This is a genomic window from Paenibacillus sp. FSL H7-0716, assembly GCF_038002705.1.
GTDB lineage: Bacteria > Bacillota > Bacilli > Paenibacillales > Paenibacillaceae > Paenibacillus_AQ > Paenibacillus_AQ odorifer.
Genome location: NZ_JBBODA010000039.1, coordinates 1 through 45792, shown reverse-complemented (window position 1 = coordinate 45792; position 45792 = coordinate 1). Strand labels below are relative to the sequence as shown.

42 protein-coding genes and 1 other annotated feature are annotated in these 45792 nt (G+C 46.5%); of the genes, 40 read left to right on the top strand and 2 right to left on the bottom strand.

Translation table 11 applies throughout. The annotated features are described in order from the left end of the window. The coding region (locus MHH60_RS28980) for a DUF1720 domain-containing protein (RefSeq protein WP_341161185.1) at positions 1-336 on the bottom strand (336 nt) is incomplete at its 3' end. Between the two features lie 198 nt (positions 337-534). Between MHH60_RS28980 and hemC the strand changes: the two genes are divergently transcribed. The 12 genes from hemC to MHH60_RS28920 all read left to right on the top strand — a co-directional run bounded on the left by hemC (position 535) and on the right by MHH60_RS28920 (position 19086). Continuing rightward, complete coding sequence (hemC, locus tag MHH60_RS28975; protein ID WP_076137787.1) at positions 535-1488, top strand: hydroxymethylbilane synthase; 954 nt, start codon at positions 535-537, stop codon at positions 1486-1488. 5 nt (positions 1489-1493) lie between these two features. Further along, positions 1494-3041 (top strand): uroporphyrinogen-III C-methyltransferase, encoded by a 1548-nt coding sequence (gene cobA, locus MHH60_RS28970; protein WP_076137848.1) that lies wholly within the window; start codon positions 1494-1496, stop codon positions 3039-3041. A gap of 892 nt (positions 3042-3933) precedes the next feature. Then, positions 3934-4932, top strand: coding sequence for a porphobilinogen synthase (hemB, locus tag MHH60_RS28965; protein WP_076137785.1), 999 nt, complete (start codon positions 3934-3936; stop codon positions 4930-4932). A gap of 82 nt (positions 4933-5014) precedes the next feature. Further along, entirely contained in the window at positions 5015-6316 is a 1302-nt protein-coding gene (hemL, locus tag MHH60_RS28960) for a glutamate-1-semialdehyde 2,1-aminomutase (RefSeq protein WP_370511192.1), read from the top strand. Then, complete coding sequence (locus MHH60_RS28955) at positions 6313-7248, top strand: RluA family pseudouridine synthase (RefSeq protein ID WP_256715206.1); 936 nt, start codon at positions 6313-6315, stop codon at positions 7246-7248. Before hemL ends, MHH60_RS28955 begins: the two co-directional genes overlap by 4 nt. Before the next feature lie 332 nt (positions 7249-7580). Continuing rightward, complete coding sequence (locus tag MHH60_RS28950) at positions 7581-8948, top strand: LysM peptidoglycan-binding domain-containing protein (protein WP_076137783.1); 1368 nt, start codon at positions 7581-7583, stop codon at positions 8946-8948. 581 nt (positions 8949-9529) lie between these two features. Then, on the top strand, positions 9530-12229 hold the full coding sequence (locus MHH60_RS28945) for a valine--tRNA ligase (RefSeq protein WP_076129400.1): 2700 nt from the start codon (positions 9530-9532) through the stop codon (positions 12227-12229). A gap of 5 nt (positions 12230-12234) precedes the next feature. Continuing rightward, complete coding sequence (locus MHH60_RS28940) at positions 12235-13611, top strand: bifunctional folylpolyglutamate synthase/dihydrofolate synthase (protein WP_076137781.1); 1377 nt, start codon at positions 12235-12237, stop codon at positions 13609-13611. Between the two features lie 6 nt (positions 13612-13617). Further along, complete coding sequence (gene murC, locus MHH60_RS28935) at positions 13618-14994, top strand: UDP-N-acetylmuramate--L-alanine ligase (protein WP_036685137.1); 1377 nt, start codon at positions 13618-13620, stop codon at positions 14992-14994. A 209-nt stretch (positions 14995-15203) separates the two neighbouring features. Next, positions 15204-16370: a GGDEF domain-containing protein gene (locus MHH60_RS28930; RefSeq protein WP_076137779.1), complete on the top strand. Its 1167-nt coding sequence runs from the start codon at positions 15204-15206 to the stop codon at positions 16368-16370. A gap of 18 nt (positions 16371-16388) precedes the next feature. Next, complete coding sequence (locus tag MHH60_RS28925) at positions 16389-17561, top strand: GGDEF domain-containing protein (RefSeq protein WP_143766755.1); 1173 nt, start codon at positions 16389-16391, stop codon at positions 17559-17561. Between the two features lie 337 nt (positions 17562-17898). Continuing rightward, a complete protein-coding gene (locus tag MHH60_RS28920) occupies positions 17899-19086 on the top strand; it encodes a glycosyltransferase (protein ID WP_076137776.1) in 1188 nt (395 codons plus the stop codon). Between the two features lie 91 nt (positions 19087-19177). On the opposite strand, the gene MHH60_RS28915 is transcribed toward MHH60_RS28920, so the two are convergent. Beyond that, a complete protein-coding gene (locus MHH60_RS28915) occupies positions 19178-20164 on the bottom strand; it encodes a diaminopimelate dehydrogenase (RefSeq protein ID WP_038573038.1) in 987 nt (328 codons plus the stop codon). A 238-nt stretch (positions 20165-20402) separates the two neighbouring features. Here MHH60_RS28915 and MHH60_RS28910 point away from each other — a divergent pair, with 238 nt between their 5' ends. The 28 genes from MHH60_RS28910 (at position 20403) to MHH60_RS28775 (ending at position 45509) form a co-directional block, all read left to right on the top strand. Further along, on the top strand, positions 20403-21641 hold the full coding sequence (locus tag MHH60_RS28910) for an SPOR domain-containing protein (protein ID WP_076137774.1): 1239 nt from the start codon (positions 20403-20405) through the stop codon (positions 21639-21641). Between the two features lie 199 nt (positions 21642-21840). Then, a complete protein-coding gene (locus MHH60_RS28905) occupies positions 21841-22086 on the top strand; it encodes a DUF4321 domain-containing protein (protein WP_036685144.1) in 246 nt (81 codons plus the stop codon). A gap of 34 nt (positions 22087-22120) precedes the next feature. Next, on the top strand, positions 22121-22717 hold the full coding sequence (locus MHH60_RS28900) for a Maf family protein (RefSeq protein WP_036685146.1): 597 nt from the start codon (positions 22121-22123) through the stop codon (positions 22715-22717). A 25-nt stretch (positions 22718-22742) separates the two neighbouring features. Further along, on the top strand, positions 22743-23432 hold the full coding sequence (radC, locus tag MHH60_RS28895) for a RadC family protein (RefSeq protein WP_036685147.1): 690 nt from the start codon (positions 22743-22745) through the stop codon (positions 23430-23432). 38 nt (positions 23433-23470) lie between these two features. Next, positions 23471-24505 carry a rod shape-determining protein gene (locus MHH60_RS28890; protein WP_036685150.1) on the top strand — a complete coding sequence of 345 codons (1035 nt, stop codon included), beginning with the start codon at positions 23471-23473 and terminating at the stop codon, positions 24503-24505. 62 nt (positions 24506-24567) lie between these two features. Continuing rightward, entirely contained in the window at positions 24568-25446 is an 879-nt protein-coding gene (gene mreC, locus MHH60_RS28885) for a rod shape-determining protein MreC (protein ID WP_076137772.1), read from the top strand. Then, positions 25446-25976: a rod shape-determining protein MreD gene (gene mreD / locus MHH60_RS28880; protein WP_080742577.1), complete on the top strand. Its 531-nt coding sequence runs from the start codon at positions 25446-25448 to the stop codon at positions 25974-25976. The genes mreC and mreD overlap by 1 nt, the downstream gene beginning before the upstream one ends. Positions 25977-26055: 79 nt before the next feature. Further along, positions 26056-26715 (top strand): septum site-determining protein MinC, encoded by a 660-nt coding sequence (gene minC / locus MHH60_RS28875; RefSeq protein ID WP_036685154.1) that lies wholly within the window; start codon positions 26056-26058, stop codon positions 26713-26715. 5 nt (positions 26716-26720) lie between these two features. Beyond that, positions 26721-27515: a septum site-determining protein MinD gene (gene minD / locus MHH60_RS28870; protein WP_036685156.1), complete on the top strand. Its 795-nt coding sequence runs from the start codon at positions 26721-26723 to the stop codon at positions 27513-27515. A gap of 201 nt (positions 27516-27716) precedes the next feature. After that, complete coding sequence (locus tag MHH60_RS28865) at positions 27717-28613, top strand: M23 family metallopeptidase (protein WP_076137770.1); 897 nt, start codon at positions 27717-27719, stop codon at positions 28611-28613. Next, positions 28606-29448, top strand: coding sequence for a M50 family metallopeptidase (locus MHH60_RS28860; RefSeq protein ID WP_076137768.1), 843 nt, complete (start codon positions 28606-28608; stop codon positions 29446-29448). Before MHH60_RS28865 ends, MHH60_RS28860 begins: the two co-directional genes overlap by 8 nt. 54 nt (positions 29449-29502) lie before the next feature. Next, positions 29503-30744 carry an Rne/Rng family ribonuclease gene (locus MHH60_RS28855; protein WP_038573035.1) on the top strand — a complete coding sequence of 414 codons (1242 nt, stop codon included), beginning with the start codon at positions 29503-29505 and terminating at the stop codon, positions 30742-30744. Then, the gene (locus MHH60_RS28850) at positions 30725-30892 is read left to right on the top strand and encodes a hypothetical protein (protein ID WP_155288184.1); all 168 of its coding nucleotides are present in this window, start codon (positions 30725-30727) and stop codon (positions 30890-30892) included. Before MHH60_RS28855 ends, MHH60_RS28850 begins: the two co-directional genes overlap by 20 nt. Then, positions 30807-30893, top strand: a sequence feature (ribosomal protein L21 leader region). (Overlaps the previous gene by 86 nt.) Positions 30894-30907: 14 nt before the next feature. Beyond that, the gene (rplU, locus tag MHH60_RS28845; protein ID WP_036685166.1) at positions 30908-31219 is read left to right on the top strand and encodes a 50S ribosomal protein L21; all 312 of its coding nucleotides are present in this window, start codon (positions 30908-30910) and stop codon (positions 31217-31219) included. 12 nt (positions 31220-31231) lie between these two features. Then, positions 31232-31567: a ribosomal-processing cysteine protease Prp gene (locus MHH60_RS28840; RefSeq protein ID WP_036685168.1), complete on the top strand. Its 336-nt coding sequence runs from the start codon at positions 31232-31234 to the stop codon at positions 31565-31567. Positions 31568-31584: 17 nt separating this feature from the next. Beyond that, entirely contained in the window at positions 31585-31896 is a 312-nt protein-coding gene (gene rpmA / locus MHH60_RS28835; protein ID WP_036685171.1) for a 50S ribosomal protein L27, read from the top strand. A 243-nt stretch (positions 31897-32139) separates the two neighbouring features. Continuing rightward, positions 32140-32880 carry a Spo0B domain-containing protein gene (locus tag MHH60_RS28830; protein ID WP_076105522.1) on the top strand — a complete coding sequence of 247 codons (741 nt, stop codon included), beginning with the start codon at positions 32140-32142 and terminating at the stop codon, positions 32878-32880. A 15-nt stretch (positions 32881-32895) separates the two neighbouring features. Continuing rightward, positions 32896-34206 carry a GTPase ObgE gene (gene obgE, locus MHH60_RS28825; protein WP_036685174.1) on the top strand — a complete coding sequence of 437 codons (1311 nt, stop codon included), beginning with the start codon at positions 32896-32898 and terminating at the stop codon, positions 34204-34206. A gap of 210 nt (positions 34207-34416) precedes the next feature. Then, positions 34417-35739, top strand: coding sequence for an SPFH domain-containing protein (locus MHH60_RS28820; RefSeq protein WP_076137766.1), 1323 nt, complete (start codon positions 34417-34419; stop codon positions 35737-35739). 10 nt (positions 35740-35749) lie between these two features. Next, on the top strand, positions 35750-36496 hold the full coding sequence (locus MHH60_RS28815; RefSeq protein ID WP_076137765.1) for a hypothetical protein: 747 nt from the start codon (positions 35750-35752) through the stop codon (positions 36494-36496). A gap of 14 nt (positions 36497-36510) precedes the next feature. Beyond that, positions 36511-37287 carry a hypothetical protein gene (locus MHH60_RS28810; protein ID WP_076137763.1) on the top strand — a complete coding sequence of 259 codons (777 nt, stop codon included), beginning with the start codon at positions 36511-36513 and terminating at the stop codon, positions 37285-37287. Positions 37288-37353: 66 nt separating this feature from the next. Then, a complete protein-coding gene (locus tag MHH60_RS28805) occupies positions 37354-38715 on the top strand; it encodes a hypothetical protein (protein WP_076137761.1) in 1362 nt (453 codons plus the stop codon). Positions 38716-38873: 158 nt separating this feature from the next. Next, positions 38874-39311: an ACT domain-containing protein gene (locus MHH60_RS28800; protein WP_038573029.1), complete on the top strand. Its 438-nt coding sequence runs from the start codon at positions 38874-38876 to the stop codon at positions 39309-39311. Positions 39312-39344: 33 nt separating this feature from the next. After that, the gene (locus tag MHH60_RS28795; RefSeq protein ID WP_036685184.1) at positions 39345-40631 is read left to right on the top strand and encodes a homoserine dehydrogenase; all 1287 of its coding nucleotides are present in this window, start codon (positions 39345-39347) and stop codon (positions 40629-40631) included. Between the two features lie 59 nt (positions 40632-40690). Further along, positions 40691-41668, top strand: a complete 978-nt coding sequence (gene thrB / locus MHH60_RS28790) for a homoserine kinase (RefSeq protein WP_076137759.1) — start codon at positions 40691-40693, stop codon at positions 41666-41668. Then, positions 41665-42552 (top strand): prephenate dehydratase, encoded by an 888-nt coding sequence (gene pheA, locus MHH60_RS28785; protein WP_076137757.1) that lies wholly within the window; start codon positions 41665-41667, stop codon positions 42550-42552. Before thrB ends, pheA begins: the two co-directional genes overlap by 4 nt. A 4-nt stretch (positions 42553-42556) precedes the next feature. After that, on the top strand, positions 42557-43438 hold the full coding sequence (ilvE, locus tag MHH60_RS28780) for a branched-chain-amino-acid transaminase (RefSeq protein ID WP_036685189.1): 882 nt from the start codon (positions 42557-42559) through the stop codon (positions 43436-43438). A gap of 304 nt (positions 43439-43742) precedes the next feature. After that, the gene (locus tag MHH60_RS28775; RefSeq protein WP_341161184.1) at positions 43743-45509 is read left to right on the top strand and encodes a LysM peptidoglycan-binding domain-containing protein; all 1767 of its coding nucleotides are present in this window, start codon (positions 43743-43745) and stop codon (positions 45507-45509) included. Positions 45510-45792 lie beyond the last annotated feature (283 nt).

Below are 45792 nucleotides of genomic sequence, written 5' to 3'. Positions count from 1 at the left end.
CGTTGAATTGGGATGGAGTAGCTGAGATGGCGGGATGTACGGTATAAATGCTGTTGAATTGGCTCGAAGTGGCAGGAATGGCGGAATGTGCGGTATAAATCCCGTTGAATTGGGTTGAAGTAACTGGAATGGTGAAATGTACGGTATAAATGCTGTTGAATTGGGTTGAAGTAACTGGATTGAAGTAGCTGAGATGGTGGAATGTACGGCAACAAAGCCCTCTAAACGAGCAACAGTCGCCGAAGGAGCTAAAAGAAGGGCAAAAATGCCTTTAAATTGAGCAACAACAGCCAATTTAGCAAAAAGAGAGGCACAAATGCCCTCTAAACGAGCCACAGTCGCCGAAGGAGCCAAATGAAAGGCAAGAATGCCTCAGGCTTGGTGGGAGTCATCCGAAGTAGCGAATTCAAAGGCAATAATGCCTTTTTTAGAGTGAGAGTAGTTAATTGGTTAGTTTGGGTTTGGCTTTGGATTTCTAGTGCAAGGTTCTGCGGTGAAGAGTAAGAGGCGAACGTTACCAGGAGGAATGGACAAATGCGTAAGGTTATAGTGGGGAGTAGACAGAGCGCGCTTGCGTTGACGCAAACGGGACATGTGATTGCTGATCTGGAGCGACTTAGCGAGGAGCATGGTTTTGGATTTACCTTTGAAGTGAAAAAGATCGTCACCAAAGGTGACCGTATTCTTGACGTTACTTTATCCAAGGTAGGCGGCAAAGGGTTGTTCGTGAAAGAAATCGAGCAAGCGATGCTGGAAAAAGAAATCGACATGGCGGTGCACAGCATGAAGGATATGCCATCCGAGCTACCGGATGGGTTGATCAATGGTGCTGTGCCGAAGCGTGTCGATCCGCGTGATGTTTTGATCTCTAACGGAGGCATCTCGCTAGACGAGCTGCCTCCGGGTGCACGCGTAGGCACAAGCAGCCTACGCCGATCCAGCCAGCTCGCTGCGCTGCGGCCTGATCTGGTCATTGAGCCCGTGCGCGGCAACATTGACTCGCGGCTGCGCAAGCTGGAGAGCGGCGAATACGACGCAATCCTGCTGGCAGCGGCGGGGCTGTCGCGTATGGGCTGGCAGGATCGCGTGAGCGCCTACCTGCCGCCGGAGGTTTGCCTGCCCGCTGTAGGGCAGGGCGCACTCGGCATCGAGTGCCGTGCAGATGACGCTGACCTGCGGAAGCTGCTGGCATTATACAACGATGCCGATACGGCATTGACGGTAGCGGCGGAGCGTACGTTCCTTGGCGTGCTAAACGGCGGCTGCCAAGTGCCGATTGGTGCTCATGCGGTGCTTGACACAGCCGCCAAAGCTGCTACCGCTGAGCACAAAGTAATCTCGTTAACGGGGATGGTGGGAACACCGGACGGTTCAACGATTTTGAAAGAAACTTGCACGGGGGTTGACCCGGTACAGCTCGGCGAAGAAGTCGCTAAAAAGCTGATTGCAAGAGGAGCGGAGAAGATTCTGTCAGACGTTAGGGGATGAGTGGATTGACGGGGAAGGTTTATTTGGTAGGTGCAGGTCCTGGGGACGCAAAGCTGATTACTGTGAAAGGCCTCGAGTGTATCCAAAAAAGCGACGTGCTGGTGTATGATCGCTTGGCAAGTCCTAGATTGCTGAAATGCATGAAACCCGGCGGGGAGAAGATTTATGTAGGTAAGCTGCCGGATCGCCACACGATGAAGCAGGAAGAGATTAATCAATTGTTAGTTGATTTGGCTTTACAGGGGAAAACAGTGGTGCGGCTTAAGGGTGGGGACCCTACGATTTTTGGCCGGGTGGGTGAAGAAGCGGAGCTGCTGCGCAAAAATGGGATCTATTACGAAATCGTACCGGGCATCACGTCAGCGATCAGTGTACCTGCCTATGCCGGTATACCTGTTACGCACCGCGATCATGCCTCTTCCCTGTCGATTATCACCGGGCATGAGAGTCCGGATAAACTGGATCATTCCATTCATTGGGATAAAGTAACGAACGCCACGGGAACGTTAGTGTTTCTGATGGGCGTAGCTAAAATAGGTTATATCAGCGCTCAGCTGATCAAGCACGGACGGCCGCCAGAAACACCAGTGGCACTTGTGCGCTGGGGCACCCGCGCGGATCAGGAGACGCTGACGGGAACCCTCGCCGATATTGAGGCGAAGGTGAAGGCGGCGGATTTTCAGCCGCCGGCAGTCATCGTCGTTGGCGACGTGGTGCTGCAGCGTGAGCAGCTGAAGTGGGTCGAGGCGATGCCGTTGTTCGGCAAACGCATCGTGGTGACACGGGCTCGCAGTCAAGCAAGCGAGCTGGTGGATAGAATTGAAGAACTCGGCGGGGAACCCTACGAGTTCCCGGTGATCGAGACGATCATGCCGGAAGGGGCAGAGAAGAAGGCGAAGATTGCAGCGGCGTTTGGCGCGCTGGAATCGTACGACTGGGTATTCTTCACTAGCCCGAACGGCGTGGAGTTTTTTTGGCGCCACTTGGCGGAGCTGGGGGCGGACATTCGCGGGCTACACCGCGCGCGTATTGCAGCGGTGGGGCCAGGCACAGCCGCCGCGCTGGCGCAGCGCGGGGTGATTGCTGAAGAACTTCCGGCGAAGTTTCAGGCGGAAGGTCTGATTGAGACGTTCGGTCCCCAGCTGCTGCCGGGACAGAACGTGCTATTGCCGCGCGGCGATCTGGCGCGGGAATGGCTGCCGGGCAAGCTGAGAGAGCTTGGCCTTCAGGTGACAGATGTGGATACTTATGAAACGGTTGTCACTGGTGAGGATGACGACGAGCTGCTGAAGCTGCTAGAGGAAGGTCGCGTACACGCGGTAACCTTCACCAGCTCGTCAACCGTGCGTAATTTCTTACACGTCCTGAAACGGATGGGGCTTGAAGATCCGCTCCCGCTGCTTACACACGTGAAAATCGCCTGCATCGGCCCGTTAACGGAGCAGACTGCGGTAGACGCGGGACTGACACCGGGACTCTTGCCTGAAGAGGCAACCATAGATGGTTTGGTGCAGGAGCTCTGCCGCTGGAATGCGGAGACTCAGCTGCAGTAGCGCTCGGAGCGAGGATAGAACGAAGCAATAGTTTACTGGTGAGCTCAGCTTAAGTAGCTTACTTTCTGGTGGAAAGGTAGAAGCTGATTACTATGCGGGGTGAGTAAGAGCTGTTCAACGGAGAAAGGCAGTGCCTGCTTAGAAATATAGCATTCAGCTTATAATTTGTTACATTACAGGCTAGAGTTTTGTTCGTAGTTACTAAATAGTTCGTAGTTACTAAATAGTTCGTGGTTACATGTGAGTTCGTGGTTACTAAATAGTTCGTAGTTACATGTGAGTTCGTAGTTATTAAATAGTTCGTAGTTACATGTGAGTTCGTAGTTACTAAATAGTTCGTGGTTACATGTGAATTGGTAGTTATTAATGAGTTCGCGGTTACTTTTACTAACTAACATTTGTTGGTTTGCTCGCCGTTATATCTACGCTCAAAAGTGCCACATCGCTACCTTCAAGTAACATATAAATTGAACTCCGAACGTAGTGACTTATGGAGTTCGGAGTATAATATTTGGTTGTAAACTAACTGGTATGTAGAGAATATGCAGTAGATTAATGTCAGCAGATCTGCTTAAAGTTTAGGTTTAGTTGTACTTTATACAATTAAATTTCCTATATATCAGTTAAAGTCGAGTTTAGTTGCAGTATGTGCAATTAAATATCCGCTAAATGAGGAATCTTCGCTCTTTTGTAATAAATAACTGTAGAGAATGCAACTAAAGCTTACAATTAGGACAAAACATCGAGATAGTTGCACAAACTACAACTATACGCAGTTAGCCAGTGGTCGGCAGTTTGAATGCGGCTAATTTGGACTTGGTTGCGGTTAGTTGTAGTTTGTTGGCAGACACATAGTTTGGTTTTATATTTTATTTTTCAGGAGGATGAATAAATGAGCTTTCCAATTACACGTCACCGCCGTTTGCGCGGTTCTGCTGGAATTCGTGGCATGGTGCGGGAGACGATACTGAATGTGCTGGATATGGTACAGCCTATTTTTGTGACTTATGGAACAGGTGTGAAGAATGAGATTAGCTCGATGCCGGGCGTGTATCATTTTTCGCTGGATACGTTAAAAGCAGAAGTGGACGAGATTGCCGCACTAGGCATCCCGGCTGTATTGTTGTTCGGGATTCCTGAGACGAAGGATGCTATCGGTTCTTCCGGTTTTGCAGAGGATGGAATTGTGCAAGAGGCTACTCGCTTGATCAAGCAGTGGTACCCAGAGCTGTTGGTCGTTGCAGATACCTGCCTTTGTGAATTTACGGATCACGGACATTGTGGAATGGTGCATACGCATACGGTGAATGGTGTGGTCCATGGCGATGTTATCAACGATGCCTCGCTGGAGCTTTTGACTCGTACGGCGGTATCCCAAGCAAAAGCTGGAGCAGATATTATCGCCCCTTCCAACATGATGGATGGATTCGTTCACGCAATTCGTGCGGGACTTGATGAGAATGGCTTTGAGCATGTGCCGATTATGTCGTATTCGGTCAAATATGCTTCGGCATTTTATGGCCCTTTCCGCGAAGCAGCGGATTCAGCGCCACAGTTCGGGAATCGCAAAACGTATCAAATGGACCCTGCCAATCTGCGCGAAGCACTCCGTGAAGCAGAATCCGATGTGCTGGAAGGCGCGGATATGTTAATGGTGAAGCCGGCACTGGCTTACCTAGATGTGATTCGTACGATTCGTGATCAGTTTGATCTTCCTTTGGTGGCTTATAATGTGAGTGGAGAATATTCCATGGTAAAAGCAGCGGCACTGCAAGGCTGGATCGACGAGCAAGCCATTGTGCTGGAAATGCTGACGGGCATGAAACGTGCTGGTGCGGACATTATTATTACTTATTTTGCAAAAGATGCAGCCCGCTGGCTGCGCGGCTAATCTTCATCATACCGACATCGCGGCAGTTAATATATATTTGTACAAGCTTGTGTAACCAAGAAGAGAATAGGAGTGAAGATACATGAGTAATGTGCCAATGGCGCGTAAAGAGGAAGCGTCCCGGAAGGCTTTTGATGAAGCAAAACAATATATTCCCGGTGGGGTGAACAGCCCTGTACGGGCGTTTAAATCCGTAGGTCTGACTCCGATTTATGTAGATCATGGGATGGGTTCGCGTATTTTTGATATCGACGGCAACAGCTTTATCGACTATGTGCTCTCATGGGGTCCGCTGATTATGGGTCATGCGCATCCTGAGGTTGTGAAGGCATTGCAGGAGACGGCGGTAAAAGGGACAAGCTTTGGCGCCCCAACGCTGCTCGAAACGGAAATGGCAAAAACCGTGGTTGAACGAGTGGCATCTGTAGATATCGTACGCATGGTTAACTCTGGAACGGAAGCTACGATGAGCGCGATTCGTTTGGCACGTGGTTACACGGGGCGCAGCAAAATCTTGAAGTTCGAAGGCTCCTACCACGGTCACGCCGATAGTCTGCTTATTAAGGCTGGCTCTGGTGTAGCTACATTGGGCTTGCCGGATAGCCCGGGTGTCCCAGAAGGCGTTGCAATGAATACCATTACGGTTCCTTACAATGATTTGGAGTCCACTCAGATTGCTTTCGAACGTTTTGGCAATGAGATTGCCGCAGTGATCGTAGAACCGATTGCCGGCAACATGGGCGTTGTTCCACCGCTTCCAGGCTTCCTGGAAGGGCTGCGTAAATTAACTTCTGACAATGGTTCGCTGCTTATTTTTGATGAGGTAATGACAGGCTTCCGTGTTAATCGTGGCTGTGCTCAAGGCTTGTTCGGGATTACTCCGGATATTACTTGTTTTGGCAAAGTTATCGGCGGCGGACTTCCAGTGGGTGCTTATGGCGGCAAAAGAGAGATCATGGAGCAAATCGCTCCTACTGGACCGATTTATCAGGCGGGCACACTTAGTGGTAATCCATTGGCGATGGCAGCCGGATATACTACACTCAAGCTGTTGACACCGGAAGTATATGATCGTCTGGAACAATTGGGTGCACGTCTGGAAGCGGGTTTGAAAAAGAATTCAATTGAGACTGGCATTCCGCTCACGATTAACCGGGTGGGATCGATGGTTTGTCCGTTCTTCACTGAAGGACCTGTAATCAATTTTGAAACGGCTAAGTCCAGTGACACGGATCTTTTCCGTCGTTATTTTGGTCATATGGTAAACCAAGGCATCAGTGTGCCACCTTCACAGTTTGAGGGGATGTTCATATCGGCTGCACATAGTGAGCGAGATATTGATGATACCATTGAGGGCCATTATAATGCCCTGAAGGCCCTTTGAGCATCGGAGCCGGAGAAAGAACCGGTGGTGGCGCTTGGACCCGGCGTGGAGAGTGGCTGGAGGTAACACCCGGCAAAATCATTACTGGAGCCGAGGATCCGCAGGCGATGATTGATAAGTGGCTGCTAGAAACTGTAGGCATGCCCGAGAAACTTCATCTGCGGTTACGCCGCGAGGGAGGCATTCAGTGGAAGGGTGACCGGCTTCGGCTGGCGCTTTTTCCCGATCGTGAAGCGGGGCTTGAACCGATATGGGAAGAGCTTGAGGTGCTGTACGAGGATGATTTTTGCCTGGTAGCTCATAAACCAGCTGGGCTGGCGGTACATCCAGATGGCAGTGGAACAGGTGTAACTCTGGATCACCTCGTAGCTGCGCATTACATCACTTCCGGGGAAAATGTGGCTGTGCGCCATATTCACCGCTTGGACAAAGATACAACGGGTCCGGTGATGTATGCGAAAAATGAGTTTGCACAGTTAGTTCTGGACGAGAATATGCGTGAAAAAAGCATCTCGCGGCACTATGCCGCGATCGTTGAAGGCATTGTGCCGCCTGCGCTTAAGGTGATCGATGCCCCGATTGGGCGCGATCGGCATCACGCTGCTCGCAGACGTGTCTCGCCCGGCGGACAATCTGCCGTGACGCGAATTATCGAGCGCGAGGCACTGCATGGCGGAAGCCTGGTGCATGTGCAGCTGGAGACTGGACGGACGCATCAGATTCGCGTTCATCTCAGCCATATGGGTTATCCCTTGTATGGGGATGACCTATATGGCGGTCCGGTTTGGGCTTCCAGCGCTGCCGGCCGCCATGCCCTGCATGGCGAGGCGCTGTCCTTCCGCCATCCTTGGAGCGGAGAACAGCTGGAAGTCAGCGATCCGTGGCCGGAGGATATGCTGCAGCTGCGAGATTTGCTGTCTGAAGCACCCTGACAGATACGTAAGTAGCTAAAGAACAGTAGAATCAGCAAAAGCTGGTTCTGCTGTTCTTTTTCTATTTTTTTCAGAAAAAAAACATCTATCCATGTCTTATTAATAAAAGCAGCATATAATACTTTGTTCTTACGAAGTAGTGCATCTATCAGCAGGCTGAAGGTTCGGTGAGCTCTTAAATTCATGAAATTTATTAGCATCCTGTCCGGTTAGTACTACCAAAGTTGTCATGCCTCTCTGTTTGAAGCATATACATGTGGGGAGTAACATTTTGGGCTTATGCTCTGGGCCTGTCTCAGGGTTAGATTATGCCAAGAAGGAGGACATATCCCGTGTTTGATCAGTCCCACGGCTTGCGGTTTGATATTTACGAACGCATTCACCTTTCGGAAGAGCTTCCGGGAATAGCTGAGCTGGAGGAGGTTGAACTACTTCCGGAAATACAGGTGATTCAGCGGGAGGATCGGGCCGAGTTATATGGTCAGCTGTTGCTTACCGGGCTTTACCGGAGTGAAGATGACCGAACACAACGTCTGGAGCATGCCATTCCCGTGGAAATCACTGTTCCGCTTACACGCGTCAGCTCAATTGAAGATATTGGGGTAGAGATTGAGAATTTTGATATCGATCTGCTCACGATGCGCACTGTGAATATAACAGGTGTGTTATCGCTGCGGGGGATCGGTGGTGCGGACCCTCAACCTCAACCAGCCTGGCAGCAAGAGGAGTATACAGTCGCCTATTCTCCTGTGAATGATGACAGGGTAGAAGCTACTGCGGAGCTACAAGAACAGGAAAATGATGCACTTTATGAAAATTCTCAGTGGACCTTCGGTGAGGATGCCTCACAGGTTGCTGTAGAAGAACATGAGCATGCCGAAGCGAATGAACAGGAAGCAGAAGAATCACTAGTCTCAAGTGGAGCCGCCCATACGTCCCCTGTAGTCAATTTCTCATCCGGTCAGGAGAAGGACAAGGGAGCTAAAGCACGGACACATAGTCTGGAATCCCAAGTTGATGATGCTAAAGCGGGTTTATCCGATTACTGGTTTAAAGCCGAGGCCCAGAACAAAGAGGTTGAGGTGTCTCAGCTGAATCAAGCAAGCTATGTGAGCGAAGAGAACCAACAGTCGGCAGAGGAATATTTTACTCCTAGAGAGACTGCTGTCCTAGCCGTTAGTGCAGATGCAATTCAGGATATCCCTGTATTCGCTTCTGAAAATGAGGCTAATAACGAGCTTCCTAAGCAAGAAGAGAATACTGCGCCGATTAATGAGAATGCGAACGAAGTTTTTGTTTCACAAGAGAGTGTGGCTTCTCATGAGGAGAAACAAGATCTTAAGATCGCCTTGGGCAGTAAAAAGGAAGCGGAAATTCCGGAAAAAGAACATCTCACCTTCTCCTCTTTACTAAGCTCCAGTCGTGTCCGTAAAGAGCAGGAAGCTCTGCAGTCGGAAGGAAATACATCTGCAGCAGTGGACGTTCCAGAGGTTGGCAATAATACGGAATGGAAGAGCAGATTCATTGCCAGCGCGGATGGAGCTAACATGTTCCGCAAAGTTCGGCTGTGTATTGTGCAGCGTGAAGAAACACTGGATACCATAGCAGAGAAGTATCAGCTAAGTGCGCGGGAGCTGGTAATGTATAATCGCTTATCCGGGCAGAGTGTAGAGGAAGGCCAAGTGTTGTACATCCCGTAATCGAATCGTGATGCGTACACACATGAATAGGTGAATCCCGATCAGGTATTAGGATCGGGATTTTTGCTGTTTCTTTGTTGGAAGGGATGCTTCAGAAGAAATAAGTCGAAATTCAGCCTAAAGTCCCGCTGCAAAGGCGTATCCAGGTTGACTAGGGGGGGCTCAAAATGTATTATGGAGTAAGCAATATCTAAGTAAAGACTGGGAACGGGAAGAGTAGGCGGTCAGCCCTTCAGAGAGCGGAATTGCAAGTGCTGTGACATTCCGTAGGAAACAGCCCCCGAAGTCGCCCCGGAGTCGCCCTTCTGAGCTTATCTTCATACCTGTGAAGGATAAGTTAGGTTGTGGCCGGTAGCAGCCGTTATCTGTACGAGTGTCGCGCTAAGCTTCTGAATCCGTAGGATAAGAAGTGTAGTTTTATTTTTCATTGGCGCGAAACAAAGGTGGTACCGCGAAAGAATGACCTTTCGTCCTTTGAGACGAGGGGTCTTTTTGTTTTTTTCAGAGACCTGTGTGCTCTATACAGCAACTTTATTAACAACTATAAGCAACTACAAGTAAACTAGTGGAGGTATCAGAGAATGGCTGACCAAAACCATCTAACAGCGGCAGATGCTGCTGCTACGAATGAATCTAAAAACGAGATGCCAACAACGTATGATCCGAAGGCAGCAGAACAGAAATGGTATTCCTACTGGACAGAGGGCGGATATTTCCGTGCAGGCCAGCGTCCGGATGCTAAAGCCTATAGTATTGTGATCCCGCCGCCAAACGTAACAGGAATGCTGCACATCGGGCATGCGCTCGATTTCACATTACAGGATATCCTGATTCGTACTAAACGGATGCAGGGCTTCGATACGCTTTGGTTGCCAGGTACGGACCACGCAGGTATTGCAACACAAACGAAGGTAGAGCAGAAGCTGCGCGAGCAGGGGATTTCCAGACATGACCTCGGACGTGAGAAGTTCCTGGAGCAGGTGTGGGATTGGAAAGACAAATACGCGAACACCATTCATGAGCAGTGGGCAAAAATGGGACTTTCCCTTGACTACTCCCGCGAGCGTTTTACCCTCGATGAGGGTTTGTCGAAGGGAGTTCGCGAGGTATTTGTTAAGCTTTATAATAAAGGCTTGATCTATCGCGGTAAACGTATCATCAACTGGGACCCGGCGGCTCGTACGGCGTTGTCGGATATCGAGGTTGAGTATAAGGAAGTTAACGGTCATCTGTACCACCTGCGTTACCCCCTTAAAGATGGCAGCGGACATATCACTGTAGCGACCACACGTCCGGAGACGATGTTGGGTGATACAGCAGTTGCTGTTCATCCTGAGGATGATCGTTATAAAGATCTGATTGGAAAAACGCTGATCCTGCCGATTATCGGCCGGGAGATTCCAATTATTGCTGACGAGTATGTAGATAAAGAGTTTGGCAGCGGTGCGGTTAAGATCACGCCAGCTCATGATCCAAATGACTTCGAGGTAGGTCAACGGCACAATCTGCCGCAGATCAACGTAATGGATGAGAGCGGTACGATGAACGAAGAAGCAGGACCTTACCAAGGTCAAGACCGGAGTGAATGCCGTAAGGCCATCACGGCGGATCTGAAGGAGCAAGGCGTTCTGATCTCTATTGAAGATCATGTGCATCAAGTTGGACATAGTGAACGCTCAGGAGCTGTTGTTGAGCCGTACCTGTCCACACAATGGTTCGTGAAGATGCAGCCGCTCGCCGAAGCTGCCATCAATGCACAGAAGGATGGTAATGGGGTTAACTTTGTACCTGAACGGTTCGAAAGAACCTACCTGAACTGGATTGAAAACGTACGCGACTGGTGTATTTCCCGTCAGCTTTGGTGGGGACATCGTATTCCGGCTTGGTATTCTGAATCTACCGGTGAGCTGGTTGTGGCGAATGATGAGGAAGAAGCGCGCCGGATCAGCGGCCTAACCGACTTGAAACAGGACGAGGATGTTCTGGATACTTGGTTTAGCTCCAACCTCTGGCCGTTTGCAACCCTAGGCTGGCCGAATGAAGACAGCGCAGATTTCAAACGTTACTATCCGAACGATGTGCTCGTAACGGGCTACGATATTATTTATTTCTGGGTAGCGCGGATGATCTTCTCAGCGCTGGAATTCACCGGAGAGAAACCATTCTCCGACGTATTGATGCATGGTTTGGTACGGGATGCTGAGGGACAAAAAATGTCCAAATCACTCGGCAACGGTGTAGATCCGCTTGAGGTTATCGAGAAGTACGGTGCAGATGCTATGCGTTATATGATTTCTACCGGTAGCACAGCGGGTCAGGATTTACGCTTCCGCTGGGAAAAGGTAGAGCAGGCGCGTAATTTCGCTAATAAGATCTGGAATGCGTCACGCTTCGCCCTCATGAATCTTGAAGGGGTTAGCTTCGAGAATATTGACATTACTGGTGAGCTAACTACGGCTGACCGTTGGATTTTACACCGCCTGAACGAAACTTCTCGTGAAATTACGCGTCTAATTGACTCGTACGAGTTCGGCGAGACTGGCCGCCAGCTGTACAACTTCATTTGGGACGATTTGTGTGACTGGTATATTGAGTTCGCGAAGCTGTCGCTTTACGGAACAGATGCCGCAGCCAAAGCGAAGACACAGTCCGTACTTGCTTATGTACTCGACCGCACGATGCGCTTGATCCATCCGTTTATGCCGTTTATTTCGGAGGAAATCTGGCAGCATCTGCCGCATGAAGGAGAGACAATTACTTTGGCTGCTTGGCCTGAGTATGATGCTGCTCTGGAGAACCCGCAAGCGGTAGCGGAAATGAACCTGCTGATGGATGTAATCCGGGCCGTTCGTAATATCCGTGCTGAAGTAAATGTACCGATGAGCAAAAAGGTTGATTTGATTATTAAAGCGAGCAATGAGGAAACGCTGAGCATCATTACTCGTAACGACAACTACATCGGACGTTTCTGCAATACCTCTTCTTTCGAAGCTGGCCTGAATCCGGAAACGCCAGACAAGGTAATGTCCGCTGTAGTAACGGGAGCGGAACTGCTTCTGCCTTTGTCGGGGCTGATTGATATTGAACAAGAAATCGCTCGTCTGGAAAAAGAAGTGCAGACGCTGAACAGCGAAGTAGAACGCGTAGAGAAAAAATTGAGCAATCAGGGCTTCGTGGCCAAAGCTCCCGCAAAAGTTATCGAAGAGGAGCAGGCGAAGCAGGCAGATTATTCTGCCAAACGTGAGAAAGTACTTGCCCGCATAGCAGAGCTGAGAGGATAAGAGACATGGATGACCTAAATCGGGGCGGGAGCACCGCCCCTCTTGCGACATATACCGAAGCGGTTAACTGGATCAAGGGCCTGATTCCTTTTGGAATCCGGCCAGGTTTAGACAGAATTGAGATGTTGATGGACAAGCTGGGAAACCCGCACCGTCGGCTGAAATTTATTCATGTGGCGGGTACCAACGGCAAAGGCTCCACCTGTGCTTTTTTGACAAGCGCACTTTTGCAAAGCGGCTATTCTGTAGGCACCTTCACGTCTCCGTATATTACGAAGTTCACGAACAGGTTCCAATATAATAATATGGACATTCCTGAAGAAACTCTTCTTGAGCTAGTGAATACCCTTCGTCCTTTGGTAGATGAGATTGCAGAAACGGAATTTGGCTCACCAACGATGTTTGAGGTAACTACAGCTGTGGCCATTCTATTTTTTGCGGGTGTTTCTTGTCCGGATGTTGTCGTATGGGAGACTGGGCTTGGGGGAAGGCTGGATGTAACGAACATCGTTACTCCGATCGTGTCGGTGATTACAAATGTCGGCCATGACCATATGGATATTTTGGGAGATACGCTTGAGAAGGTTGCAATGGAGAAAGCCGGAATTATCAAACCCGGTGTACCTGTTGTTAGCTGCGTAAATCAACCGGAAGTCGTGGCTGTACTCAAGGAGAAAGCGGCGGCTTGCCGCTCTACTCTTTATCTTGCCGGAGAAGATTTTAGCTATGAAGCTACTGGAATCCATGCGGATGTGCAGACCTTTAACTTTAAGGGTCCCTTCCGTTCGCTTGAACTTGGGATTGTGATGAAAGGCGAACACCAGATTAGCAATGCGGCAGGAGCCATGATGGTTCTTGAAGTTTTGCGCCAGTATATGGCGTTCATGTTAGAGGATGAAGATGTTCTGGAAGGATTGCGTCATGCATTTTGGGCTGGAAGGCTGGAAGAGGTAAGTAAATCTCCGAGGATCGTACTGGATGGAGCACATAATCCGGAAGGCGCGGAGAGCCTTGCCAAAAGCCTGCCACAGCTCTATAAATACGGTAAATTAAATTTACTTATGGGAATGATGGCAAATAAGCATCATGAATCCTACTTTAAGCATATACTGCCTATAGTGGATACGCTCATCCTGACCGAACCGGATTTCCAGAACAAAATGGACGCGGAGCATCTGCAGGTTATCGCAGAAAGTCTGCGGGATAAATATGCCAAGGAAAACTTGGTAATCATAGTAGAACATAATTGGGGAAAAGCGCTGCAACAACTGAAGTCGATTACAGCGGAGGATGACCTTGCCGTCGTATCTGGTACGCTGTATTTGATTTCTGACGTGCGCGGTACACTTTTGCAGCAACCCGATACTGAAAAAGGCTGGTGACGACTGTTGGATACTACTGAACGTGTGCATTTTATAGGGATCGGCGGCTACGGTATGAGCGCGATTGCCCGAGTAATGCTAGAAATGGGATATACGGTTACGGGCTCCGATGTGGCTGCCCAAGAATTGACGGATAAATTGATTGCTAAAGGTGCCAAGATTTATATTGGGCATACAGCAGAACAAGTAAAAGGTGCGGATCTGGTCGTGTACTCTACGGCTTTGTCCAGCGATAATGTGGAATGGGTGGAAGCAGAGCGTCTTAAGATTCCAATTCTGCACCGCTCACAAATGTTAGCCCGTTTATTGAACGAACGTAAAGGGGTAGCTGTTGCCGGAGCGCATGGTAAAACAACTACATCCTCTATGATCGCACTTGTAATGGAAGAGTGTGAAGTTGATCCTACGTATATTATCGGCGGAGAGATTATGAACGTCGGTACGAATGCAAAGGCAGGACAAGGCGATTATGTAGTGGCGGAAGCGGATGAGAGCGATGGCTCTTTCTTGCACTATCATCCTTGGCTTGGAATTGTCACGAATGTTGAAGCAGATCACTTGGAGAATTACGGCGGAGATTTTAACCGCCTCAAGGCTGCTTACGTACAGTTTATGAACCAGACCCGTGAAGACGGCACTGCGATTGTGTGTGCAGATGACGAGAATGTGATTTCTTTATTGCCTGAAGTGTCAGGTAAGGTGATTACTTACGGCATCAAGTCCAAGACTGCAGATTATATTGCCACAGACATCGTTCTTGGGGACCGTCAGGTTTCGTATACGATGAACCATAATGGCGTAGTATTGGGACAAATTGAACTATCCGTGCCAGGCCAGTACAATCTGTATAATTCAATGGCTGCGGTTATCGCTTGTTTGAAGTCAGGAATCTCTTTTGAAAAAATCGCTGAAGCGATCGTGAAATTCCATGGTGCGAAGCGCCGTTTTCAAGTGCTCGGAGAAGTCGATGACATTCTGGTCATCGATGATTATGCGCATCACCCAACTGAAATTCAGGCGACAATCAGTGCTGCTAAGGCAACGGGGAAACGGATTATTGCCGTATTCCAGCCTCAGCGGTATACACGTACGTTCTTCCTGCTAGATGCCTTCAGCCGTGCCTTTAGCGAAGCAGATGAGGTGATCATCACCGACATCTACTCTCCGGCGGGTGAGAAGCAGATTGAAGGGGTTACATCTGCGAAGCTGGTTGAGCTTATTGTGCAGAACAGTAACGCCGGTGCAAGACATCTGCCAACCAAAGAAGATGTGCTTGCTGATCTGAAACCTCGTATTGCCCCAGGTGATCTGGTGATTACGATGGGCGCAGGCGATATCTGGAAGGTTGGATACGCATTGGCGGACGGCTTGAAGAAGCGTTAATACAAACACAGGCCTACACGAGAATATTCATATTCTCTTGACCATAGCACTTCCCCCCGAGCTCCGTGCAGGGGGAAGTGCTTTTTTGTATACTTAAGCAGTGTATGTACAATCTAAAAAATGAAATAAATAGGGTATTTGCTGAACCAGCCATTGAGTGCTATAGTGCTGTCAGTAGAGGATCAATTTTTCCGTGTAGGTGGTGACTCATGGACTCCCAGCTTGATATCAAAACGTTAGTGTATTTATTTATTTTTGGAAATCTATTTATATTGCTGCTGATAACCAATTACCGGAGGAGCGCTCCTAAAGACAGGGCATCCACCTTATTCATACGCTCCAAGGCGGTGCAGCTGCTCTTCTGGTGTTCATTATTATTATGGGGTCATATCCCCCGCGCTTTATCCATTCCACTTAGCAACGCTTTGATTCTTTTAGGCTGCTGTCTGGAGATTATTGCTTTACTGCTGATGATGGGAATCCTTGGGCAGCGGATAAAGTTGTATTACATAACGCTTTCCATACTTAGTTCGATTACTTTTAGTATTGTTGCGATCTTCTTTCATCATTCCAGCTGGCGCATAGCCTGTACCTCACTATGGTCGATACTGTTTATTGTCTATCCAGCTTACCACCTCACGGTGAACCCCAAAGGCACGCCTCTTCAGAAGATACTCGGAATATTGTTTTACGCTTTTGCAGGGATTATGCTGCTCCGCGCGATTGTTGCATTGATTTGGGAGCCAGAGATGAACGTGTTCACAACTAATCTTTCGCAGTATTTATATTATCTGGGGATGTATTTATTGTTGATTGTGGGAGCCGCAGGCTTTATTCTACTTTCTAACGAGCATTCCTTTGTAAAACTGAAACGAATCGCTAGCTACGATGATTTGACTGGAATCCTTAACCGTGGAGCATTTCTTGAGGAAGCTGAAGTACGGCTTGAGAAGGCAGTTGCTGAGCAAGAGTACTTTTCGTTTATGTTGCTGGATTTGGATCATTTCAAAGAAATCAATGATACATACGGCCATGATACCGGCGATGTTGTTCTGGAAGAATTCGCATTGACGATTAAGGACAACCTCGAAAACAGCGATTTATTTGGCAGGCTTGGCGGCGAGGAATTTGCAGTTATACTTTGCGGGCTGGATGAAGCTGGCTGTGACCGGAAAGCTGAAGTGTTACGAAAGGCAGTAATGAAGACGCCTACACAAAAACTCTTACAAGGCTATACAGTTAGTATAGGTGTAATTACAATCATGCCGGATCAGGAGATCTGGATAAATAAGCTGTACAAGCTGAGCGATAAAGCGTTATACCAAGCCAAACAAGAAGGAAGAAACCGAGTGATCAGATACAATTATATTTATTGAGCTTGGAGAATACAGGGGGTGAAATTCACTAACATGCATCTGGATCTCAAGACACTGCTGGTCTGCCTCTTTATGTGGCAATCCTTTACGGTATTGCTTATTGTTGTCTATCGTTTGCGTTACGCGCAGGAACGGACTTCTACTCTGTTTGTCACGGCAAAATATTTGCAGCTGGCAGCTTTAATTCTCCTTTTGCTGAATGATTTCACAGACTCACGACTTCCCATTCCTATCAGTATGCTGCTTGCTTTAGCTGGAGGTACGCTGGAAAGCTTAGCGCTTCTGATGCTTCTCAGAGTTTTTGGGAGTAGGGTTGAACGATATTATACGATCCTATTCGGAGTATCCATTGTCATCGTAGTGCTGCTGCATTTAATTATGCCGGATGAGCGGTTCGTTATGGCTGCAACTTGTCTATTTGGGATTATGATCATAGCTTTGCCTGCTTACATATTAGCTGTGAAGATTAGAGAGACCTCTCTCCAGCGAACCATAGGACTGTTGTACTTTGTTGTAATTTTAGCGCTGGTTAGCAAGGGACTTGAACCGTTTTATTCGATGTTAGGATGGAATGCACAGACCTCTCACTGGCTGCAGATATTTTTTTATCTGGGGATTTATTTGCTTATGTTCTTAGGAACTGCAGGCATCATGCTGCTATATAGGGAGGATTCCTTCACGGAATTGGAGCGGGTGGCCACTTATGATGTGTTGACAGGTATTTTGAATCGCAGATCCTTTGTACAGCGCGCCCGGCCTTTAATAGCTGCCTTAGCAATGAAGAAGTTGCCATATTCTTTTTTACTGCTGGATGTGGATCACTTTAAACGCATAAACGATACCTACGGCCACAATACCGGCGACCACGTTCTGAAGGATCTGGCTCATAAAATAAAACAGCAGCTTGGCAATGGCGATCTGTTCGGAAGATTCGGTGGTGAGGAGTTCACTGTTCTGCTGCATAGAGCCGATGAACAAAACAGTGATATGATTGCAGAGCGGATGCGCACAGCGGTTACAGGGGCGGTCATTCATGGTGTACCCTTGCATTACACGATAAGTATTGGCGTCATCACAGTGGATTCAGGTGAACGATACTCATTGAACACTCTTTACAAACTTAGTGACACTGCATTGTATCAGGCTAAGAAGAAGGGCCGGAACTGTGTAGTTAGAAGTTATGACAACTAAAGTGTCTTCCTTTCGACAATAAGCGAGGGAGACGCTTTTTTTGTATGCAAAGAGGCGTAGTACATATTACCTAACGATTACAATTTCTATCCATAGAGCAATTCATGATTATGTATGGCGTGAAAAAGGGGGTTTTAATCTATTTTTTAGAAAATGTGGCGTTTTATAAGGGGAAATCGTGATAGAATTTTGGAAACTCAGAAAAAAACTTAAAAAATTTTAGACTTCTCCTATAAATCGACAAAACTTTTATGTGAAATGAGTTACTATTGAACTGCATCTAAAGTTTCAGTTAGTAGATGGGGGTTTTTATTACAAAATACAAGGAGCCAGAGTCATGCGAGAAAGAATGCTGTTCCTATCAGCCCAGAATCAAAGCGCAGAGGATCTAGAAGGAGAAATGAGAACAGGGAGTATTCTCGAGATTTTGCTTGGGAAATTTGATATAGATTTGCTGACGTACGGCAGTGCCAACCAAACCGTGTCTATAAATGAGCGGACGGCACTTACGGTTCATAACATTAACGAAGATTATACGACCTGGAGGCCAATGCTGCGCCCCTTACATAAACTGCGGAATTTCTCGAATTTAAGTCATATAGATAAAGATATGAAGAACACTATTTTGGAGCTTTGCCGTTCCAATAATTATAAGCATGTATTTATATCGCATGTCCTACTGGGAAAATGTATTGATATGGTGCGGAGCTTGCTTCCAGAAGCCAGTGTGATCACAGATACCTATAGTTTTGCAAACGGAAGCGGAGGATCTGCCGGAGAGACAGGGAAGTTAAGCAGGAAGAATCCCTATAATAAACTCAATGCCGCATGGGATCGTAGGAATAAACGGCGATTAATGAATAAAACGGGTCTACTTTTAGCAACCTCGGAATGGGATGCACTAGCGTTCAAATCTCTATCATTTGCCGATGCCCGTAAGGTTCATGTTGTCCCTCATTTCATCAAGATGAATGAGTACGAGACTTTTGCAGAGCCTGTGACTAAAGAAAATTCAATTGTGCTGCACTGGAATATGAATATGAGACTGGGAATAGATGCAGCCCGAGTATTCTTTAAAAAAACCTATCCCATGATTAAGGAGCAAGTGCCCGATATCAAAAGTTATATTATCAGCTCAGAGGTTCACCCGGAGGTCATGACTTTGATTAAGGAAGATGAATCGGTCATAGTCACTGGACCCGTAAATTCCTCTACTGAATACATACGACGGTCTAAAGCTGTTCTGGTGCCTATCCTTGAAGGCTGCGAAGTTTCTAGAAATATACTGGAATCCTGGGCGCTTAAAACGCCGGTGGTTACTAGCTCTATCATGTGTGAGAAGCTGAATTGTGAGCATAACCGAAATATTTTGCTGGCTAATACCTCGGTTGAGGTGGTTGGAAGTGTATTGAATTTACTGAAAAATCCTGAGCTTGGCGCCATTATTGCGGATCGTGCGCATGAGACTTTGTTGAAAAATTACGAAATGAATCATGTTAAGAGTAAGATTCTTAGTCTTGTATAGAGGGTTGTCAGACATGATGCTTGCCGCTCTGGACAACAAATAACCCGCGAGGACCATTAAAGTCCTACGCGGGTTATTTGTTGACAGGATTTTAGAGCAAGTTGCGGCGCAGTTCTTCTGGTGATTTCGGAGACAACATCCCAAGTGGAATATCGAAAACAGTACGCGCTCCGCTTTGACCTTCTTGACTCATACGCTGAGCAGCTCTGGCATAAGCCACAAGCACACTAGCTGTAAATTCAGGATTGCTTTCCAGCTTCAGGCCGAATTCAACAATTTGTTTCGTGCCTTCTCCTGTTACACCACTGCGAATAACGAACCCGCCGTGCGGAATACCGCTGTGCTGAGCTGCCAGTTCTTCTTCAGTGATGAAAGTAACCGTAGTATCATAATCTGCAAAGTAGTTCGGCATATTCACGATTTCTTCGCGAATACGCTCTTGATCTGCACCTGCCTCAGCTACTACAAAACACTCTCTAAGATGTTTTTCACGAGTAGTAAGTTCTGGTGTTTCACCCGCACGGATGGCCTCGATAACCTCTTGTACTGGAACCGTATATTGTACGCCACCTTTAACGCCTTCTACTCTGCGAATGGCATCGGAGTGACCTTGGCTGACGCCTTTACCCCAGAAAGTATATTCTTTACCTTGTGGCAGAATAGCTTCAGCTAGCAGACGGTTCATGGAGAATAGGCCTGGATCCCAGCCCGTAGAAATTACGCTGAGTGTTCCGCCTTGTTTAGCTGCGGCATCAACGGTCGCAAAGAACTCAGGGATTTTGGCATGAGTGTCAAAGCTGTCCACGGTATTAAACATCCGGGCAATGGCTGGTGTCTGTTCTGGCAGGTCGGTAGCCGATCCTCCGCACAGAATCATAACATCCACTTTTCCCTTATATTGTTCGACGGCAGAGATATGCTCGAATTTCACACCGGTTTCACCGGCTTCCAGTTGTCCAGGCTCTCTGCGCGTAAAGATCGCAACCAGCTCGATATCTTCACTTTGGTTAATAGCCTTACGTACACCTTTTCCTAAATTACCGTAGCCCACAATTGCTGCTTGAATTTTTTGTTTCAGAAAAAGCCCTCCTAAACTGTAATGAACTAAAATCCTATTTCTAGCTTAACTAGTATAGTGCACACTTTTAGCTCTTTTTATATAGTATATAAAAGTTACATGTAATGTAAACTGAATCCGTATAACTTTCATTATTCATTTGACTATAATTTATTATTCATTTGACTATAAAAATAGCATATCTCTCTATTGTCTATCATATATTTCCATATAGATTAGATGAGGTGAGGTGTTACTGTTGAATAACGGAAGAATGACATTCCGATTTGACGTGAATAAGGACGAGCCTAAGCCAAAACCGCAGGTAGTGGAGCGCTGGTCCAGTGGCGGACTGGGCACAGCTGAAGAATATGCAGAGGAGTTGCGCAAGGAGGTCGGTCCAGCACAGCAGCATACTTGGGTGCATGAACCTGATTTACGCTCTATGCGTGAGGCACCACCGGAGGATGCTTACGACTACTACTCAGGAACTGTAGATCCACGCCAGCAAGAATGGGACGAACAGGATAGAGATTTCAGAAATACGCAGCAATCATATCTGCTCTCAGATTTGGTACTGGATGAAAGAGATAAATCAGCAGAGGTTTACACGGGAAGTTATGGAGGCTCATACCATACTCGTCGCCCATCGTATTGGTGGAAATTATCCCTGTCTGTGGTGGGAGCGATCGGCACAGGTCTACTGCTTGGATATGCGGCGCTTTCCTTTTTTTATGGAGGAAACATGGACAGTAGTTCAGTAACCGGGATAACAGATACGTTGGCTACTTCAGGGCAGACTTCCGGAGCTAATGATCCAGCAGGTGTAGGAACCTCGGGATTGCCGGTTACGGGCACAGATGATGCCGGCAAAAACAGTATTCCTGTTCAAGTGGCTGCGCAAAGCTACTACCTGCTGCAGTATGGCGTATTCAGTACGCCGGCAGGCGCGGAACAAGCTAGACAAGAGCTGTTGGACGCTGGCTTGGCTGCGGGCTTAGACCCAGCTGACGGAAATCGTGTATATGCCGGAATGTCCTCTGACCGTGAACAAGCTAAGCTGCTCAGCAGTGGTCTGAAGAATCAAGGGATTGAGCTTTATGTGAGAGAGGTGGAGCTTCCCGGAGTGGAACGATTAGGATTTGCCGGAAATGCGGAGGCTGTGAATAGTTATTTTGCGGTGAGTGGACAGTTGCTCAGTGAACTAAGCAGTCAATCTGCTTCGTTACTCAGTGACGGGCAAACGGATGCGGCAGCTAATACCTCAGCTGTGAGTGATCTTCATCTCCAATGGAGTGAAGCTGTTAAAGCTCTGGAGCAAGGCATAACGCCTGAAGCCAAAAGCATTTGCGCAGCGCTAGAGAAATCTATGAGCCAAGGAATTTCAGCACTGAGTGAATATAACAAGAACAAGGCGCAAGCCCTGCTTTGGGAAGTGCAGGAGTCCATGCTGAGCTTCTTGACCAGCCAAAAACAGCTACTGTCTGCTATGAATTGAATGCTTGGATTGCGGGTTCAAAATAACAGCAAGTCTCCGGGAAATTGGGGGCTTGTTGTTTTTTTCGGAGAGGGGTATCGTTCCGCAACTTTTAGGGCAAAAGGTGGTAAACATTACCGTAGGGGATTTTACGTTTGTATTGATCACCGTTTCACCGTATAATAATTAGGGTGTCAAAAAATGGCGAGGGAAGACTGAGATGAAGAAGAAAAATGTAGGAACACTGCTGTTATTTCTAATTCTAGGCTGGCTGGCTGGAGCCTGGATCGCCAAGCTGCTGCAGCCCGTAAAGGCTCTGTCTTTTCTAACAACATCGACTGTGCTCAAATGGTCTCCGCGAGCCGATTTAGACATCATAACCTATGACATCACTATTCATTTGAAATTGTGCATGCTTAGTCTCGCCGGTATTATTACAGCTGTATGGCTGTACCGCAGACTGTAACTCTCGTTACTGAGCAAGAAGGGACGTTTACAACGTGGACAACTCACCACTCATTATTCTAGCCTCAGGTTCACCGCGTCGACGTGAGCTGTTATCCTTACTGGGTTTGCCCTTTGAGGTCATTACCAGCGAAGCTGATGAGAGCACACCGCCGGATTGGACGCCGGAGAGAATCGTGCGCAGTCTAGCTTTGCGAAAAGCAGAAGCCGTAGTAGCTGCAGCCGGAGAGCGTAACGCAGTCATTATAGGAAGCGACACAATTGTTGTATTAGATAATACTGTGCTAGGCAAACCGGTGGACAAGCTGGACAGCAAAGCGATGCTTACCAGACTTCAGGGCCGAACTCATAAGGTATACACGGGTGTAGCCTGCCTCGGACTCCCGAATGGGAAGACTATAGTGGAGCACCGTGTTACTTCCGTAACGATGAGGGCAATGACTGAAGAGGAAATTGCTGCTTATATTGCTACGGGAGAGCCTGCTGATAAGGCTGGCTCATATGCGATACAAGGGCTTGGGTCCATTTTAGTGGAACGAATTGAAGGCTGTTATTTCAATGTAGTCGGATTGCCTTTGTCGCTTCTTGGCGAAATGCTATCCGAGTTCGGCATAACGGTATTGAGCCGGTAGGAAGCCTGGGGAAAGAGGGATAGGGATGGAGTCGCAACCAATTATGCTGCGGGACCTCCCCCATGAAGAACGACCTAGAGAGCGCATGATGCATTATGGGGCGGAATCATTAAGTCAAGCGGAGTTGTTAGCCATTCTGCTGCGTACGGGAACACGCCGCGAGTCGGCTATTCATATTGCACAGCAGATGCTGGGGAAGATCGGTGGCCTGCGTGGGCTAGTTGACCTTAGCATCGAAGAACTGACCAAAATCAACGGTATCGGTCCTGCCAAGGCCGTACAACTAAAAGCAGGCATCGAACTGGGAAGGCGCCTTGCGAATTCCAGGTTCAATATGCCGGTCATTATCCGCTGTCCTGGGGACGCTGCAGAGATTCTGACTGAGCAATTGCGTTATTTGCAAAAGGAGCATTTTGTCTGTCTGTTTCTGAACACGAAGAATCATGTGATTGGACAAGAAACATTGTCCATGGGCAGCCTGAATGCTTCGATCGTTCATCCTCGTGAGGTATTCAGAGCAGCTATAAAATGCAGTAGCGCCTCTATTATATGCGCGCACAATCATCCTAGTGGTGATCCAACACCTAGTCCAGAAGATATTTCCCTAACCGCTAGATTGCTTCAGGCAGGTGAGATTATCGGAATAGATGTGCTGGACCATCTAATTATCGGAGATAGCAGTTTCGTAAGCTTGAAAGAAAAAGGACATATGTAATATAAATGTAGATTTACTTAGGAAAAGGAGAAATTAGCATGTTGGGTGGTTTCACAAAAGATTTAGGAATTGACTTGGGGACAGCGAATACGCTTGTCTACGTACGCGGTAAGGGCGTTGTTGTAAGAGAGCCTTCCGTTGTAGCCATTAACACTGATACTAAGACGATTGAAGCCGTGGGTGAATCCGCCAAAAAAATGATCGGTCGTACTCCTGGAAATATCCGTGCGATCCGCCCGATGAAAGATGGCGTTATCGCTGATTTTGATACAACGGCTACGATGATTAAATATTTTATTCGTCAAGCACAGAAACAGCGTTCTATGTTCCAGCGTCACCCTAATGTAATGGTCTGCGTGCCATCTGGTATTACTGCTGTAGAGCAACGTGCGGTAGAAGATGCTACCAAACAAGCTGGCGCTCGAGAAGCTTACATTATCGAAGAGCCTTTTGCTGCTGCTATCGGTGCGGATCTGCCAGTATGGGAGCCTACAGGTAGTATGGTTGTAGATATCGGTGGAGGTACAACTGAAGTTGCCGTAATCTCGCTCGGCGGTATTGTTACTAGCCGTTCAGTGCGTGTTGCAGGTGATGAAGCGGATGAGTCCATCATTCAATACATCAAACGTCAATACAATCTGATGATCGGTGAACGTACTTCGGAGCAGCTCAAAATGGATGTTGGCTCTGCCCTTCCTCTTGAAAAGGCTGAAACCATGGAAATTCGCGGCCGTGATCTCGTAACAGGTCTGCCAAAAACACTTACAATTACTTCTGATGAAATCTGTGAAGCTTTGTCTGACACAGTGAATGCTATTATTGAAGCTGTTAAAGTAACATTGGAAAAATGTCCGCCAGAGCTTGCAGCAGATATTATGGATCGTGGAATTGTTTTGACAGGTGGGGGAGCCTTGCTTCGCAACTTGGATAAGCTGCTTGCACGTGAGACGGGAATGCCGGTTATTGTTGCTGAGAATCCACTGGACTGTGTAGCTATTGGAACCGGTAAGGCACTTGAGAACATTCATTTGTTCAAGAGCCGCAGCGGATCCAGTCTTCGTTCGAAGAGATAAGATGATGTTCTACCACTTGTGTAAGTCAACCCCTGTTATGGGAGAAATACTGTTGTTAGAGGGTGTTGAAACTGTTTAAACTCTTAAGCAATAAACGTCTGTTTATTCTGTTGATTACACTGGTGCTGTTCATTGTGGTAATGGGCTTCAGCTTGGCAACAAGGAAAAACTTGTCCTGGCCGGAGAACTTTCTCAGAGATTCGACTGGTTTCGTGCAAAAAATGTTCTACAAGCCCGCTGGATATGTAGCGGGCTTGTTTGAAGATATTGGAAATCTGAGTGATCTTGCTAAAGAAAATGAACAGCTTAAAATTATGGCTGCCCAGTATGCACGTGATAAAGCCCAGTATAATTTCGTCAAGGCGCGGAATGACGAGTTGGAGAAAAATTGGAATTTCACTGAAGAACAGAAGAAATTGTATAAATATGAATATCGTATTGCACAGGTAATTAGCCAGACAACAGAGCCAAGCAATAGTACGATTGTTATCGATTTGGGCTCCAAAGATGGGGTTAGACCTAATATGTCCGTAATTTCAGTGGATGGTCTAGTTGGTGTTATCAGTAAGGTGAGCAATTTCACCTCCACGGTGAAGCTAATGACAATGATGGACACCAATGATCCTAATTCCCAGCCGCCTATTGCGGCAACTGCCTTAAATAAAGAGGGTAAATCCTTTGGGATGATTGAGAGTTATAATCCAGAGACGAACAGACTGCTGATGACTAAGATTCCACCGGGTGATCCTATTGCAGCGAAGGATACTATTCTGTCTTCCGGCATTGGAGGGTTATATCCAAGGGGATTGACAATAGGCACAGTTGAAAGCGTCGATGTTGGTGAATTTGGATTAACCTCCACAGCAGTGATTAAGCCTTCAGCAGAATTTCAGGACTGGAAGCAGTTGATTGTTGTGTTTACGGAGGAGCGTGCTGAATAGTGAATATGCGCAGATCAGTTCTTGTTCTGTTACTGTTCCTCTTATTTATTGTAGAGGGAACCATCTTACCTTGGCTGATTCCAGATGTGTGGCAGATGCGAATCATTCCGAATCTGGTTTTTGTAGTGTTATTGTTCGTGACTATTTATCATCATCGGCATACAGCACTTATATTGGGATTATGTTTTGGAATGCTGCATGATGTCGTTTTTTACGGCAGAATTCTTGGAGCACACTCTTTTGCGATGGGATTGTCGGCTTATTTAATCGGCCTTTTATTTCAGATTCCGCGTGCTCCGCTGCCCCTTATGATGACTGTGGTTCTGCTTGGAAGTCTACTTGAGGATAGTATACTATTTGGTATCTATAGTGTATTTAATCTTAATCAAGAACCTTATAGCTGGGCGATTTTGAATCACATGCTGCCGACGATGCTTTTCCATTTTGCCATCGGGCTACTCTTTTACATACCGGTTCGGCGCCAGCTTGAGCTAATCAAGAAAGAAACGAATAAGGAAGAAGCGGCTTAAAGAGCTTCTATTTTCTTTCTATACAAAGCAGGAATTTAAGGGGCCCGGCACGAATGAATGAGGATAGGGGGCCAGGCATATGACAGTAAAATCCAAGCATGTAAGGATTAAGGGCATCAAGGATGGCCTGATATTCCTGCTAGACGACAAATGTCCCTTTGAAGATCTTCTGAGCGAGCTTCGCTATAAGCTGGAGCACAGCCATCAAAATATTTTAACTGGACCGATTGTACATGTGGACATAAAGCTGGGCAATCGTACCGTAACTGAGGAAGACAAGGAAGCTGTGCTGGAGATTCTTAAGGGACAGGGAAATCTGTTGATTCGATCTATAGAGGCGCTTCCAGCGCCCGGCAGTGAGGATAATGACGCATTGTTTTTGATGAGCGGAATTCTACGTTCCGGCCAGGTGCTGCACCATAACGGAAATCTTCTATATCTGGGGGATGTGAACCCTGGGGGGACCATAACCTGTTCAGGCGATATTTATATACTAGGTTCGCTAAGAGGGATGGCGCATGCTGGAGTAGACGGGAATGAGGAAGCGATTATAGCTGCTTCTTTAATGTCTCCAACGCAGCTGCGAATTGCCGATATTATTAGTCGTCCGCCCGATGAATGGGAAACCCGAGAAAGCAGTATGGAATTTGCATATTTAACAAACGGAGCTATGCAGATCGATAAGATTCATAATTTGGTCAAATTACGTCAGGATTTAAATGTGTTTAAAGGGGTGTAGCCTCCATGGGAGAAGCGATAGTCGTAACCTCGGGCAAAGGCGGAGTTGGCAAAACAACCACAACAGCCAACATTGGAACCGCACTTGCACTGCAGGGCAAAAAAGTATGTCTCGTCGATACCGACATTGGACTGCGTAATCTGGATGTAGTTATGGGGCTTGAGAATCGTATTATTTATGATCTTGTGGATGTAGCAGAAGGACGTTGCCGCCTTAATCAAGCGCTCGTTAAAGACAAGCGCTTTGATGAATTGTATATGCTGCCTGCAGCTCAAACAAAGGATAAAACGGCTGTCTCTCCTGAACAAGTAAGAGATATCATTCTTGAACTAAAGAAGGAATATGAGTATGTTCTGATCGATTGTCCGGCAGGAATCGAGCACGGCTTCCGCAATGCGATTGCCGGTGCGGATAAAGCGATTGTGGTTACCACACCAGAGCATGCCGCTGTGCGGGATGCCGATCGTATAATCGGACTATTAGAACAGTCGAGTGTGGAATCGCCGAAATTGGTGGTAAACCGTATTCGCCCAGGTCTTGTGAAGTCTGGCGATATGCTTGATATTGAGGATATATTACAGGTGCTGAACATTGATCTTATCGGAATTGTTCCGGATGATGAACTAGTCATTAAAGCCGCAAATAACGGAGAACCTACAGTTATGAATCCCGATTCTTCAGCTGCTATTGCCTATCGCAATATTGCACGCCGAATTTTAGGTGATGCTGTACCCCTGATGCAGCTTGACCGCAAACCGGGAGCATTTAAGAAGCTTAAGAAATTTTTCGGCATGGCTTAATTTTTACTAAGCAATCCTATTATAAGAAGCATACACGGGTCCCACCAGTAGAGAAATCTATGGTGGGGCTTATTTTTTTGAATAAATATGAATGGATGGCATTTCCGGGATTTAAATGGTCTGTCTTGCAGGGGCTTGTTCTAAAGAGACTTCCGTGCTTCATAAAATGGAAGTAAAACAAGCCCGTCCGGAGGGATAAATATGGATCAGAAATCAGATATCAAGAATCGCCGCAAGGAGCGCATTCGTAGTTTATTGGAGGAACTCCCGGAAGTCTCAGCAGTCTCAGGAGTTTCGGAAGTCCCGGAACTAGAAATAGCGGAGGCTCCCCCTTTATTTATTATGCCGGATAAGAGTACGAGCTTTAAGGAATGGGGAACAGGATTTAAGAATGCGGATCAATCCTCTGTAGAGCCCGATCCAGAGGTGATGTGGAAAAAGAGTCGTGGAGGCTGGGAGGATGACGGCGGTGGAGGCTCAAATTTTACTGCTGGTTTTATTCGGCGCTTTGTTGCTAGTGTTCTTGTGTTTGGAGCAGTGTGGGGGATTTTTGCGGTACATCAGCCATGGTCGTATAAGATGCAAGCTTTTATTAGTGATGCGTTAAGCAATGACATGGATTTCACGGCTGTGAGAGTCTGGTATGAGGAGAACTTTAACGGAGCTCCAGCGTTCATTCCGATATTTGGGGATAAAGATGAGCCTGCTCAAAAAGTGGCCGCTCATCATCAACTCACTGCCCCGATAGCTGGGAGCATTGTCCAGCCCTTTGCTTCTACGCTAAAAGGGGTGGAAATTATGCCTCAAATCGATTCAACCTTAAATGTGACGGTGAAAAGTATAGACATGGGACGTATTCTCTCCATCTCTAAAGAGCTGGAAGGGGGCATTCGAATTGCTGTTCAGCATTCAGGCGGTGTCACTGCAGAATACGGACATTTGAGCGGCACCAAGCTGGAGGTTGATGACTGGGTGCAGAGCGGGGATTCACTCGGTTGGATGATGGAGAAGGACGTATCCTCAGCTTCAACACTATTTTTCGCAGTGATGAAAGACAAGACTTATATTGATCCTACAGAAGTGGTATCGTTTGATTAGGATCTTTGGTATCGAACTGTCACTACATCCACTGTTCGTGATCATTATGTTATTCTCCGTGGTCACGGGACAATTTCTAGAGCTGCTCACCTTATTTACGATTGTCTTCATTCATGAAATGGGACATGTCGTTGCGGCTCTTTTGGCTGGTGTTACAGTTAAGTCGGTTCAGCTTCTTCCGTTTGGCGGAGTGGCTGTTATTGAAGATCATGGGCGGCTTACAGCCAGTCGTGAGATCGGAATTGCCCTTGCCGGTCCACTGCAAAATGGAATTATGATCGTAATTGCTTTGGGACTTCAACAAGCCGGTTATGGCAATCAGGAATTTCTGACCTATTTTATTCATGCCAATGCCATGATTGGACTTTTTAATCTAGTGCCAGTGCTGCCGCTTGACGGAGGTAAAGTGCTTCAGGCCACTATTAGTTTAGTGCTTCCTTATTACTACACTTTGTTATGGACTGGACGGGTGAGTGTAGTCGCAAGTGTTCTTGTGATTATATATGCGCTGCTGCCTCTTGGAGCGGGTGGAGGCCTTAGGCTGAATATGGTCATGATCGGAGCTTTTTTGCTGTATTCGAATTTTACCGACCATCGTAATTTACCGTACCGGTTTGTTGCTTTTTTGATGAATCGGGAGGCTGTTTATGAGTATCATTTGCGAACAGGAAGCGTAGCTCGTCCAATAGTTGCATTATCTGCGAAACCTTTAGATGATATATTGCGTCTATTTAAACGTAATCAATATCATTTTATCTATGTGTTAAACGGTAAAGGAAATGTTGTTGCTGTTGTGCCGGAACAGCGCTTAATATCAACCTACTTCGGAATATAGTGTATTTATGCAGAGAATGTGAAGGAATGAACGAACGAAACCAGAGGTGAAGCCATGAAACAGATGATCGTTCACTGCACGCAGCACATTACCCGAATGGCTCTTCTGGAAAACGGAAGGCTGGTGGAGTACGCGGCTGAACGCGATCAGCAGCAAGGGTTGGTCGGCAGTTATTACAAAGGCCGTGTGATTAACGTACTTCCAGGTATGCAGGCTGCTTTTGTTGATATCGGACAGAAGAAGAATGCTTTTTTATATGTTGATGATGTATTGCATCCTAATTTGGATAAACAGCCTGATGTGAAGCCCTCTATCGAGACGCTTTTGCAGCCGGGACAGGATATTGTTGTTCAAGTGCGGAAAGAGCCGAGCGGCGGAAAAGGCGCACGTGTAACGACTCATTATACGTTGCCCGGGCGCTGGATGGTGTACATGCCCTTTGCAGAATACGTCGGTGTCTCCAAAAAAATAAGCCGGGAAGCAGAGCGCAGCCGTCTCAAAGGAATCGGAGAACGTCTGCGAATGAAAGAAGAAGGGCTTATCATGCGGACAGTTTCTCAGGACGAGCCACATGAAGCTGTGGAGGGCGATCTTTCTTTTCTGCGTGCCCAATGGGAGAATATTACACGTAAAGCACAGACGGTAGAGGCCCCCGCTTTACTACATCGTGATCTTAGTATTGTTCAACGCTTTATAAGAGATGCCTTTAATCCGCAACGGGATCAGTTGATTATTGATTCATCTGCCGCAGCTAGAGAAGCAACAGCCTTTCTGGACGACATGGCTCCTGAAGGGTACAAGCCAGTCTGTCTTTATAATGGAGCGGAGTCTATTTTCGCTGCTTATGGTATTCAGGATCAATTGCTCAAGAGCTTCAGCCGCAAAATCACGCTGGAGGGCGGAGCAACAATGATCTGGGATGAGACAGAGGCGTTAACCGTAATTGATGTCAACACCGCTCAATACATTGGCGGAGCATCGCTTGAAGAAACGGTTACCAATACGAATTTGCTCGCAGCTGAGGAGATCGGTCGTTTGATCCGGTTACGCGATACTGGTGGAATCATTATTGTCGATTTTATTGATATGGAACAAGAGCTTCACCGCAAGATGGTCACAGAGCGATTAGAGAAAGTGATCTGCAAGGATCGCACCAAAACACATATTTTGGGGTGGACAAGACTCGGGCTGCTCGAGATGACCAGAAAGAAGGCAAGGCATGATTCAGCCAGCTTTGCGCCTGTGATTTGCCAGTGCTGCGGGGGAACCGGAAAAGTTGGAGAATGGCTGGAATGAGTTGACGATAAGTCATAAGTATGATACTATCTTCAAGTATGTGTTTGATGCAGTTGATCCTGCACATGCTGTAACCGCTCCGATCGGGTACATAAGCGCAGTTCCTACGGGAATTCTGCCACCTAGACTAGGCGAGTCTGAGACATGAGGAGGTGCAAGTAAAATGTATGCAATTATCGAAACTGGTGGTAAACAATACAAAGTCCAAGAGGGCGACGTTTTGTTCATTGAAAAGTTGGAAGCTGAAGACGGCGCAAGTGTAACTTTTGACCGTGTATTGGCTGTTTCTAACGATGGTGGTTTGACTGCAGGAACTCCGCTAGTAAGCGGTGCGTCTGTAACAGCTAAAGTCGAGAAACATGGTAAAGGCGCTAAGGTTGTAGTTTACAAATACAAACCTAAGAAGAACTACCATAAGAAACAAGGTCATCGTCAACCGTACACGAAAGTAACTATCGAGAAGATTCAAGCGTAAGAAGGTGCGTTAATGATTAGCGTGCGGATTACACGATTATCGGATCTAGGAACTATCGTTGGCTTTGAGGTTAAGGGGCATGCGGGTTATGCGAAGCGTGGCGAAGATATCGTATGTGCCGGGGTATCCGCTGTAACAGTTGGAACCGTCAATTCGATTGAGACCTTGACCGGAATCTCCATGGACACGTCCATGAAGAACGGATTCTTAAGTGGAACATTAAGTTCTGTTGAAGATTTCGATACTTCCGCGAAGGTACAATTGCTGCTCGAATCCATGGTCGTGATGCTGAATGATATCGCAGAATCATACGGGAAGTATATTCAAATACAGCAAGTAAATATTTAAAGAAGGAGGTTGACAACATGTTGAAATTGAATCTTCAATTGTTCGCATCGAAAAAAGGTGTAGGTTCCACAAAAAACGGACGGGATTCCCATTCCAAACGTCTTGGCGTGAAACGTGCTGACGGTCAAGCAGTAACCGGCGGTAACATCTTGGTTCGTCAACGCGGAACAAAAATTCACCCAGGAACTAACGTAGGCATCGGTAAAGATGATACTTTGTTCGCAATGGTGGATGGCGTAGTGAAGTTCGAACGTTGGGGCCGCGATCGCAAAAAAGTGAGCGTGTACCCAGTTGATGTCGCTCCGGTAGCAGCGGCACTGGAAGCGTAAGCTTACGGACCATATGAGCAAGTAGAAGCCTCCGGCATGAGTGCCGGAGGCTTTTTTGTAGAATATTCATAATTATTTGTGTTGCAAAGTTGGAAGGGTTAGATAGATGTGAAAATCTCGTTATTATCTCTGGTGAACTACAGTGAACGCGTGTGTTATACTAGGAAATGGTAAATGATACTAACAAAACAAATTATCTAAACGAAGTCATGAATTTTGCGAACTGAGGGACGGGGAGAAAGAATGAAATCCTGGAAAAGTGCAATCTGGGCAGTCATGTTATCCGTAATGCTTCCTTTAGGTCTTTTGTATTGGCATACTTCTCTTCTGACGTGTCTATTACTCGGAGTCTGGGTAGTGGCAATCGTTGCTTTCAGTTTTATCTGGAGCCAGCGTCATTATGAACGGGAGCTGCGTATACAAGAGAACACTCTGCAACAGGCGGCGATTCGGACACTGAATCATCATCGACATGATTGGATGAACGATTTGCAGATTCTATACGGATATATTCAGCTTGGAAAGCCTAATAAATCCGTGGAGTGTGTGGAAAGAATAAAGGAACGCATAGCACTTGATAGTCGTATCGCTAAGTTGGGCATTCCTTCATTGGTTTTCTATATCCAATCCTTCCGAACTAACAGGTCTAGTCTGGAATTGGAAGTTCAGGTGGAGGAAGGGTTGCAGCTAGAGGACAAGCTAAATCCAGAAGCAGGAGATGAGCTGACTTCAGTGATTATGCAGACCATACGGGCTTATCAGTACAACGGGCTGGCTCCTCAGGGGGAGACGCGCAAGCTGCGCCTTGGCTTTTTTCAGGATGGAGGAGACATTCTTATCTCCTTCGAAGGCGAGGGGGAGCATGGCAATCCCGAGCTGCTCAAAGGGCAAATTTATAATATAGTACAAGGAAAAATCATGAAAGCAGAGCAGTTTAAGCCTAGCAGGGCTTATGTAGAGCTGCGATTACCGCTTGAAATGTGAGGAAGGTGAACATTTATGTTCGTAGATAAAGCTAAGATTTATGTTAAAGGCGGTGACGGCGGGGATGGTCTCGTTGCGTTTCGCCGGGAGAAATATGTACCGGAGGGTGGTCCTGCGGGTGGTGACGGAGGCCGTGGAGGCGACGTTATTTTCCGTGTAGATGAGGGACTGCGCACGTTGATGGATTTCCGTTATCAGCGCCACTTCAAAGCTGACAAAGGGATTAAAGGACGGAACAAAAGCCAACATGGAGCGAATGCGGATCATATGATCGTTCGTATTCCGCCAGGAACCATTCTGATTGACGATGATACGCAAGAGATCATTGCCGACATGACGCGTCATGGACAACAGGTTGTAGTTGCACGTGGAGGCCGTGGAGGCCGGGGTAACACCCGTTTTGCCACAGCTAATAATACTGCACCAGAGCTTGCGGAGAACGGTGAAGAAGGCCAAGAGCGTTATGTGGTTATGGAACTTAAGGTAATGGCTGATGTAGGGCTTGTAGGCTTCCCGAGTGTGGGTAAATCTACGTTGCTGTCGGTTGTGTCCGCAGCTCAGCCCAAAATCGGAGCATACCATTTCACAACGATTACACCGAATTTAGGGGTAGTGGATGTTGGGGATGGCCGAAGCTTTGTAATGGCGGATCTGCCTGGATTAATCGAGGGCGCTAGTGAAGGCATAGGTCTGGGTCACGAATTCCTGCGTCACGTTGAACGCACGCGTATCATCATTCATGTAGTTGATATGTCTGGCTCTGAGGGCCGTGATCCCTTCGAGGATTGGGTTTTAATTAATGATGAGCTGAAGCAGTACAATGCTAGTCTAATCGATCGTCCGCAGATTGTGGCGGCGAATAAGATGGATATGCCTGAATCAGAAGAGAATCTTATTTCTTTCCGCGAACGCGTAGCTGAGGTGCGGCCGGATTTAGAAATCATGCCAATTTCATCCCTTACCCGTCAGGGTGTTCAGGAGCTCCTATATCGTGCAACGGATATTCTCGACAGCATTCCGGTTGCGCCGGTGGTTGAGGAAGTTGCTGAAACTACTGAACGTAAGGTGTATAAGCTGGAAGCAGAAGAGGATAATTCGTTTACTATTACACGTGATAACGAGGCGTTTGTGGTCACAAGCCCACGTATCGAACGTATGCTGAAGCGCATGCAGCTTAGCACACATGATGCGATTCTCAAGCTGGCACGGACTTTGCGTCATATGGGTGTAGATGCAGAGCTGCGTAAACGCGGTGCTGTAGAAGGAACGATTGTCCGTATCGCTGATTTCGAATTCGAATTCGTTGAGAACAGCAGCTACTATTAATATTTAGCTGACTATGAAGCGCCAACTATGGTTTTCCTGTAAAGGGATAGCATAGTTGGCGCTTTTTTTGTGAGGAGATCAGTAATTTTTTTCAATAAAAGAACCCAAAACACGATATATATCGTATACAATAAATATCGAAATACACTAATTCCCATTTGGGAGCGTACACGTTATTTATATATAAGATAATGAAAGAAGGAATAGCAGATGGCAATTATAGAAGTGGTGAAGTATGACGGTCCTCCAGGTATATTTGCATGGAAATATCCTAATCAGGAGCTGGGGACATGGACACAACTAATCGTTAATGAATCCCAGGAAGCGATTCTATTCAAGGGCGGACAAGCGCTTGATTCTTTTACAGCTGGGCGGCACACGCTAAGCACCGCTAATATACCTATTTTATCCAATATCGTTAATCTTCCTTTTGGTGGAAAATCACCATTTACGGCTGAAGTATGGTATGTGAATAAGACGAATTCGATGAATGTCAAATGGGGAACAAGCTCACCTTTACAGCTTCAAGATCCCAAATACAAAATTATGATTTCTGTTCGCTCTTTTGGGCAGTTTGGTGTAAAAATCGATGATCCGCGAAAATTCTTGCTGAAGCTCGTAGGGACACTCCCGCAGTTTGATCATGAAACGCTTATCAGTTATTTCCGCGGACTGCTGATGTCGAATATAAATGAACTTATTTCTTCTTACCTTGTGCACAAACAAATCAGCATACTGGAGATTAATGCTTATGTTGCAGAGATCTCCAAACATATTCAGGGCCGACTAGCCTCGGCTTTTTTGGATAATGGCATTGAGCTGAATAATTTCTATATTGATTCGATCAATATTCCAGAGGATGATCCGGCAACGATTCGTTTGAAGGAAGCTTTGGCTAAAAAAGCAGAAATGGATATCATCGGCTTCACCTACCAGCAGGAGCGTGGTTTTGACACGATGGAAGAAGCGGCAGGTAATCCCGGCAATCTTGGAGTGGGCATGATGAACACCGGGATGGGGCTTGGACTTGGAATGGGATTTGCTGGACCGGCTATGGATATGGTGAACCGTATGACTAGAGGGATGAATTTGGATTCAGGGACTACAGTTATACGTCAAGAGCAGCGTTCCTGCTCTAAGTGTGGAGTTATGAATCCAGTAGAGGGACGGTTCTGCAGCGGTTGTGGGCAGGCGCTTGGAGGCAACCCGCTAGGTTCTCCATCTGCGAACAAGATCAAATGTTTTGAATGTGGGCATGAACTAAATGCGGGAGCTAAGTTCTGTCCAGGTTGCGGAAATCCTTATCGTGCTTGCCCATCCTGTAAAGCAGATAATCCTGAGGGAGCGGCTTCTTGTGTCTCCTGTGGAAAAGAGATGCCTAAAGCTTGCGGTAAATGTGGGACTATGGTAGCGCCAGGGGTGAAATTCTGTCCTCATTGTGGAGACAGCATGGTGATTAAATGCAGCGGCTGTGGACATGAGCTGAAAGCTGGACAAAAATTCTGTGCAGAATGCGGAACAAAAGCAGGCTAAGGAGGACCTAATGAACAAAAGCAGGAGATATATATACATTATTACCATCATTTATGCGGTAGCTATAGTACTGACAGTGTTCTCGTTTATTGGATTAGGTTTCTCCGACTCACTTTTCCGGTTCATAATTTCTTTATCCGCGGTTCTGCTAGCAGAAAGTGTAATCTATGGTTATTGTATTTTTTGGCTCCGGACTGCAAGTAGCATTCAGCAGACTCCGCCTGTTCTTATCAGCGGCGCAATCATTACGGGAATCTATGCAGCCATCGTATTTGTATCGGCCTTACTCTTCGATTGGCTGCTGGAGTTACCCGCCTTATGGTACGCAGCCGAACAATTGCTGATTCTTGTGTTAGGAGCGATCACTTTGGCCGCGATAGGGCTTTACGGGTGGAATGCTGGGGCAGGGGAACAGCAAGCCAAAAGGTCTTTACAAAAGTTTCGGCGGTATCAGAACGAATTAACTGAAATGAGTGAGCTGGCTAGTAGCTGGAAGAATTCCGAATCCGAGCAGCTAGTGAACGTGTTAGATATGTTGGAGGAAAAATTTAAGTACAGTGATCCGATATCAGAACCGTCTTTATATGCTACAGAGGATATTCTGCAGCAGCAAATTTCCCTGTTACATGATCACGTGAAGCTACTGCTGGCGACCCAAGAGCCACATGAGGGCTGGCAGGTAGAAATAAATGAGATGTCAGAGAGTATAAAGTCTACACTTCAGCGGCGTAACCGTGAATTAGCGGCACTTAAATAGGAGGAGTTTACTACATGAACAGTTTGAACCTACAAGAGCCGTCACCGCTCCCGGGAGGAAATGCAGCCGTTCCCCGGCTTAAATACGAACGTACCGGGTTTGATTATGTTATTCTCGCGGCGGCTTATCTGCTGATGCCCGTTGGACTTGTGCTTGCCTTGTTACGTTTGATGACAACGCATTACAAAAATTACCGCAGACCGACTAACCTCAATCTGCTGATGCATGTATTTATTGGTGGGTTTGTTGAACTTTCTATTGCCATGTTTTCTAGTGCGCTCAATGGGGAATTTGGAACTTCTGAATTAGTATCAACGCTTATTTTAATTGCAATCATGTTTTTGACTCCAGCTTTTATACTGGCCAGTGTGACAGCGAAAGCTAAATATACCCTTTCTAAGCTTAACACTTCTTATATAGAGCTGATTCAAAATAAGAATATCCGGCATATTGGCAGTATATCTGAACGAATAGGCCAAAGTGAAAGTGATGTACGGAGAGATGTCCAGTATCTGAAGGATAAAGGGCTGCTTGATATTGATATCGCATTATCCGAAGGGCGCCAGGCGCCAGAACCATCAGCAGCTAATCGAGGTTACCCTGAAAGTACTTCGGGCTTTGGAGGAACGGGGAGAACCCAAGCATCGGGGCAGCAGATACCTGCGCAGCCTCAGTCTCCGCCGCAACTGCCTAAGTCTATCCGTTGTCCGGGGTGCGGAGCCCAGAATACTGTGCTCCCAAGCCAATCTAAAAGCTGTGATTACTGTGGAACGAAGATCCCGTACATTTAATGCCGTCTACCAACAGATTAGCTGCATCGCATATAGGATTACATAAATAAGGGGATTAAAGACAAAATGAGTGGATTGGATATACGCAGACAGCCGCCGACATCGGGAAAACCTGTGTACAAGCATGAATATGAGCGGACGGCGTTTGATTATACGACTATTGTGTTTGCGTATGTATTTGCTCCGGTTGGCTTTATATTGGCTGCCATCCGGTTATTATCTACACATTCCAAGAGACAGCGCAAAGCAAGCAATATTAACCTGTTTTATCATGCGTGTATGGGTGCCTTTGTAGAATTGGCGATCTATTTCATTATTAGCAAGCTACTCGGTCAAATCGATTATGTCGCACTCTTGATCAGGCTGGTGATTATCTACGCATTGTTTAGGATTCCCGCCATCAAATTGTCGGTTAGGGCCGTAGGATGGAGAGAGGGATTCACCTATCTTTGCAATGACTATATCGCATTGGTTCTTGTGGACGGCATAAGGCATATCGGCAGCCTATCCGATATTCGCGGATTCAGTGAAGAGAAGGTCCGCGAGGTTTTGGAATATTTAAAAGATCAGGGAGTGCTTTCTCCAGATATTGTTTATTATGAAGGACGTGTAGACAATCCATTTGTAAAATTGCCGCCGAAGCTTATTTATTCCAAACGGGCACAAGCACTGGTGCGTGCGCCTGAGAATAACCTTCGCTACCGTAACAAGCGAGACCGGACAGTGTTTGATCGAATCATCATGGCGATTGCCTATTTGTTTGCTCCGCTTGGGTTTGTACTTGCGATGCTTCGTTTTGTAAGCACTCATTATAAGAATGAGCGGAAATCATTTAACTACAAATTGCTCTATCATGTATGTATGGGAGCTTTTATGGAACTTGCTGTCCTCTTCGCCGTGGGGACCTACAAAGGGGATTTTAAGTGGTACACTTTATTGATCATTCTGGTGGTCCTCTACGTGATCTTTATAATTCCGGCGGACAGCTTTGCAGGGAGGGCTACCTTCGCAACAGAAAATTTTGATTTTCTGTGCAAGAAGTATCTCATGCTGATCGTAGTGGATGAAGTTAGGCATATTGGTAATTTAGCTGATATCACGAAACAAAGTGAAGATGATGTACGTAGAGACCTACGGTATTTGGTGAGATGGGGGTTACTTGCTTCTGATCTTGTCTATTATGAAGGACGTGTTAAGCTCTTAGATAAACAACCGCCCAATCTTGTACATCCTGACCGGGCACAGCCCTCCGCGGCATCAGAGAACCAGCCATCATCTGGGCGGCAGTCATTGCCGGAGAATAGGCCTAAGCCACCTGTCCAACTGCCGAAATCCATCGTTTGTCCGAGTTGCGGTGCTAAGAGTAGAGTACTTCCAGGGCAGGATAAAATCTGTGACTATTGCGGGACGACGATTCCATACAGTTAGTGTACATACGATTGCCTTCTGCCCCCGGGAATCCGGGGGTTTTACTACACCTAACTACCCGGCCTTGGAGCATCCAGATAAAGTTATTGCATTTTACAAGCCTTTTCCGATATAATGTCCACTAAGAAAACACAAAAGTCTTTGAGGTGAGGACGTTCGTGAGAGAACGCTATTATTTGGTCCGGGAGGACATATTGCCTGATGCTGTACTTAAGACTATGCAGGTTAAACAATTGCTTGAGGCCGGGGATGCGAAGACCGTAAATGAAGGTGTAGAGCAGGTGGGATTAAGCCGAAGCGCTTTTTATAAATACAAGGATGGAATTCATTTGATCCATCAGCTCGAACGAGAGCGGATCGTTACGATTTCCATGGATTTGGAGCACGAATCTGGAATGCTTTCCAAGGTACTAGGCTCTGTAGCGGGACATGGGGCTAATGTGTTGACGATTCACCAGAGTATTCCGCTGCAAGGGCGGGCAAATGTGGTGATCTCCGTAGAAATTTCACACTTAAATGAGGAACTCGGAGAGATGCTGGATAGTCTGAAAGAGATTCCGGGAGTGAAGCGTGCTTTAATCGTTGGACAGGGATAGGAACTATATTCGTAAACTTTTAGGAGGAGACAGATGAAGCCGGTTAAAGTGGGGTTGCTGGGCCTGGGAACAGTAGGCACAGGTGTAGTTCGTATCGTGGAAGGGAATCAAGAGGATTTAAGCAGCCAGGTAGGCTCTTCAATTGTCATTGAACGTATAGCTGTGAATAATTCTAATAAACCACGCGAAATCGAGGTTGATCCTGCTAAAATAACGACAGATCCATGGGATGTGATTCGTGATCCTGAAATTGATGTCATCGTTGAAGTTATGGGGGGAATCGCGGGAACCAAAGAATATATTCTTGAAGCTTTGGAACGCGGTAAACATGTCGTAACTGCGAACAAGGATTTGATGGCGCTGCACGGCTCGGAGATTCTTGCTAAGGCGCAGGAGAAGCAATGTGATGTCTTTTATGAGGCTAGCGTTGCAGGAGGCATTCCGATTATCCGCACACTTATCGAGGGCTTTTCCTCAGATAAGATTATGAAGATTATAGGTATCGTGAATGGAACGACTAATTACATACTAACCAAAATGAGCCAAGAAGGCGCATCCTATAATGATGTGTTAAAAGAAGCGCAGGATCTGGGATACGCAGAGTCTGATCCAACCTCGGATGTGGAAGGCCTGGATGCTGCCCGCAAAATGGCGATTCTCGGAACCTTAGGTTTCCGTACTAATGTGGAGCTGCATGATGTAAGTGTGAGTGGGATTTCTCAGGTGAGTAAGGCGGATATCGCCTTTGCGAAACGTCTCGGATATGAAATTAAGCTGTTAGGCATCGCTGAACGTCAGGATGAAGAATTCAGCATCAGTGTTCAGCCAACCTTGATTCGGGCTAGTCATCCCTTGGCTTCCGTCAATGGCGTGTTCAACGCAGTTTACGTATACGGGGAAGCAGTGGGAGAGACCATGTTCTACGGTGCGGGTGCGGGCGCAATGCCAACTGCAACCTCAGTGGTAGCTGATTTGGTAGCTGTCATTAAGAACCTTAAACTAGGTGTGAATGGATTGAAGCAAAAAGTACCTTACAAGCAGAAAAAGCTTAAGAGTGATGAAGCTATTTTTTATAAAAACTTTTTACTTCTGCATGTTGATGATAAAGCAGGGGTATTGGCTAAGATTACTCAAGTGTTTGCCGAATATGATGTAAGTTTGGATTCAGTAGTTCAGCAAGCCAATCCCAATAATCCTGATGCGGAGATCATTATTGTCACTCATAACGCTAGTAAAGCAAGCATGAACAAAGTGCTGCGCCATTTCGAGGAGCTGAAAGTCATCCGCCGGATTAAGAGCCATTATCGTGTGGAAGGTTAACCAAGCCACTGAACTAATACTTTCATATTTCAAAACATAGTAAGGAGATTGTACCTGTTATGAGTATTTACGGAAGAGCTAGGGTTAAAGTGCCTGCTAGTACTGCCAATCTTGGTCCGGGCTTCGATACTCTGGGTATGGCTTTGCCGCTATATGCCTGGATTGAGATGGAGGAAGCAGAGGAGACTGTTTTTCATCTGTATGGTGACGAGATGAATGGAGTGGCTCAGGATAAGAGCAATTTACTCTATAAGGTCGCTCAAATGGTATTTGCAGAGGCAGGCGTTACGGTGCCTGAATTATCGATATCCATGTACTCGGAGATTCCGCTTACGCGCGGACTCGGCAGCAGTGCCTCAGCTATTATTGGCGGAATGGCCGCAGCGAACACAATGATTGGCTCTCCGCTGGATAATGCTAAGCTGTTTGATATGGCTACCCAGCTTGAGAAACATCCCGATAATGTGGGTGCCTCCTTGTTTGGCGGCATTATTACTGCCGTGTGGGATGGTGAACATGCGGATTATGTTCGGCTAGAACCACCACAAAATCTTGAGGTGCTGGTGGTTATTCCTGAATTCGAACTGGAAACCACAAAAGCGCGGGGGTTGCTTCCAACAGAAATCTCAGTTAGTGATGCTGTGTACAACATCAGCAGAACCTCTCTATTGACGGCTTCGCTGGCATCAGGCCGGCTTGACCTGCTTAGCAGAGCGATGCAGGATCGCCTGCATCAGCCGTATCGTGCACCGCTTATACCGGGCATGGAGAAGCTGCTCGCAGAAGCTCCTGAACACGGTGCTTTAGGAATCGCACTTAGCGGTGCGGGACCGACTCTGCTATGTTTAGTGGATCGCCAAGAGACCCGCAAGCGTGAGCTTGAGGCCTTCTTGAAGAATACGATGCAGGAACATGGCATTTCCGCTCGGACCTGCTGGTTAACACCTTGTGCTTCTGGAGTGACTACAGAGCTGCTCGAAATAAACGAGATGCAAAACGTATCATTTTTGGATATGATAAAAGGAGTACGGTCATGAAATCAATAGCGGTATTGCCGCAGGGCTCGGTATCCCACGAAGCGCTGCTGCATTTGTTTAACGGTGAACCTGTAAAGCTTGTACATCACAAGTTAATTTCCGATGTATTTCTCTCTACGGCGGGTGGTATCACCGATTACAGCGTGATTCCGATTGAAAATACCATTGAAGGCTCAGTTAGTCTTCACATCGATTGGCTCATCAATGAAGTGGATCTGCCAATGCAGACGGAATGGATTTTTCCATCGATACAGAATCTTATCGGTAACCCAAGGGAATTCACAGATACAGACGGCAACAAGGATTTCACCAAGATGGTAAAAATCCTTTCGCATCCCGTAGCCATGGCACAATGCATGCAATTTGTTCGTAAGCATGCCCCTTGGGCTGAACTGGAGTCGGTTGGAAGTACCTCTGAAGCTGTGGAAATCGTCAAAAACAATCCCGGCAAGGGCTGGGCTGCTATCGGTACCGCTCTTGGCGCCGCTACGCATGGGCTGGAGATTGTAGATCGGCAAATTACAGATCACAACAACAACTACACACGGTTTGTCCTGGTTGGTCCACAGAAGATAGATCTTCCACGGAGCAGCACAGGAGTAAAGACGAGTGTTCTAGTAACGCTGCCAGAGGATTTTCCAGGTGCCTTGCATCAGGTGCTTGCTGCTTTTTCCTGGCGGAAACTGAATTTATCGCGTATTGAATCACGACCAACGAAGAAGAAGCTGGGTACTTATTATTTTTATATTGATGTGCTGGAACCGATAGAATCTGTTCTGCTGCCAGGGGCTATTGAAGAAATTAGTGCTTTAGGCTGTCAGGTAAGGATTCTGGGCTCGTATCCCACATACACCTATGAGGAAGAGAAAGCGGAGGTGCAGTAAATTCATGGCTGAGCAATGGATCTATTTGGATGGACAACACGTAACGAAGGAAAATGCAAAGGTATCCGTTTTTGATCACGGTTTTTTGTATGGAGACGGTATTTTTGAAGGTATCCGTATCTATAACGGCAATATTTTTAAATGTAAAGAGCATTTGGACAGACTGTATGATTCGGCAAAATCGATCATGCTGGACATTCCGCTAACGTATGATGAGATGCTGGAGGCTATGGCTGAAACGATTCGTCTTAACGACATGCGGAATGGCTATATTCGACTGATCGTGTCCCGGGGACCAGGGAACTTAGGTCTTGATCCACGCCGTTGTCCAAAAGCTAGTGTAATTATTATCGTTGAACAACTGGCTATTTACCCAGAGCAAGCGTATTTGAACGGACTTCGTGCAGTTTCTGTGTCCCAACGCCGTAATATTCCGGATGCACTCAATCCAAAGATCAAATCGCTTAATTACCTAAACAATATCCTAGTAAAAATCCAATCCAACTTGGCAGAAGCCGACGAAGCCATCATGATGAACGCTCAAGGTTATGTTACTGAGGGATCGGGCGATAACATTTTCATTATCAAAAATGGTGTGGTTTTCACTCCTCCATGTTACTTGGGAGCCCTTGAAGGAATTACCCGTCTGGCGATCATTGAGCTCTGCGAGAAATTAGGTATTAAACTGAAAGAAGAACCGTTCACAATGCATGATGTTTATATAGCGGACGAGGTGTTCTTCACTGGCACAGCTGCTGAAGTTATTGCTGCACGTGAAATTGACGGCCGGATCATTGGTGAAGGACAAGCGGGTCCAATCACTTTGAAGCTGCTCGAAGAGTTCCGTAATGTGGTTGATAAAGATGGCTATAAGGTTTGGGAATAAAGACTAATCATACAACGTAAATAGCATTGAATACGCATCAGAAGTCCTTTTATGCATACATGCAGAAGAAAACGGGAGTCTCCGGTTAATCTTTTCATGGATCATGAAAGGATTTTTTTTATTTCGGGGATGTCATTCGCCCATGGGCTGCATAAGATGTAGTAACGAAGGAGGCGGCTGTACCGCATATAACTTTGTAAGAGAGCAATGTTCCATGAAAAGGGTGTTTGCTTTCGAAGTCAGTTTTGCTGTGTAGCTGTAAAGAAAGCAATACTCCACAAAACTTTTAGGAGGTTAATGCTACGTGAAAATACACATTGTTAAACAAGGCGATAGTTTGTATGCCTTATCGCAAAAGTACGGAGTGCCGTTACAAAAACTTATTGAAGCTAACCCGCAGATCAGTAATCCGAATGTGTTAGCGGTTGGAGACAAAGTAAAAATACCTACGGCTCCTGTATCCGTACCGGAGAACAGTGAAGTTTACTACAAGCACACCGTTAAACAAGGAGATACCTTGTGGAAATTATCTAAAGCCTGGGGAATTCCTTTGAAGGATATGGTTGAGGCCAATCCCCAACTAAAGAATCCAAATGTACTTATGCTAGGGGAAGTAGTTAATATTCCTAAAAAAGTATCCAATACCTCACCGACACAGCCTGGGTATACACCTTCTAACGCCTCAGAGAAAACGCAGGTGGGTGGCAAGGAATATACAGGCCCCAAAGAACAGCCTGCTGCTGAAGTAGTGCCTGCACCTAAACCAGAAACTAAACCAGAAGTAAAACCAGAGACCAAGCCAGAAGCTAAACCTGCACCTAAACCAGTGACAAATATCTCACCTGAATCCAATTCTGCACCACACCCATCGCTAAACATCGCCCCAATTAATACACAAAATATTGCACCCAATCCTGCGCCTAATATGCAAATGGAAGTTGCTCCAGTGCAAGAAATTGAAATGCAGAGTTTATTTGTTCAGATTACGGTTCCAAATCAAGAGCCGGTTGCTCAACAAGAAGCACCTAAAGCTGAGAAGAAAGCAGACAATGATTGCTCATGGGATAATTCCAACGGATACCCGGGCCTGGGAGGAAATCCTTATCTCTATGATTCATATCAAAATAGCCCTAATATGAACATGAACTGGGCACCAAGTTATGTTCAGCCAATGGCTTATGCACCAGAATGTATCTCACCATGTTATTTTTCGGGCAATATGTATTCTAATATGAGTCCAGAACAGTGGAATCCAAATGCCGCGCCAAACATGAGCCCAGAACAGTGGAATCCAAATGCCGCGCCTAATATAAGCCCGGAACAGTGGAATCCAAATGCCGCGCCTAATATAAGCCCGGAACAGTGGAATCCAAATGCCGCGCCTAACATAAGCCCGGAACAGTGGAATCCCAATGCCGCGCCAAACATAAGCCCAGAACAATGGAGTCCCAATGCTGCCCCTAACATGAGTCCAGGACAGTGGAATCCGATGGAGGCTAATGTTGCTGGCATGAACGTAGGCGGGGATTTCTCCCCGTATGCTGTTCCTCAAAATGGAGGACAGACGCCGAATCTTCCTTGGCCAACTTGTGGGTGCGGAGGCGTGCATATTCAACCCGTGCAAACTTATTCATATGACATGCCTGTATACAACACCTATCCTGAATATGGGAATCCAAACGCTTTTTCCGCATATGGAGCAGGAATGCCTAATCAGGGAATGGTACCTACTTCTACACTTGGAGCATTTGGCGGACCGGATAACTCTAATATTCCATCCAATCCGCAGTATCCAGGGATAGGTAATTATTCGCAGCATAATCGGGTGCCGGAAATTCAAGAACCTGAAGCGTTCGTGCAGGAATCTCCTGAGGCGGCTAGAACAGAGACTGATGAGTCAACTTCTAACGGTTCTCTCAAGAATAAGGGGAATGTAGCAAAGGAAACAGCAACAGGCAAAAAAGCAAAGACCTCAGGTCAACCTAGCAGCAAGAAAAGCAAAGCTGCTACGAAATCTCAAGGTTCAGCAGCGAGTACTAAAAAACGTAGAAATCCTTGGATTTCAAACTAATAAATTTATATATTAAGCCGTTGTTTGACTTACGTGTAGATTCTGTATCCTTAGAATCTACACGTTTTTCTATAGGTAAATAGGGATAAAAAATGTTAAATAAAGTGGGTCAAAAGCACTTATTTATAAAATATAAATTTTTAAGTATTGTTTTTATATAGGGTTATATGTTACATTATAAATCCAGTCGCAAAGAGGAACTATAAAGCTTTCGGTTGGTGAATGTTAATCTGAATTAGATTGCAAATAACTTTTTAAAAAAAAGTTGCAATAAATCAGAAAG

Bases quoted from the DNA above. Each gene is read 5' to 3' on its own strand.
- hemC (WP_076137787.1), top strand. From the start codon at position 535: ATGCGTAAGGTTATAGTGGGGAGTAGACAGAGCGCGCTTGCGTTGACG.
- hemB (WP_076137785.1), top strand. From the start codon at position 3,934: ATGAGCTTTCCAATTACACGTCACCGCCGTTTGCGCGGTTCTGCTGGA.
- hemL (WP_370511192.1), top strand. From the start codon at position 5,015: ATGAGTAATGTGCCAATGGCGCGTAAAGAGGAAGCGTCCCGGAAGGCT.
- MHH60_RS28945 (WP_076129400.1), top strand. From the start codon at position 9,530: ATGGCTGACCAAAACCATCTAACAGCGGCAGATGCTGCTGCTACGAAT.
- MHH60_RS28940 (WP_076137781.1), top strand. From the start codon at position 12,235: ATGGATGACCTAAATCGGGGCGGGAGCACCGCCCCTCTTGCGACATAT.
- MHH60_RS28930 (WP_076137779.1), top strand. From the start codon at position 15,204: ATGGACTCCCAGCTTGATATCAAAACGTTAGTGTATTTATTTATTTTT.
- MHH60_RS28920 (WP_076137776.1), top strand. From the start codon at position 17,899: ATGCGAGAAAGAATGCTGTTCCTATCAGCCCAGAATCAAAGCGCAGAG.
- MHH60_RS28905 (WP_036685144.1), top strand. From the start codon at position 21,841: ATGAAGAAGAAAAATGTAGGAACACTGCTGTTATTTCTAATTCTAGGC.
- radC (WP_036685147.1), top strand. From the start codon at position 22,743: ATGGAGTCGCAACCAATTATGCTGCGGGACCTCCCCCATGAAGAACGA.
- MHH60_RS28890 (WP_036685150.1), top strand. From the start codon at position 23,471: ATGTTGGGTGGTTTCACAAAAGATTTAGGAATTGACTTGGGGACAGCG.
- minC (WP_036685154.1), top strand. From the start codon at position 26,056: ATGACAGTAAAATCCAAGCATGTAAGGATTAAGGGCATCAAGGATGGC.
- minD (WP_036685156.1), top strand. From the start codon at position 26,721: ATGGGAGAAGCGATAGTCGTAACCTCGGGCAAAGGCGGAGTTGGCAAA.
- MHH60_RS28865 (WP_076137770.1), top strand. From the start codon at position 27,717: ATGGATCAGAAATCAGATATCAAGAATCGCCGCAAGGAGCGCATTCGT.
- MHH60_RS28855 (WP_038573035.1), top strand. From the start codon at position 29,503: ATGAAACAGATGATCGTTCACTGCACGCAGCACATTACCCGAATGGCT.
- rplU (WP_036685166.1), top strand. From the start codon at position 30,908: ATGTATGCAATTATCGAAACTGGTGGTAAACAATACAAAGTCCAAGAG.
- MHH60_RS28840 (WP_036685168.1), top strand. From the start codon at position 31,232: ATGATTAGCGTGCGGATTACACGATTATCGGATCTAGGAACTATCGTT.
- rpmA (WP_036685171.1), top strand. From the start codon at position 31,585: ATGTTGAAATTGAATCTTCAATTGTTCGCATCGAAAAAAGGTGTAGGT.
- MHH60_RS28830 (WP_076105522.1), top strand. From the start codon at position 32,140: ATGAAATCCTGGAAAAGTGCAATCTGGGCAGTCATGTTATCCGTAATG.
- obgE (WP_036685174.1), top strand. From the start codon at position 32,896: ATGTTCGTAGATAAAGCTAAGATTTATGTTAAAGGCGGTGACGGCGGG.
- MHH60_RS28820 (WP_076137766.1), top strand. From the start codon at position 34,417: ATGGCAATTATAGAAGTGGTGAAGTATGACGGTCCTCCAGGTATATTT.
- MHH60_RS28815 (WP_076137765.1), top strand. From the start codon at position 35,750: ATGAACAAAAGCAGGAGATATATATACATTATTACCATCATTTATGCG.
- MHH60_RS28810 (WP_076137763.1), top strand. From the start codon at position 36,511: ATGAACAGTTTGAACCTACAAGAGCCGTCACCGCTCCCGGGAGGAAAT.
- MHH60_RS28805 (WP_076137761.1), top strand. From the start codon at position 37,354: ATGAGTGGATTGGATATACGCAGACAGCCGCCGACATCGGGAAAACCT.
- MHH60_RS28795 (WP_036685184.1), top strand. From the start codon at position 39,345: ATGAAGCCGGTTAAAGTGGGGTTGCTGGGCCTGGGAACAGTAGGCACA.
- thrB (WP_076137759.1), top strand. From the start codon at position 40,691: ATGAGTATTTACGGAAGAGCTAGGGTTAAAGTGCCTGCTAGTACTGCC.
- pheA (WP_076137757.1), top strand. From the start codon at position 41,665: ATGAAATCAATAGCGGTATTGCCGCAGGGCTCGGTATCCCACGAAGCG.
- ilvE (WP_036685189.1), top strand. From the start codon at position 42,557: ATGGCTGAGCAATGGATCTATTTGGATGGACAACACGTAACGAAGGAA.